Here is a 57,671-nt window from a genome sequence, read left to right as displayed (position 1 = left end):
GGCGGACGCCGTGTCGCTGGAGGCGGCCTGGGCGACGGCGCTGGAGGAGAAGAACGCGAGAGCGAGGGCGGAGGTGCCGATCGCCGCGTTCCTGATGACCTTGTTCACTCGAACTCCTCTTCCCTGGGGGCGGATTCGGCGGCTACGCGCGTAGCGCTGCGGGAAAGCAGGTGAGCTTTCGTCCACAGCGGGTACTCCGGATGGGGCTCGACCGGAGCGGTGCGCCATGCCGTATGTCATGAACACAACATTGCACATCGGCGCCTGATGCGTAAGACAAGCTCCGGTGAACAGGGGTCCTGGCGCAAAGAAGGCTCCGGATGCCGCCGGTATGAGGGGGGCCGAAATCCCGCGCTCCGGGCGGACGACGGGATTTCGGACGCCTTCCCCGGAGAGGTCTGTCCGAAAGTCACCAGAGGAGCGCATCGGCACCCCCTAGGGGGTGCACTCGCCCCGCGCAAGCGGTTGCGTCGCTCTGACTCCTTCTCGCCCTGAACGGACAGGTGGAGGAGCAGACTGGCCCCGTGCTGATGAATATCCCGGACAAGGCGAACATCTTCGTCGGGCGCAGGACCGAACTCGCCCATGTCGCCACGGCGTTGGCCACCTCGCGGCTGCTCACCCTGACGGGCACCGCCGGGGTGGGCAAGTCCCGGCTGGCGCTGCGTGCGCTGGCCTCGCAGGAGGACCGCGGGGGCCGGGACGTCCACTGGGTGCGGCTGCGGTCCCTGCGGGACGACGCCCTGCTCGCGGACGCCGTCGCGGACGCCCTCGGTCTGGCCGACCACACCGCCCGTACCGCCCTGGAGGCCGTGTGCGGATTCATCGGCGAGCGGCCCCTGATCCTCGTCCTGGACTCCTGCGAGCACCTGGTGCCCGGCTGCCGCGCGCTGCTGGCCCGGCTGCTCGCCGACTGCCCCCGGCTCACCGCCGTCGCCACCAGCCGGGAGGTGCTGCGGCTCCCGGAGGAGGAGGTCCTGCGGGTGGAGCCGCTGGCCCCCGCGCGGGCGGGGCTCGCCCTGTTCACCCACCGGGCCGCCGACGCCGGGGTGCTGGTCCACGATGCCGAGGACCAGGAGCGCGCCCGGCGGTTGTGCGAGCGCCTGGACGGCGTCCCGCTGGCGATCGAGCTGGCGGCCGCGCAGCTGCGCACCGCCTCCCTGGTGGAGCTGACGGACCGGGTGCGCTCGGGCCTGGACATGGGCCGGCCCGCCGACGCAGCGGCCGGGGCCCCCGGTCCGGGGACGGAGCCCGGGCCGGACGCGCTGCGGGAGGCGATCGACTGGAGCCATGAGCTGTGCGACAAGGCCGAACGCCTGGCCTGGGCACGGCTGTCGGTGATCCGCGGCTCCTTCGGACCGGAGCTGGCCCAGGCCACCGCGGGCGGCGCCCCGCCCCTCGAACAGCCCGCGGAGGTCGACAAGGCCCTCGCGGGCCTGGTGCAGCGGTCCGTGCTCACCGAGGAGGACGGCCGGTACCGGATGCTGGACGCCATCCGCGACTACGGCCACGAGCGCCTCACCGAATCGGGCGAGGAGCACGCCGCGGCCGACCGGCACGCCCGCTTCCTGAGCCGGCTCGCCGCGCGGGCGCACCGGGAGTGGCTCGGCCCGCACCAGGCGGCCTGGTACGCGCAGGTGGGCAAGGGGTACGCGGAGACCGCGGCCGCCGCGGACCATCTGCTCGCCACCGACCCGGGGGCCGCCCTCCAACTCCTCACCGACATCGGCTTCTTCTGGGTCTGCAACGGCCATCTCCACGAGATCGAGCACTACATGGACCGCGCCGTCGCCGCCGCACCCGCCTCCGGCCCGGCGCGGGTGCGCGGACTGTGGCTGCTCGCGCTCTGCCATCTGCTGCGCGGCGAGCACGACAAGGGCCTTGCGGTGGCGGCGCGTTGCCGGGCCGCAGCGGTCGAGGAGGGCACCGGCGAACTCCTCCAGCAGGCCGCCTACGCCGAGGGCCTCGGCGAACTCCTCAAGGGCCGCCCGCAGTTGGCGCTGACGATCGCCGATGCCGGGCTCCGGGAGAGCGCGGGCCCCGGCGAGGAGGCCCGCTTCGACCGCGGCACCGTCCTGTGCCGGCTGATCCGGATCTTCGCGCTGACCGGCTCCGGGGACCTCGACCGGGCCCGCGGCGAGGCGCAGGACCTGCGGGACCTGTGCCTCGGGCACGGCGAGCACTGGACGCGCTCCTACGCCGACTACCAACTCGCCCTGATCGCCCTCCTCGACGGCCGCGCCGAGGACGCCGTCGAGCACGCCCGCGCCGTACTCGACGCCAAGCGCCGCATCGGCGACAGCTTCGGCATCGCCATGGGCCTCGACCTCGCGGCCGTCGCCTGGGCCCACCAGGGGCAGGCCCGGCACGCCGCCCTCGCCTACGGGGCGGGCCACACGTACTGGCAACTGGTCGGCCACCCCCAGCGCGGCACCCCCGAGGTGGCCCCGCTGCGGGAGGAGAGCGAGCGGATGGCGCGGGCCGCGATCGGCGACGAGGCCTACGAGGAAGCCTTCCGGCGGGCCGCCGAGGGCGACCCGGCCTCCCTCGCCGAGTGGGCCGCCTACGGACTGCCCGTCCCGCACGTCTGACCGCCTCCCACGGCCGCCCGCCGGGCCTACGACCGCTCCCAACTGCCCTGATACGGAAGGCGGGTGGGCCGCCGGACCGGTGTGCGGGTGCTCCGGGTGGTGCCGAGCGGGGGCGCGCGGTGTCCGTATCGCGTAGTCTCGGCAGATGGCGAAGTACTTCGACGTGCACCCCGAGAACCCTCAGCGGCGCACCATCAGCACCGTGGCCGACAGCATCCGCTCCGGCGCCCTCGTCGCGTATCCGACCGACTCCTGCTTCGCGCTGGGCTGCCAGCTGGGCAGCCGGGACGGCATCGGCAGAATCCGCTCGATCCGCAATCTCGACGACCGCCACCACTTCACCCTGGTGTGCCAGAACTTCGCACAGCTGGGCCAGTTCGTGCAGATCGACAATGACGTCTTCCGCGCCATCAAGGCGGCCACGCCCGGGAGTTACACCTTCATCCTCCCCGCGACCAAGGAGGTGCCGCGCCAGCTCCTCCACCCCAAGAAGAAGACGGTCGGCGTCCGGATCCCCGACCATGTCGTGGCCCAGGCCCTGCTCGCCGAACTCGGCGAGCCGTTGCTCTCCAGCACCCTGCTGCTGCCCGACGAGGAGGAGCCGCTGACCCAGGGCTGGGAGATCAAGGAGCGCCTCGACCATGTGGTGGACGCCGTGGTCGACTCCGGTGACTGCGGCACCGTGCCGACCACGGTCATCGACTTCTCCGGCGGCGAGGCGGAGATCGTGCGCCGGGGCTCCGGCGACCCCTCGCGGTTCGAGTAGTCCGCGCTCCGCACGGCCGGGCGCGGGTACGGGACCCGCGCCCCGCGCCTCAGGGCGCCAGCCACCCCCGTACCGTACGGGCGGTCTCCGCGGCCTCCTCCTCGATCAGCGAGAAGTGGTCCCCGCCGGTCTCCAGGCGGGTGTGCGGCAGCGGCCAGCCCACCGCCGTCGGGCCGTGCGCCTCGGCCGCCGCCACCAGGAGGACCGGCACCGGTGAGGGCTCCGGCTTGTGCGCGGAGAGCAGCCGCAGATAGCCGCCCATGGCCGTGAGCCGGGTGTCGTCGAGCCCGTCCGCACGGGCCGCGAGGGTCGCGAACAGCTCCTCGTAGTCGGCCGGGACCAGGCTCGCCATCGGGCGGCTGTCGAGCAGGACGACGGCGCGGGCGCCACCGCGTTCGGCCACCGCCTGGGCCAGCTGGCCGCCGGAGGAGTAGCCGACCAGGACGAACTCCTCGCCCTCACCCACGACGTGGGCGAGGGCCGCGAGCAGCGCCCGCTCCAGTGCGGCGTGGTCCCGCGGCAGCGGCTCGCCCGCCAGGAAGCCCGGCAGCCGCAGCGCGGTGACCGGGTGCTCCCCGCGCAGCGCGGCGGCGAACCGGGCGAACTGATGCGGCCCCGACGCCGCCAGGACGCTCGGCAGGCACACCAGGCGCGGCCCGTCCCCGCCCGCGGCCAGCTCCACCGGCGCGGGCACCGCCCCCGGATCCTCCGGCCCCGCGAACAGCGGCCGGAAGCGGGCGGCCTCCCCGAGCAGCCCCAGGAACTCGGCGGACCTGCGCTGCGCGACCGCGTCCCGGAACATCACCTCGAACGAGCCCTGCGCGGGCGGCTGTTGAGCCGCCCGCGGCGCGCTGTCGGAGCCGGAGAGTCCACCGGCCCGGTCCAGTTCGGCCTGCAGCCGCGCGGTGAGCCCGGCCAGGTCCGGGTTGTCGGTGAAGACCGTCGCCGAGAGCCGGACACCCGTCGCCGTGCCGAGGCGGTTGCGCAGCTCCACATTGGTCAGCGAGTCGAAGCCGAGTTCGAGCAGCCCGCGCTCCGGCAGCGCGCCCGGGTCCGGATGCCCGAGTACGCCCGCCACCTCGCTCCGCACCAAGCTGCCGAGCAGCGCGGGCAGTTCACCCGGAGCCGCACCGGCGAGGCGCTCCCGCCACCCCGACTCGGCCTTGGTGGCGCTCCCGCGCGGCGGCCGGGCCTCGGGCAGTTCCGCGAGCAGCCGGGTGGGCCGGACCGCGGTGTAGGCGGGGGCGAAGCGCGCCCAGTCGACGTCCGCGACCAGGACGCCGCGCTCCCCGGTGGCGAGCACGGTGCCCAGCGCGCCGAGCACCCGCTCCGAGGCGAGCAGGGCGAGCCCCTGCCTGCCGAGCCGCTCACCCCGGCTCAGGCCCGCGGGCCCGCCGTCCCCGGCGGCGGTCCCCGGCACGTCCTGCTCCACCCAGGGGCCGAAGGCGAGCGCCGCCGCCGCGCTCCCGGCGCCGCGCCAGCCCACCGCGGACGCCTCCAGGCGGGCACCGGCGGCGGCCCCCGCGCCCTGCCCGAGCCCGCCGAACACGGCGCCGAGCGAGGAGAACACCACGAAGGCGTCCAGGCCGAGGTCCCGGGTCGCCTCGTGCAGGAGTTCCGCCTCCCGGGCGCGGTCCAGGCTCGACGCCAGGCGCTCCGGGGTCAGTTCGGCCAGCGGCGCCTCGTCCACCGGGGCCCCGGTGTGCAGGACGGCGCGCAGCGGGCGCCCGGCGGGCAGCGAGCGCAGCACGGACTCCAGCGCCCCGGCCGCGGTGAGGTCCGCGGCGCACACGGTCGCGGAAGGAACCTCAGCGGCCAGTTCCCCGGTCTCGTCCTCCGCGCCCGTCACCAGGAGTACGTGACCGGCGCCCTGCCCGGTCAGCCACCGCGCGAGCGCGAGACCGACGGCGCTGTCGGCACCGGTGACGAGCACGGTGCCTTCCGGGTCCGGGAAGGCGGTGCCTTCCGGGTTCGGGGAGGCGGTGCCTTCCGGGTTCGGGGAGGCGGTGCTCTCCGGGTTCGGGGAGGCGATGCCCTCCGAGGCCGGGAACGCGGTGGCGTCCGGGTCCGGGGACGTGGTGGCGTCGGGGTCGGGGGAGGCGAGGGCGCTCGGGCCTGGGGAGGCGGTGGAGTCCGGCCCTGGGCGCTGGGGCGCCGTCCCCTTCTCGGCCGCGCTCCCCGCCGTGCTCTTCTCCGCGCTCCCCGCCGCCCCCTCGGCCGTCCCCGCGGGCGCCCGGACGAGCCTGCGGACGAAGGCCCCGGCCGACCGGACGGCGACCTCGTCCTCCTCGGCGGTCAGCGCCTCGGCGAGCCGGTCCCAACCGCCCTCGCCGGGCAGATCGACAAGCCCGCCCCAACTCCCCGGCTGCTCCTGCGCGGCGGCCCGGCCGAGCCCCCAGACCGCGGCCTGCGCGGGCGAGGGCGCGGGATCCGCCCCGTCCACCGCGACCGCGCCCCGGGTCACCGCCCACAGCGGCGCCGCGAGCGAGGACTCCGCGAGGGCCTGCGCCAGGGCGAGGGTCGCGGCGAGCCCCCGGGTGACCACCGGGGCCCCGGGCTGGGGCTCCTCGTCACCGGCGAGGAGCGAGACCACCCCGCGCGGCCGTCCCTCGGCGGCCCGCGCGGCGAGCACGGCGGCGAACTCCTCGCGCCCGGCCGCACGCACCAGCTCGGCGCGGGCGCCCGCCGCCTCCAGCGCGCGCAGCGCCCCGGCCGCCTCCTCGGCGGAGGCCTCCCCGGGCGGGGCGACGACCAGCCAGGTCCCGTCCAGCCGGGGTCCCCGGCCGCCGCCCGCCGGACGCCACAGGGCCCGGTAGCGCAGGGTGTCGAGGGCGGACTCCCGCTGCCTGCGCGAGCGCCAGGCCGCCAGCGCCGGGAGCGTCGCGGCCAGCTCGGCGCCGGGCACCCCGAGGGTCCCGGCGAGCGCCGTCGCGTCCTGCCGCTCCACCGCTGCCCAGAACTCCGCCTCTGCGGAGTCACTCTGACGTTCCGTCACCTCGGCGGCCGGGGCCAGCCAGTACCGCGTGCGCCGGAACGGGTAGGTGGGCAGCTCGCAGCGCTGCGCCCCCGTACCGGCGAAGAGGGCGGCCCAGTCGACGGCGATGCCCTCGGCGTGGGCCTGGCCCAGGGAGGTGAGGAAGCGGTCGGCGCCGCCGTCGTCGCGGCGCAGGGTGCCGAGCACCGCCGCCTCGGCGCCCGCCCCGGCCGCGTCCAGGATCTCCTGCACCGCGCCGGTGAGCACCGGGTGCGCGCCGACCTCGACGAAGGCCCGGTGGCCCCCTTCGACCAGGGAGCGCACCGCGGGCAGGAAGCGGACGGTGCCGCGGGCGTTGCGGTACCAGTAGTCGGCGTCGAGCCCCTCGCTCCCGTACGCCTCGCCGGTGACCGTGGAGACGAAGCGCACCTCGCCGGGGCCCGGCCGCACCTCCCGCCAGCCCGCGAGGAGTTGCTCCCGTACCGGTTCGACCATCGGGGAGTGCGCGGCGAAGTCCACATTGATCTGGCGGGCGTCGACGCCCTGCGCGGTGAGTTCGGCCACCAGCTCGACGACGGCCCCCTCGGTGCCCGAAACCACCACCGCCGAGGCGCTGTTGACGGCGGCGACCGTCAAGGCACCCTCCCAGCGCTCCAGTTGCTCACGCGCCTCCGCCTCCGGCAGCGGGACCACGGCCATGCCGCCCTGGCCTGCCAAGCTCCCGAGTACCGTGCCCCGGTGGGCGATCAGGGCCGCCCCGTCCTCCAGGGTGAGCGCGCCCGCGACCACGGCGGCGGCGATCTCGCCCTGGGAGTGCCCGACCACCGCCGAGGGGCGCACCCCGCAGGACTCCCACAGCCGGGCCAGCGCCACCGCCAGCGCCCACTGCACCGGCTGGACGACATCCGTGCGCTCCAGCGGGGGCGCGCCCGGCTCCGCCCGCAGCACCTCGCTCAGCGTCCAGTCCACATGCGGGGCGAGCGCCTTCTCGCACTCCGCGACCGCGGAGGCGAACACCGGTGAGGCGTCCAGGAGTTCACCGCCCATGCCGGCCCAGTGCGCACCGCCGCCGGAGAACAGGAACACCGGGCCGCGCCCCGTGCCGCCCTCGTCCGCCGCCGCCGAGGTGCCGCGTACTGCACCGGCCGGGAGCAGGCCCTCGGACAGGGCCGTCAGCGCCGTACCGAAGCCGGCGGTGTCCGCGGCGACCACCACCGCCCGGTGCGGGAAGGCGCGGCGGGTGGTCGCCAGCGAGAGGCCGACGTCCAGCGGACGCGGGGCGGACCCCGAGCCGAGCCGGGCGCTCAGCCGGGCCGCCTGGGCGCGCAGATCCTCCTCGGTGCGGCCGGACAGCGGCCAGGGCACGGGCGCCCCCGCGCCGAAGAGCAGCGGCGCCGGTTCCGCGCGCCCCACCCCCGAAATCCGCTCGCCCTCCTCGGCGGGCGCCTGCTCCACGATCACATGGGCGTTGGTGCCGCTGACCCCGAAGGCCGACACCCCCGCCCGGCGCGGGTGCCCGGTCCCCGGCCACTCCTGATGCTCCGTCACCAGCCGTACCGAGCCCGCCGTCCAGTCCACATGCGGGGTCGGCTCGTCCACGTGCAGGGTCCGCGGCAGCTGCCCCGCGCCGAGCGAGAGCACCATCTTGATGAGCCCGGCGACCCCGGCCGCCGCTCCCGTGTGCCCGACGTTCGACTTCATGGAACCGAGCAGCAGCGGCCGGTCCCCGGGCCGGTCCTGCCCGTACGTGGCGAGCAGCGCCTGCGCCTCGATGGGGTCGCCGAGGGTGGTGCCGGTGCCGTGCGCCTCGACCACGTCGACCTCGGCCGCCGTCAGCCGGGCGTCGGCGAGCGCGCCGCGGATCACCCGCTGCTGGGCCGGACCGCTGGGCGCGGTCAGCCCGTTGCTGGCACCGTCCTGGTTGACCGCGCTGCCGCGCAGCACGGCGAGCACCGGATGCCCGTGGCGCCGCGCGTCGGAGAGCCGCTCCAGGACCAGGACGCCCGCGCCCTCGCCCCAGCCGGTGCCGTCGGCGGCCGCCGCGAAGGCCTTGATCCGCCCGTCCGGGGCCAGCCCCCGCTGGCGGCTGAACTCCACGAAACCGGCCGGGGTGGACAGCACCGACACCCCGCCCGCGAGCGCGAGATCGCACTCGCCGGAACGCAGCGAACCCAGCGCGAGATGGGTCGCCACCAGCGAGGAGGAGCAGGCGGTGTCCACCGTGACGGCGGGCCCCTCGAAGCCGAAGGTGTACGCGAGCCTGCCGGAGAGCACACTGGCCGCGTTGCCGGTGAGGAGGTACCCGTCCACCGGATCCGAGGTGGTGGCGGAGAGCATCCCGTAGTCCTGCGCGCTGGACCCGGTGAAGACGCCGGTCCTGCTGCCCGCCAGGCCCGCCGCGTCGAGACCGGCGCGCTCCACGGCCTCCCAGGCGGCTTCGAGCAGGAGCCGCTGCTGCGGGTCCATCGCCAGGGCCTCGCGCGGCGAGATCCCGAAGAACTCCGCGTCGAAGTCGGCCACTTCGTGCAGGAAGCCGCCGTGCCGCACATAGCTGGTGCCCGGCCGGTCCGGGTCCGGGTCGTAGAGGCCCTCCAGGTCCCAGCCCCGGTCGGTGGGGAATCCGCTGACGGCGTCCCGCCCCTCGGCGAGCAGCTCCCACAGCTCCTCCGGGCTGCCCGCGCCGCCCGGGAACCGGCAGGCCATGCCGACCACGGCGACCGGCTCGTGCCGCCGCTCCTCGTTCTCGTGCAGCCGGTGCAGCGCCTCGTGCAGATCCACCGTCACACGCTTCAGGTATTCGCGGAGCCTTGCCTCGTTCGCCATCGCTGTCCTTGCAGTTCTCGCCGGAGTGGTCACAGTGCCCGTCCTCGCCGGTTCAGGCCGTGGAGTGCTGGTCGTCGCGCCCGGGGCCCGCGCCGCCGCGCTGCCCGAAGCTGCCGAGCCGGTCCTCGATGAAGTCGAACAACTCCTCGTCGCTGAAGGCCGCCACCGCCTCGGCGACCTCCGCCGTACCGGTGGCGTACGCGGGATCGCGCGCGTCGGTCAGCGCGCCCGCCGCCTCCGCCTCCGCGGGCCCGTCCGCCCCGGCGCCGCCGAGCAGCGTGAGGATCAGCCGGGTGACCGCGAGCGGCGTCGGATGGTCGAAGACCAGGGTGGCGGGCAGCCGTGTCCCGGTGGCCTCCGCCAGCTGGTTCCGCAGCGAGACCGAGGCCAGCGAGTCGAAGCCCAGCTCCTTGAACGGCCGCTGCGCGGGCACCTCCTGCGCCCCCTGATGACCGAGCACGGCCGCCGCCACCTGCCGTACCAGCAGCAGGAGTTCGGCCTCCCGCTCCTCGGGCGGCAGCCCCGACAGGCGGTCCGCGAGCGCGGAACGCCCGGCACCGGCACTCTCACCACCGCTCTCCGCCAGCGCCTCGACGGCCTCCGGCAGCGCGGAGAGCAGCGGCCCCGGCCGGGAGGCGGTGAACACCGGCGCGAACCGGGCCCAGTCCACCTCGGCCACCACCACCGCGGTCTCCCGCTGCGCGAGGGCCCCGCGCAGGGCGTCGAGCACCGCCCCGGTGGGCAGTTCGGCGAGCCCGCGCCGCTTCAGCTGCGCGCGCCGCTCCTCCTGCGCCGGCGCGTCCGGCGCGGCGAGCGGGGCCTCCTCCCAGGGTCCCCAGGCCACCGAGGTGGCAGGCAGCCCGGCGGCCCGGCGTGCCTCCGCGAGCGCGTCCAGCCAGGCGACACCGGCCGCGTGCGCACCCTGGCCCGCGCTGCCCCACACCCCGGCGACCGAGGAGAAGAGCACCAACTCCGGTGCCTCGGCGCCCGGTTCGGCGCCGGTCTCGGTCAACTCGTGCAGCAGCGCGGCCCCCGTGCAGCGGACCCCGAGCCCTTCGGCGAGTTCCGCGGGGGAGAGGTCGGCCAGGGCGGACCAGGAGTCCGTACCCGCCGTGTGGAACACCGCGGTCAGCGGCTGCTCCGAGGGCACCGAGTCCAGCAGCCCGCGCACCGACTCCCGCTCGGTCAACACGCAGTCGGCGAGGGTCACTCGGCCCGCGCCCGCCTCGGTCAGCTCGGCCACGAGTTCCGCGGCCGCCCCTTCCTCGACCGGGCCGGTGAGCAGCAGATGGGCCGCACCGCTGCGGGCCAGCCAGCGGGCGAGGAGCACTCCCATGCCGCTCGTACCACCGGTGACGATGGTGGTGCCCCGGGGACGCCAGGCGGCGGCTCCCGGAACGGCCTGCTGCGGCGCACGCGTCAGGCGCCGCGCATACGTGGTCGTCCCCCGCAGGGCGAGCTGGTCCTCGTGCTGCGGATCGGCGCCCGTGGGGAGGACCCCGGCGAGCCGTGCGTACTGCCCGGGCACCGCGGCCGCGGGCAGGTCGACGAGGCCGCCCCACTGCCCGGGGTGCTCCAGTGCGGCCACCCGGCCGATCCCCCAGACCGCCGCCTGCGCGGGATCGGGCGCCGGATCACCGGGATCCGCCCGCACCGCCCCGCTGGTCAGATGCCAGAGCGGCAGGTCCCGGCCGGTGGCGGCGAGCGCCTGGGTCACGGCCAGTGCCCCGGCGGGCGTGGCACCGAGGCTCAGCACCCCCGCGACTTCCGGGTACGTGTCCAGAGCCTCCGCGAGCCCCGCCGGGTCCGGCAGGTGGTGCACACCCGTGGCACCCGCGGCGACCAGAGCCCCGGTCAGCTCGGCGGCGGGCGGCACCGCACTGCTGAGCAGCCAGCTCCCGGTCAACGGCTCGGGCGCCGGTGACTCGTACTGCGCCGTCCAACTCACCCGGTAGCGCAGCCCGTTGAGCGCCGACGCGCTACGGGACCGCTCACGCCAGGCCCGCAGCGCGGAGACCACCGGCGCCACCGAGTCCGCCGGGAGGCTGAGCGCGGTCGACAACTCCTCGAGGTCGGTGCTCTCCACCGTGTTCCAGAAGGTGTCCTCGGAGCCGGCGCCGCCGGACTCCGTCGCGGGCGAGGCGGGGGCGGTCAGCCAGTAGCGCTTGTGTTGGAAGGGGTAGGTGGGGAGGTCGGGGTGGTGGGTGGTGGGTTGGCTGCTGGGTTGGGCGGTAGGGGTGAGGCCGTGGGTGTGTGCGTGGGCGAGGGCGTGGTGGAGGCGGGGGGGGGGTGTCGTCGTTGCGGAGGAGGGTGGCGTGGGTGGTGAGGGGGCTGGGGTCGGTCTCGGTGTCCGCGTTCTCTCCGTGTTTCGGTGGTTTCTTGGATGGCGGTGGTGAGGCCGGGGTGGGGGCTGGTTTCGATGTAGTGGGTGTGTCCGTCGTTGAGGAGGCGCTGGATGGTGGGGTTGAAGTGGACGGTGGTGCGGAGGTTGGTGAACCAGTAGTCGGTGGTGAGGGTGGTGGTGTCTACGGGTTCGGTGGTGACGGTGGAGTAGAAGGGGATGTCGGACTGGCGGGGCGTCAGCTCGCCTATCTGAGCGGCGAGTTGATCCTTGAGCGGTTCTACGAGAGGTGTGTGCGAGGCGTAGTCGACGGGGATCCTGCGGTGGCGAATCCCTTCCGCCTCGCAGTGCTGCTGGAGTGCGTCGAGGGCGGTGGTGGTTCCGGCGACGACGGTGGAGGTGGGGCTGTTGAGTGCGGCGAGGTGGAGGTCGTCTCCGTACGACGCGATCAGCTCACCAGCTTGTTCTGCGCTGAGGGCGAGGGACATCATGCCGCCCGTACCGGCGAGGGTGGTGAGGGCTTTCGAGCGCAGGGCGACGACCCGCGCGGCGTCCTCAAGGCTCAGCGCTCCGGCAATATGCGCGGCGGCGATTTCGCCTTGTGAGTGGCCGATGACGGCGTCGGGGTGGATGCCGTGGTCCTGCCACCAGCGGGCCAGCGAGACCATGACCGCCCAAGTAGCGGGCTGTACGACATCGACCCGGGCGAGCGCGTCGGCGTCGTCGAGTACGTCAAGCAGGTTCCAGTCGGTGAAGGGTGCGAGCGCCTGGGCGCACTCCTCCATGGACTTCGCGAACACGGGGGAGGTCTTGAGCAGGCCTGTGCCCATCCCCACCCACTGCGAGCCCTGACCGGGGAAGACGAACACGGTCTTGCCGCCGTGTGCGGTGCCGGTGATGACGTTGCTGTGCGGCTCCCCCTTGGCGAGGGCGGTCAGGGCGGTCAGCAACTCCTCGCGGGTGGTGCCGAGTACGGCCGCGCGGTGCGCAAAGCGCGGACGGCGCAGGAGAGTTGACGCCACCGAGGCCGGGTCCGGCTCGGTGTGGATGGTCAGGTGGCTGTGCAGGCGGCGGGCGTGGGCGCGCAGGGCCTCGTCCGTGTGTCCGCTGAGCAGCCAGGTGACGTCGGTGGCGCGGACCTCGGGTTCGGGATCCTGCTGGCCCGGCGCCTCGGTCAACTGCCGTGCGTCCGGGGCTTGTTCGAGGATGACGTGGGCGTTGGTGCCGCTGATGCCGAAGGAGGAGACGGCGGCGCGGCGGGGGCGGTCGAGGGTGGGCCATTCCCTCTGCTCGGTGAGGAGTTGGACGCCGCCGGTGGACCAGTCGACGTGCGGTGTCGGTTCGTCGACGTGGAGGGTGGCGGGCAACTGCCCGTGTTGGATGGCCTGGACCATCTTGATGATCCCGGCGACACCGGCGGCGGACTGGGTGTGCCCGATGTTGGACTTGATGGATCCCAGCCAGAGCGGCCGGTCCTCGGGGCGGTCCTGCCCGTAGGTGGCGAGCAGCGCCTGTGCCTCGATGGGGTCGCCGAGTGCGGTGCCGGTGCCGTGCGCCTCGACCACGTCCACGTCCGCTCCCGTGAGTCCTGCCGTCTGGAGGGCGGTGCTGATGACGCGTTGCTGGGAGGGGCCGTTGGGGGCGGTGAGTCCGTTGCTGGCGCCGTCCTGGTTGACGGCGGTGCTGCGGACGACGGCGAGGATGGGGTGCCCGTTGCGCTGGGCGTCGGAGAGGCGCTCCACGAGCAGCAGACCGACGCCCTCGCCCCACCCCGTGCCGTCCGCCGCAGCCGCGAAGGACTTGCAGCGGCCGTCCTGCGCCAGTCCGCGCTGACGGCTGAACTCCACGAAGGTTCCCGGGCTCGCCATCACGGCCACCCCGCCCGCGAGGGCGAGGTCGCACTCCCCGTTGCGGAGGGACTGCGCGGCCAGGTGGAGCGCGACAAGCGACGAGGAACAGGCGGTGTCCACGGTCACTGCCGGGCCTTCGAGACCGAAGACGTACGACAGCCGACCCGAGGCCACGCTGCCGGTGTTGCCGGTGCCGAAGTAGCCCTCCAGATCAGCGGGCAGTTCCGGTAGGCGCGAGGCGTACTCGTGGTACATCAGACCGGCGAAGACTCCGGTCCTGCTGCCGCGCAGCGAGAGCGGATCGATGCCGGTGCGCTCGAAGGCCTCCCAGGCGGTTTCCAGGAGGAGGCGCTGCTGCGGGTCCATCGCCAGGGCCTCGCGCGGCGAGATCCCGAAGAGCGCGGCGTCGAAACCGGCGGCCTCGTGCAGGAAGCCGCCGTGCCGCGCGTAGCTGGTGCCGAGGTGTTCCGGGTCCGGGTGGTAGAGGCCTTCGAGGTCCCAGCCGCGGTCGGTGGGGAAGGTGCTGATGGCGTCCTGCCCGCCCGCGACCAGGTCCCAGAGGTCCTCCGGCGAGCTGACCCCGCCGGGGTAGCGGCAGGCCATGCCGACCAGGACGACGGGCTCCTCGGCCGTACGCACCGCGGTGGCGGCCGGTCGCCGGGTGGCTGCGCCCGCGACTTCGCCGGCCAGCTCGGTGCCGAGGTAGGCGGTCAGCGCGGCCGGGTCGGGGTAGTCGAAGACCAGGGTGGCGGGCAGCCGCAGTCCGGTCACCTCGCCCAGCCGGTTGCGCAGCTGGACGGCGGTGAGCGAGTCGAAGCCCAGGTCCTTGAAGCCGCGGGTCGGTTCCAGCTCGAGGGTACGGGAGTGCCCGAGCGCGGCACCGACCTCCTGGGCGAGGAGCTGGTGCAGGGCCTTCGTCCGCTCGGCGGGGCCGAGGGCGGCCAGGCGCTCGCGCAGCTCCGGCGACCCGGCGCCGCCCCCGGCTGCCGGAGCCGGGCGCCGGGGCGCGACCGGCACCAGCGCCCGCAGCGCCGCGGGCAGCCGCCCCGCCTCGCCCTGCCTGCGCAGTGCCCGGAACTCCCAGTGCACGGCGACGACCGCGGCCTCGGCGGGCCGGGCGTCGGCGGCGTCGAAGAGGTCGAGGCCTTCTGCCACGGAGAGCGCGGAGACTCCGGTACCCGCCATCCGGGAGAGGTCGGCATCGGCCAAGTGCGCGGTCATACCGCCCTGTTGGGACCAGGGGCCCCAGGCGAGCGACTGCCCGGCGAGACCGTTCTCCCGCCGGTGCCGGGCGAGCGCGTCCAGGAAGGCGTTGCCCGCCGCGTAGTTGGCCTGGCCGGGGCTGCCGAGCGCGGCGGCGAGCGAGGAGAAGAGGACGAAGCGGTCCAGCGGGAGGTGCCGGGTCGCCTGGTGCAGATGCAGGGCCGCGTCGACCTTGGGGGCGAGGACGCGGTGCAGCCGGTCCGGGGTGAGCGAGGCCGTCAGACCGTCGTCGAGGATCCCGGCGGTGTGGACCACCGCGGTCAGCGGGTGCTCTCCGGAGAGGGAGCCCACGAGGTCCGTGACGGCGGCCCGGTCGGTGAGGTCGCAGGCGGCGAAGGTCACCTGGGCGCCGAGAGCGGTGAGTTCGGCCCGCAGCTCCTCGGCCCCGGGTGCCGCGGCTCCGCGGCGGCTCGCGAGGCACAGACGGCGTACGCCGTGCTTGCCGACCAGATGCCCGGCGAGCTCGGCGGCCAGGGAACCGCCGCCGGTCAGCAGGACGGTCCCCTCCGGGTCCCAGGCGGCTTCGGGTGCCTCGGCGGCTTCCTCCGGGGTCTCCGGTGCCAGTCGGCCGATCCGGGGGACGGTCAGCTCCCCTGCGTACAGGGCGAGTTGGGGCTCCTCGGCCGCGAGCGCGGTGGCGACGGCACGCGGCAGGGCTTCCCGGGAGGCCGCGTCCTCGTCCATGTCGAGCAGGAGGAAGCGGCCGGGGTTCTCCGACTCCGCCGCGCGCACCAGCGCGTGGACGGGCTCACGCAGCAGCTCGGGTGCCGCCGCCTCGGTCACCACGGCCAGCCGTGCCCCGCGCAGAGAGTCTTCCGCCAGCCAGACCTGAAGCTGCGTCAGCACCTGTTCGGCCGCATCGTGCACCTCGGTCGCGGTGACCTCCTGCGCCGTCCCCTCACCCAACTGCGGGCGCCAGAAGACGACTTCGGGTGCCGCCGCTCGTTCCTCGGCCAGCGCCCCGACCAGCTCCGCGGGATCACGGTGCACCTCGGCACCGGAACCGGTCCACTCCGTCTCGCCGAGCACCGCCCAACTCCCGCTCTCAGGGCGGTAGTCGGCGTCCACCCCGTACGCGAGGGGCGCCCAGGTGAGGGTGTGCAGGGGTGGGCTGAGGGTGGTGGCGGTGGTGGTCAGGGGGCGGAGGGTGAGGCTGCGTGCGCTGGCGAGAGGGGTGCCGTCCGGGTAAGTGGTGCTGAGGGTCAGGGTGTTGGGCTGGCCGGTGGGCGTGAGGCGGGTGTGGAGGGTGGTGGTCTCCGCGGTCGCGCGGTGGAGGTGTATGTCGGTCCAGGCGAAGGGGAGATGGGGCGTGGGCGTTGCCCGGTTCTCGGCCGGGGTGGTGAAGGTGCCGAGGGTGATGCCGTGGAGGGCGGCGTCCAGGAGTGCGGGGTGCAGGGTGTAAGGGGCGTTCTCGGCTTCGGTGGTGGTGTCCTGGGGGAGGACGACCGTGGTGTAGATCTCCTCGCCGTGGCGCCAGGCGGCCTGCACGCCCCGGAACACCGGCCCGTAGGTGATGCCCGCGGCCTCGAACTCCTCGTACAGCGTCTCGATCGGCAGCGGTACGGCACCCTCCGGCGGCCACGTCGCGGGCGCCGCCGGTGTCTTCGGCGGGAGGCCGGGGCCGAGGAGGCCCGTGGTGTGCCGGGTCCAGCCGGTGTCGGCGGAGGTGTCCTCGGGCCGGGAGTGGATGGCGAGCGTGCGTCGGCCCTGCTCGTCCGGGTGGCCGAGCGAGAGTTGCAGGTGCACGGCGCCCGACTCCGGCAGCACCAGCGGGGTTTCGTGGGTCAGCTCCGCGACGGTGGACAGCCCGGTGCGCTGGGCCGCGTGCAGCGCCACTTCGACGAAGGCGGTGCCCGGGAGGATGGCGGCGCCCGCGACCACGTGGTCGGCGAGCCAGGGGTGGGTGTCCAGGCTCAGCCGTCCGGTGAGCAACAGCCCCTCGGAGTCGGCGAGTTCGAGTACCGCGCCGAGCAGCGGGTGCTGCGCCGCCCCGAGCCCGGCCCGGTTCAGATCGCCGCCGGTCGCGGCGGGCAGCCGCCAGAAGCGCTCCCGCTGGAAGGGGTACGTGGGCAGCGCGCCGCCGAAGGCCTCGGCGCCCCCGAAGAGCGCCTGCCAGCGCGGGGTGGCCCGGCCATGGGTGAACAGCTTGGCCACCGCGGTGGTGAGGGTGCGTACCTCGGACTGCTTGCGGCGCAGCAGGGGGAGGGCGAGCGCGGCCCGGGCGGAGGGCTCCTCCCCGAGGGTCCCCGTGGCCATCTGGGTGAGGGCGTGGCCGGGGCCGAGTTCGAGGTAGGTGGTGGTGTCGTGGGTGTGGAGGGTGCGAAGGCCGTGGTGGAAGCGGACCGTGGTGCGGACGTGGTGGGTCCAGTAGTCCGGGTCGGAGAGTTCGGCCGCACTGGCCAACTCGCCGCTGACGTTGGAGATCAGGGGTGTGGTGGGCGCATGGAAGGTGAGGGTGCGCAGGGTCGCCCGGAAGGCGTCGAGCATGCCGTCCATGTGAGGGGAGTGGAAGGCATGGCTGACGCGGAGGTGGGTGGTCTTGCGGCCCTGGGACGCCCACTGCGCGGCGAGGGCGTGGACGGCGTCGTGGTCACCCGAAATCACCGTCTCGGCAGGGCCGTTGACGGCGGCGACGGCCACGGTGCCGTCGGCCGGAAGGCTCGCCGCCGTCTCGTCCTCGGTGGCCTGGAGAGCGGTCATCGCGCCGCCGGTGGGCTGGGCCTGCATGAGGGTGGCCCGGGTGGTGACGAGGGTGGCGGCGTCACCCAGGTCCAGGACTCCGGCGAGATGGGCGGCGGTGATCTCGCCGAGCGAGTGGCCGATCAGGAGGTCGGGGGTGATCCCCCAGTGGGCCAGCAGGCGGTGGAGCGCGACCTCCAGGGCGAAGAGCGCGGGCTGGGTGTAGGCGGTCTGCTGGAGCAGGGCGGCGTGTTCGGTGTCGGGCTCCGCGAACATCACCTTCCTCAGCGCCACCGCGGGAATCCCCGGCAGCGCCGATCCCGGGCCCAGGCGCCGGGCGAGCTGTGCGTCCAGCGCCCCGGTCACCTCGTCGAGGGCGCGGGCGAACTCCGGGTAGGCGGCGTGGAGTTCGCGCCCCATGCCCGCGTACTGACTGCCCTGCCCCGAGAAGAGGAAGGCGGTACGGCCCGGTGCCGAGGCGGCCACCGCGGAGCGTCCGGTCTCGTCCTCCGCGAGGGCGGCCAGCTCGCTGAGCGCCTCCGCACGGTCGGGTACGAGCAGCAGTGCGCGGTGGTCGAGAGCGGCGCGGGTGGTGGCCAGGGCGAGGCCGAGGCCGGGCAGGTCGAGACCGGGACGTTCCGCGAGGAAGGCGCCGAGCTGCTCGGCACGGGCGCGCAGGGCCGCAGGTGTGCGTGCGGACAACGGGATGGGCACGAGCGGCAGTTGACGTTCGGCGGGGGCCGAGCCCGCCGGGGGAGCGGACTTTGCCTCGCCGGCCTGGGCGGCCTGCTCCGTGGCCGGGGCGGTCTTCGCTCCCGCGGCTTCCGTGGCCGCGGCGGGCTCGGGTGCCTGTTCGATGACGGCGTGGGCGTTGGTGCCGCTGACGCCGAAGGAGGAGACCGCGGCCCGTCGCGGCCTGTCCCCGCCGGGCCAGTCGCGGTGCTCGGTCAGCAGCGAGACGGCGCCCGACTCCCAGTCGATCTCCGGGTTGGGCCGGTCCACGTGCAGGGTGCGCGGCAGCTGCCCGTGCCGTATCGCCTGGACCATCTTGATGATCCCGGCCATGCCCGCCGCGGCCTGGGTGTGCCCGATGTTCGACTTCACCGAGCCCAGCCAGAGCGGGCGGCCCTCCTCGCGCCCCTGGCCGTAGGTGGCGAGCAGGGCCTCGGCCTCGATCGGGTCGCCGAGCCTGGTACCGGTGCCGTGCGCCTCGACCGCGTCGACCTCGGCCGCGCCCAGACCGGCGTCGGCGAGGGCGTCGCGGATGACACGCTGCTGGGCGGGGCCGTTGGGGGCGGTGAGGCCGTTGCTGGCACCGTCCTGGTTGACGGCGGTGCCGCGGACCACGGCGAGTACCCGGTGCCCCTTGCGGCGGGCGTCGGAGAGCCGCTCCACGAGGAGGACGCCGATGCCCTCGGACATGCTGGTGCCGTCGGCCGCGGCGGCGAAGGCCTTGACCCGCCCGTCCGCGGCGAGCCCGCGCTGGCGGCTGAACTCGATGAAGGTGTCCGGGGTGGTCATCACCATCACCCCGCCCGCGAGCGCCATGTCCGACTCGCCGGAGCGCAGCGAACGCACCGCCAGATGCAGCGCCACCAGCGCCGAGGAGCAGGCGGTGTCGACGGTGACCGAGGGGCCTTCCAGACCGAAGACGTAGGAGAGGCGGCCGGACATCACGCTCGCCGCGACTCCGGTCAGCTTGTGCCCCTCCACCTCGGGCGCGGGCTCGTAGGTGGAGGGCCCGTAGTCCTGGCGCATGCCGCCGACGAAGACGCCGGTCCGGCTGCCGCGCACGGAGGCCGGGTCGATGCCGCCGCGTTCGTAGGTCTCCCAGACCGTCTCCAGGAGGAGGCGCTGCTGCGGGTCCATCGCCAGGGCCTCGCGCGGCGAGATGCCGAAGAGCGCGGGGTCGAAGGCGTCGGCGTCGTGCAGGAAGCCGCTCTCCTTGACGTAGCAGCTGCCGGAGGCCTCCGGGTCCGGGTCGTAGAGGCGCTCCAGGTCCCAGTCGCGGTTGACCGGGAAGCCGGACATCGCGTCCCGGCCCTCGCTCACCAGCTCCCACAGCTCCTCCGGCGAGGCCACCCCGCCGGGGAACCGGCAGGCCATGCCGACGATCGCGATGGGCTCCCGGGCCGCCGCGGAGAGCTGCCGGTTCTGCTGCTTCAGCCGGTCGTTCTCGCGCAGCGACGAGCGCAGGGCCTCGACGAGCTTGGCGGCCGATGTGTCCGTGGTGTTCATCTCGTTCGCTACCCGCCAGGTCAGGAGTCGGAGTCGTTGAGCGCCAGGTCGATGAGGTCGGCGGCGTCCAGGGAGTCGAAGTCGAGCGCGCCCGCCTCGTCGTGCTCGTCGTGCTTGTCGGCGGGCGGCTGAGGAGCCGCGGCCGCCTCGCCCTCCGCCTCGCCCCGCGCGAGCGAGAGGAGCGTGTCGAGGAGCCCCGCGGCACGCAGCCGCTCCAGCGGCAGCCCGGCGAGTGCCTCCCGTACGGCCGCTTCCTGCGGATCGGCGGCTGCCGAAGTGGGCGCCGGTGTGGGCGCGTCGGACTTCCGGGCGGCCTCGATGGCGGGGCCGAGGCGGTCGGCCAGCCAGTCCGCGAGGGCCCGCGGGGTGGGATGGTCGAAGACCAGTCCCGCGGGCAGCCGCAGCCCGGTGTCCCGGGCCAGCCGGTTGCGCAGCTCCACCGCGGTCAGCGAGTCGAAGCCGAGCGAGGTGAACGGCTCGCCCGGCGCGAGCGCCGCCACATCGCCGTGCCCGAGCACCGAAGCCGCCTCGGTACGCACCAGGGTGAGCACCGCCTGCTCCTGCTCCAGCGGGCTCAGCCCGGCGAGCCGCTCCGCGAAGCCCTGCTCCGAGTCGACCCGGCCTGGCGCCGCCGGACGCGCCAGGGCGCCGCCGCGTACCAGGAGCCGCAGCACCGGCGGGATGTCCGCCCGGCCGCGCAGCGAGGCCGTGTCCAGCTTCGTCGGCAGCAGGACCGCCTGGTCCGTGCCGCCCGCCGCGTCGAAGAGCCGCATCCCCTCCTCGGCGGAGAGCGGCAGCGAACCGGCCCGGCTCAGCCGCGAGTGGTCGGTGCCCCCGAGCTTGCCCGTCATCCCGCTCGCCTCCTCCCACAGGCCCCAGCCCAGCGAGGTGGCCGGCAGCCCCCGGGCGCGGCGGTACTGCGCGAGGGCGTCCAGGAAGGCGTTGGCGGCGGCGTAGTTGGCCTGCCCCGGGCTGCCGAGCGCCCCCGAGGCCGAGGAGAACAAGGTGAACATCGCCAGATCGGCCCCGGCCGTCAGCTCGTGCAGGGCCCAGGCGGCGTCCACCTTCGGCGTGAAGACGGTCCGCAGCCGCTCCGCCGTCAGCGAGGGCAGTACGCCGTCGTCGAGGACGCCCGCCGAGTGGACCACCCCGGTGAGCGGATGGGCCGCGGGCACCGAGGCGAGGAGCGCGCCGAGCGCCTCCCGGTCGGCCACATCGCAGGCGGCCACCGTCACCCGGGCGCCCAACTCCTCCAGATCCGCGACGAGTTCGGCCATCCCCGGAGCCTCGGCGCCGCGCCGCCCCACCAGGAGCAGCTGCCGCGCCCCGTGCTCGGCGACCAGGTGACGTGCCGTCAGACCGCCGATGAGCCCGGTGGCCCCGGTGATCAGAACGGTGCCCTCCGGGTCGAGCGGCCTCGGGAGGGTGAGCGCGATCTTGCCGAGGTGCTTGGCCTGGCTCAGGTGCCGCAGGGCGGTGGGCGCCGAGCGCACATCCCAGTGCGTCAGCGGCGGCATCGCGAACACGCCCCGCTCGAAGAGCGCGACGACCTCCGCGAGCATCTCGGCCATCCGGTCCGGACCCGCCTCGACCATGTCGAAGGCGGTGTAGTGCACGCCGTGCTCCTGCCGCACGGCCTCCGGATCCCGCCGGTCGGTCTTGCCCATCTCCAGGAACCGGCCCCCGGGCCGCTGCAACCGCAGCGAGGCGTCGACATACTCCTGCGCCAGCGAGTTGAGCACCACGTCGATGCTCCTCTCCCCGCTGCTCCCGTCCCCGTCCTTGCCGACCGCGGTGGCGATGGCCTGCTCGAAGTCGAGGGAGCGGGTGGTGGAGATACGGCTCTCCGGCACCCCCATGGCACGCAGCGCCGGCCACTTCGCCGGGCTGGCCGTCGCGTAGATCTCCGCGCCCAGGTGCCGCGCCAGCTGGATGGCCGCGTTGCCGACCCCGCCGGTCGCGGAGTGGATCAGCACCGACTCGCCCGGCTTGAGGCCGCCGAGGTCCACCAGCCCGTAGTACGCGGTCAGATAGACCACCGGCACCGTCGCCGCCTCGGAGAAGGTCCACTCCGGTGGCATCTTCGCGAGGAGCCGCCGGTCGGTCACCGCCTGCGGCCCCGCCGCACCCGAGACCATGCCGAACACCCGGTCGCCAGGCGCCAGTCCGGCCACATCGGGCGCCGTCTCCAGGACCACACCCGCCGCCTCGGCGCCGATCCGGACACCGCCCGGATACATCCCGAGGGCGCCCAGCGCGTCCCGGAAGTTCAGCCCGGCCGCGCGTACCGCGATCCGGACCTCACCCTCGCGCAGCGGCGCGGCGGCCTCCGGCGCGGGCAGCAGGGCCAGATGGTCGAGCGAGCCCTCCTCGGTGACATCGAGGCGCCAGGGCCCCTCCTTTGGCGCGGTCAGCTCCGGCGCCTGCGCCCGCACCAGCCGTGCGACCCGCAACTCGCCGTCCCGTACGAGGAGTTCGGGCTCCCCGGAGGCCGCGGCCGAGGGCAGCGCGGCCAGCGACCGCGGGCTGCCGTCGGTGTCGACCAGGACCAGCCGCCCCGGGTTCTCCTTCTCGGCGGACCGGACGAGCCCCCAGACCGCCGCCGTCAGCAGATCCGGCTCCTCGGTGCCGACCGCCACCGCGCCCCGGGTCAGCACCAGCAGGCGGCTGTGCTCCGGCGGGTCGCTGTCCAGCCAGGCCTGGAGCGCGCCGAGGACATCGGCGGCCACGGTGCGCACGGCGCCGGGCAGCTGCGCGCCCCGTACGGGATCCGCGCCGTCCGGGCCCGCCACCGGGAGGACGAGTACCTCGGGTGCCTCGCTCAACTCCGCAAGCCCGGCGATGCGTTGGGCCTTCGGCAGCACCGAGGAGTCCAGCGCACCGCCCCACACCGCCCAGCGGGTCCCGTCCTGCGCCGCCGCCTGTGCCGCCTCGGGCTGGGTGAGGGGCGTCCAGCTGAGGGCGTGGAGCGGCGGGGCGGGCGTGAGGGTGCTGGGGGTGAGCGGGCGGAGGGTGAGGGTGTGCGCGGTGGCCAGGGGCGTGCCGTCGGGGTGGGTGGTGGTGACGGCGAGCGTGTTGGGCTGGTCGGTCGGGGTCAGGCGGGTGTGCAGGGTGGTGGCGTGGGTGGTGTGGAGGTGGATGTCGGTCCAGGCGAAGGGGAGATGGGGCGTGGGTGCCGCCTGGGCGGCAGGAGTCTCCTGGTCGGCGGCCGGGGTGGTGAAGGCGCCGAGGGTGATGCCGTGGAGGGCGGCGTCCAGGAGCGCGGGGTGGAGGGTGTAGTGATCGTTCTCGGCTTCGGCGGTGGTGTCCTGGGGGAGGGCGACGGTGGTGTAGATCTCCTCGCCGCGGCGCCAGGCGGCCCGCACGCCCCGGAACACCGGCCCGTACTGGAGCCCCGCCGCCTCCAGCCGCGCGTACAGGTCCTCGATGTCGACCGGCGTGGCACCCTCCGGCGGCCAGACGGCTTGGGCGGGTACCGGCGCGGGTGCGGTCCCGGCCGGGGCGATGCTGCCGTGGGCGTGCCGGGTCCACGGGGTGTCCGGCGGTGAATCGGCGGGCCGGGCATGGACGTTGAGGGTACGCGCCCCCTCCTCGTCCGGACCCGCGACCGTGAGCTGCACCTGCACGGCCCCCTCGGCGGGGAGCACCAGCGGCGCCTCATGGGTGAGCTCCGCGAGGACCGTACTGCCGACCTGCTGCGCCGCGTGCAGCGCGAGGTCCACGAAGGCGGTGCCGGGCAGGATCACGGTGCCGGAGACGGCGTGGTCCGCGAGCCACGGCTGGGTGTCCAGGCCGATCCGCCCGGTCAGCACCAGCCCCTCGCCCTCGGCCAGCTCCAGGGCGGCCCCGAGCAGCGGATGCCCCGTCTCCGCGAGCCCCAGCGCGTCCGGCTTCCCGCCCGACGCGGCCGCGGGGGAGCGCAGCCAGAGCCGCTGACGCTGGAAGGGGTACGTGGGCAGCTCGTACGGGTGCGCCGCCGGAGCGGAGTGCCCCCAGTCGGGGTTCAGCCCGTGGGCGTAGACATGGGCCAGGGCCTGATGGAGGCGGGTGGGGGTGTCGTCCCCCCGGAGGAGGGTGGCGTGGGTGGAGAGGGGCTGGCCGTCCTCGGCGGGGGTGCCGTCCGCGGGGTCAGCTGACGGTCCGGACAGCGGGGAGTCCGCGGTCTCCTCGATGGCGGTGGTGAGGCCGGGGTGGGGGCTGGTTTCGATGTAGTGGGTGTGTCCGTCGTTGAGGAGGCGCTGGATGGTGGGGTTGAAGTGGACGGTGGTGCGGAGGTTGGTGAACCAGTAGTCGGTGGTGAGGGTGGTGGTGTCTACGGGTTCGGTGGTGACGGTGGAGTAGAACGGGATCTCGGACTGGCGGGGTGTCAGTTCACCTATCTGTGCTGCCAGTTGATTCTTGAGTGGTTCTACGAGGGGTGTGTGGGAGGCGTAGTCGACGGGGATCCTGCGGTGGCGAATCCCTTCCGTCTCGCAGTGTTGCTGGAGTGCGTCGAGGGCGGTGGTGGTTCCGGCGACGACGGTGGAGGTGGGGCTGTTGAGGGCGGCGAGGTGGAGGTCGTCTCCGTGCGGGGCGATCAGCTCACCAGCTTGTTCGGCGCTGAGGGCGAGGGACATCATGCCGCCCGTGCCCGCCAGTGTCGTAAGTGCCTGGGAGCGTAGGGCGACGACCCGCGCGGCGTCCTCAAGGCTCAACGCTCCGGCAATATGTGCGGCGGCGATCTCTCCCTGTGAGTGGCCGATGACGGCGTCGGGGTGGATGCCGTGGTCCTGCCACCAACGGGCCAGGGAAACCATGACGGCCCAAGTAGCGGGCTGTACGACATCGACACGGGTGAGCGCGTCGGCGTCGTCCAGGACCTCAAGCAGGTTCCAGTCGGTGAAGGGCGCCAAGGCTTGGGCGCACTCCTCCATGGACTTCGCGAACACCGGTGACGTGGTGAGGAGTTGGACCCCCATCCCCACCCACTGCGAGCCCTGACCGGGGAACACGAACACCGTCTTGCCGGAGTGCGAGGTGCCCTGGGTCAGAGCAGGGTGGGGCTGATCGTGCGTCAAGGCCTGGAGCGCGCCCAGGAGTTCGGTGCGCTCGGTGACGACGAGGCCCGCGCGGTGCGGGAGCCGGGCGCGGGTGGCGAAGGCGGTCGCCAACTCCTGGGGACCGAGATGCGGGTCCGCCGCGAGGTGCTCGTGCAGCCGCTCGGCGTAGGCACGCAGGGCCGCGTCCCCCCGCGCCGAGAGCGGCAGGGTCACCACTTCGCCCGATCCTTCGGCGGTGGCTGCCTCGGCACGATTCGTCGCGGGTGCGGGCTCCGGCTGTTCCAGGATGACGTGGGCGTTGGTGCCGCTGATGCCGAAGGAGGAGACGGCGGCGCGGCGGGGGCGGTCGAGGGCGGGCCATTCCCTCTGCTCGGTGAGGAGTTGGACGCCGCCGCTGCTCCAGTCGACATGCGGTGTCGGCTTGTCGACATGGAGCGTTGCGGGGAGCTGTCCGTGCCGCAGCGCCTGGACCATCTTGATGATTCCGGCGACTCCGGCGGCGGCCTGGGTGTGCCCGATGTTCGACTTCACCGAGCCGAGCCAGAGGGGACGGTCCGCGGGGCGCCCCTGCCCGTACGTAGCCAGGAGGGCCTGCGCCTCGATGGGATCGCCGAGTGCGGTGCCGGTGCCGTGCGCCTCGACCACGTCCACGTCCGCGGTGGTGAGGCCCGCGGCGTCGAGGGCGGTGGTGATGACCCGCTTCTGGGAGGGGCCGTTGGGGGCGGTGAGTCCGTTGCTGGCGCCGTCCTGGTTGACGGCGGTGCTGCGGACGACAGCGAGGATGGGGTGCCCGTTGCGCCGGGCGTCCGAGAGGCGTTCCACCAGCAGCAGACCGACGCCCTCGCCCCACCCCGTACCGTCCGCCGCAGCCGCGAAGGGCTTGCAGCGGCCGTCCTGCGCCAGCCCGCGCTGGCGGCTGAACTCGACGAAGGTGTCGGGGGTGGCCATGACCGTGGCGCCGCCCGCGAGAGCGAGGTCGCACTCGCCGTTGCGGAGGGACTGCGCGGCCAGGTGGAGCGCGACAAGCGACGAGGAGCAGGCGGTGTCCACCGTCACCGCGGGGCCTTCGAGACCGAAGGTGTAGGCGAGCCGCCCCGTCGCGATGCTGCCCGCGCTGCCGCTGCCGACGTAACCCTCCAGGTCAGCGGGAAGTTCCGGCAGCCGCGAGGCGTAGTCGTGGTACATGAGCCCGGCGAAGACTCCGGTCCTGCTGCCGCGCAGGGAGGTGGGGTCGATGCCGGTGCGTTCGAAGGTCTCCCAGGCGGTTTCCAGGAGGAGGCGCTGCTGCGGGTCCATCGCCAGGGCCTCGCGCGGCGAGATCCCGAAGAAGGCCGGGTCGAATCCGGCGGCGTCGTAGAGGAAGCCGCCGCTGGTGGAGTAGGTCGTCCCGGTGTGCTCGGGGTCGGCGTCGTAGAGGGAGGCGAGGTTCCAGCCGCGGTCGGCCGGGAAGTCCCCGATGGCGTCGCCGCCCTGCGCGACCAGGTCCCACAGCTGCTCCGGTGTGCTGACCCCGCCCGGGAAGCGGCAGGCCATGCCGACGATCGCGAGCGGTTCGCGGCCCTGCTCCTCGACCTCGCGCAGGCGTCGCCTGGCGTCCTGGGCGTCGGCGATGGCCTTCTTGAGGTAGTCGCGGAGCTTGTCCTCGTTGGCTGTAGTCATGTCAGGAGTTCCTCAAGTCTTCCACCATGGTGAACAGGTCTTCGTCCGTCGCCTCGTCGAGTCCGGGGCGACCGGCCGCCGCTTCGGGCTCCGGCATCGCCTCGTCCGGTGCCCCGTCCGCTGCGTCCGCCTCGTTCCAGCGCGACAGCAGGGTCCGCAGCCGCGCCCCGATCCGGGAGCGGTCGGCGCCGCCCTGTGCCGCGGCCGCCAGACTCGCCTCCAGGCGGTCGAGTTCGCCGAGCAGCGCCTCCTCCTGGCCCGCGGCACCGCCGCCCAGTCGCTCCGCCAGTTCGGCGGCGACGGCGGCCGGGGTCGGGAAGTCGAAGATCAGCGTGGCCGGGAGCGGCACACCCGCCTCCTCCTGGATCCGGTTGCGCAGCTCCATGGCGGTCAGCGAGTCGAAACCGAGGTCCTGGAAGGCGCCTTCGGCCTCGATCCCCACCGGGTTCGGGTGGCCGAGCACGGCGGCCACCCGGCTGCGGACGAAGTCCAGGAGTTCCGCTCGCCGCCGCGCCTCCGGCAGCGTGGCCAGCCGCTCCGCGAGCCCCTGCGCCGGGGCATCGGACGCGGCCTCCGCGGGGGAGGCCGTCCGTACCGGCGGGGCCGGGGCCAGATGGCGCAGCAGCGGGGGCAGGGTGCCCGCGGCGGCCTTGGCCCGCAGTACGGGCAGGTCGAGGCGGACCGGGGAGAGCGCGGACCCGCCGGTCAGCAGCGCGGCGTCGAGCAGGGCCAGGGCCTCCTTCGCCGAGAGCGCCGCGACACCCGTACGGGAGATCCGGGCGCGGTCGGCGGCGCTGAGGCCCGCGGTGATGCCGGAGGCGGGTTCCCACAGGCCCCAGCCGAGGGAGAGCGCGGGCAGCCCCGCCGCCTGGCGGTGTCCGGCGAGGGCGTCGAGGAAGGCGTTGGCCGCCGCGTATCCGGACTGCCCGGGTGAGCCCGCCGTCCCGGCGAAGGAGGAGAACAACACAAAGGCGGTCAGCGGGAGTTCACGGGTCAGCTCGTGCAGTGCCCAGGCGCCGGAGGCCTTCGGTGCCATCACCCGGCGTACCGCCTCCGGGGTGAGCGAGCCGATCAGGGCGTCGTCCACCCCACCTGCCGTGTGGACGACCGCGGTCAGCGGATGCTCCGGCGGCACGGTCGCCAACAGGGCCTCTAGTTCGGCCCGTTGGCTCACATCGCAGCTGGCGACGGTGACCTGGGCGCCCAACTCGACCAGCTCGGAGGTGAGTTCGTCGACACCGGGGGCGGACGGTCCCTGCCGGCCCGCGAGCAGGAGGTGCTGTACCCCGTGCGCGGTCACCAGGTGCCGGGCGACCAGGGCGCCGAGGGTGCCGGTGCCGCCGGTGATCAGCACGGTTCCACCGCCCAGTTCGGGGGCGGGCGCCGCGGTCTCCTTCGCACCGGTGGGGCGGTTCGGCGCAGGGGCGAGCCGGGGCACGCTCAACCGGCCCCGGCGTACGGCGAGTTGGGGCTCCCCGCAGGCGACGGCCGCGGGCAGCGCGCGCAGCGACTCCTCCTGCCCGTCGACGTCGACGAGCAGGAAGCGGCCGGGGTGCTCGGCCTGCGCCGAACGCAGCAGCCCCCACACCGGGGCCTGCGCCGGACGCGGCGTCTCCCCGGGCAGGGCGACCGCACCCCGGGTGAGGACGGTCAGGCGGCGGTCCGCGAAGCCGTCCTCGCGCAGCCAGTGCTGCACCGTCTCCAGGGTGCGCAGCAGGACGTCCGTCCCCTCGGCAGCCGTATCGGCCGCCTCCGGGTCGTCCCGCACCCACACCACCACCTGGGCGCTGCCGGTGCCGTCCGCCCCGGCCTCGGCGGCCTCATCGGCGGCCCCCAGCTCCGGGATCCGCCGCACCTGGGCGCCCGCCGCCTGAAGCGCGCGGATCAGGCTGTCCTCGGCGGCGACCGAACCGTCCCCCGCAGCGAGCACCGCCCAGGAGCCCGGCGCCGTCTCGGCGCTCCGGCCCGGCAGCGGGGACCACTCGGTGTGGTAGAGCGCGTCCGCGGCTCCGGAACGGTCCCCGAGCGCGCGCAGCCCCTCCGGATCCACCGGGCGCAGCGCGAGCCGCTCCATGGACAGCACCGGGGCGCCCGCCGGATCGGTGATCTCCACCCGGACCGCGTTCTCGCCCGTGGCCGGAGCGATCCGCACCCGCAGCGCGGTGGCCCCGGAGGCGTGCAGCCGGGCGCCGTTCCAGCTGAACGGCAGGAAGGCCGTCTCGCCGTCCTGCCCCGTGGCCAGGAACTCACCGTGCCGGATGGCCTGCAGCGCCGCGTCGAGCAGCGCCGGATGTACGGCGAAGCCCTCGCCGCCGCCGAGGGCCGCGTCCGGCAGCACTACCTCCGCGTACACCTCCGCACCCTGGCGCCAGGCCGCACGCAGCCCCTGGAAGGACGGGCCGTAGCTCAGCCCGGTGGCCTCGTCCGGCTGCCCGGCGAGTGCCTCGGCCGGTACGGGCCGCGCCCCCTCCGGCGGCCATACGGAGCCCCCGGCCCCCGGCGCCTGCTCCGCCGTACCGGCCTCCTCCGGCTGCGGCGCGGCGAGGACGGCCTCCGCGTGCCGGGTCCAGGGCGCCTCCGTGTGCTCGCCCTCCGGCCGGGAGTGGACGGTGAGGTGCCGCTGCCCGCGCTCGTCGGGCTTGCCGACGGTCACCTGTATCCGCACCGCGCCCGCGTACGGCAGGACCAGCGGAGCCCGCAGCGCCAGCTCGGCGACGGCCACCGCCTCGGTACGCGCGGCGGCGTGCAGGGCGAGTTCGAGCAGGGCCGTGCCGGGCAGCAGCACGGTGCCGCCCACGCTGTGGTCGGCGAGCCAGGGATGCGTCCGCAGGGACAGCCTGCCGGTGAACAACAGCCCCTCCCCGCCCGCGAGTTCGGCCACGGCGCCGAGGAAGGGGTGCGCGGCGGCGACGAGCCCGAGCCCGCTCGGGTCGGCGGCGGCCGGCGGCGGGGCGTCGAGCCACAGCCGCTGGCGCTGGAACGGATACGTGGGCAACTCGACCCACTCGTCCCGCCCTTCGCCCGAATCCGGAAGCAGCGTCTCCCACGCCGGGCTGATCCCCCGGGTGTGCAGCGTGGCCAGCGCCGTCAGCAGCGACTGGACCTCGGGCTGCTTGCGGCGGAGGAGGGGGAGGGCGGTGGTCTTCGTGGATTCCGTGGACTGGCTTGCGTGGGTGGCTAGTTGGGTGAGGGCGTGGCCGGGGCCGAGTTCGAGGTAGGTGGTGGTGTGGTGGGTGTGGAGGGTGGTGAGTCCGTGGTGGAAGCGGACGGTGGTGCGGACGTGGTGGGTCCAGTAGTCGGGGTCGGAGAGTTCGGCGGTGGTGGCCAGTTCGCCGGTGATGTTGGAGATCAGGGGTGTGGTGGGCGCGTGGAAGGTGAGGGTGCGCAGGGTGTTGCGGAAGGTGTCGAGCATGCCGTCCATGTGGGGGGAGTGGAAGGCGTGGCTGACGTGGAGGTGGGTGGTCTTGCGGCCTTGGGATGCCCAGTGCGCGGCGAGGGTGTGGACGGCGTCGTAATCACCTGAAATCACCGTCTCCGTCGGCCCGTTGACGGCGGCGATGGTCACCGTCCCGTCTGCCGGGAGGCTCGCGATTGTCTCGTCTTCGGTGGCCTGGAGGGCGGTCATGGCTCCGCCGGTGGGCTGGGCCTGCATGAGGGTGGCCCGGGTGGTCACCAGGACAGCCGCATCGCGCAGGTCGAGAACCCCGGCGAGATGAGCTGCCGTGATCTCCCCCAGTGAGTGCCCGAGCAGGAGATCAGGAGTGATCTCCCAGTGGGCCAGCAGGTGGTGGAGTGCGACTTCCAGGGCGAAGAGTGCGGGTTGGGTGTAGGCGGTCTGCTGGAGAAGGGTGGCGTGTTCGGTGTCGGACCCGGCGAACATCACCTCCCGTAGCGGGACGACGGGCAGAGAAGTGTGTGCGGTCAGGCGGGAGGCCAGTTCCGGGTCCAGGGCGGTTGCGACCTCGTCGAGGGCTGCGGCGAACAGGGGGAAGGCGTCGTACAACTCCCGGCCCATACCGGGGTGTTGGCTGCCCTGACCGGAGAACAGGAACGCCACCTTGCCCGGTACCTGGGCGGCCGTTCCGGTGACCAGATGGGGATGCGGGGTGCCCTGGGCCAGGGCAGCGAGGGCTTCCGGGTCTCCGTGCAGGACAACGGCGCGGTGGTCCATGGCCGCGCGGCGGGTGGCCAGGGCCCGGGCCACCGTGGCGGGCTCCGGTCGCGGAGCGGTGTCCAGGAAGCGGGTGAGCTGCCCGGCCTGCGCCGCCAGGGCACCCGGGGTGCGGGCCGAGAGCGGCCAGAGGACGGCCTCGGCGCGGGGTGACGCGGGCGGCTCGGTCGTCCTCGCGGGCGACACGGGCTCCGGGGCCTCCTCCAGGACCACATGCGCGTTGGTGCCGCTGGCGCCGAAGGAGGAGACGGCCGCGCGGCGCGGCACATCGGTCCGCGGCCAGTCGCGCGGCTGCGTCAACAGGCGTACGGCGCCTGCCTCCCAGTCCACCGCCGGGTTGGGCGCGTCGACATGGAGGGTGGCGGGGAGCTGCCCGTGCCGCAGTGCCTGGATCATCTTGATGATGCCGGCGACTCCGGCGGCGGCCTGGGTGTGCCCGATGTTCGACTTCACCGAGCCCAGCCACAGCGGCTGGTCCTCGGGGCGGTCCTGGCCGTAGGTGGCGAGCAGGGCGCTCGCCTCGATCGGGTCGCCGAGCGTGGTGCCGGTGCCGTGGGCCTCGACCGCGTCCACGTCCGCCGTGGTCAGACCGGCGTCCGCCAGGGCGGCGCGGATGACCCGCTGCTGGGCGGGGCCGCTCGGGGCGGTGAGTCCGTTGCTGGCGCCGTCCTGGTTGATGGCGGTGCCGCGGACGACGGCGAGGATCCGGTGCCCGTTGCGGCGCGCGTCGGAGAGCCGCTCCACCAGGAGCATGCCCGCACCCTCGCCCCAGCCGGTGCCGTCCGCGGCGGCGGCGAAGGACTTGCAGCGGCCGTCGGCGGAGAGCCCGCGCTGGCGGCTGAACTCCACGAAGGCGCCGAGCGCCGACATCACCGTCACCCCGCCCGCGAGCGCGAGATCGCACTCCCCGGAGCGCAGGGCGCGGCCCGCCAGGTGCAGGGCCACCAGGGAGGAGGAGCAGGCGGTGTCCACGGTCACCGCCGGGCCTTCGAAGCCGAAGGTGTAGGCGAGCCGCCCGGTGGCGATGCTGCCCGCGCTGCCGTTGCCGAGGTAGGGCTCCAGGTCGGCCGGGGGAGTGGGCACCCGGGCCGCGTAGTCGTGGTACATCACGCCGCCGAAGACCCCGGTCCTGCTGCCGCGCAGCGAGGTGGGGTCGATGCCCGCCCGCTCGACGGCCTCCCAGGCGGTCTCCAGGAGGAGGCGCTGCTGCGGGTCCATCGCCAGGGCCTCGCGCGGCGAAAGACCGAAGAACGCGGGGTCGAAGTCGGCCGCGTCGTACAGGAATCCGCCGGACCACACCGAGGACTTGCCGGCCCGGTCCGGGTCCGGGTCGAAGAGTTCTGCCGGGTCCCAGCCCCGGTCGACCGGGAACTCGGCGATCGCGTCCTCGCCGCCCGCCACCAGTTCCCAGAAGCGTTCCGGAGTGCTGGCCCCGCCCGGGTAGCGGCAGGCCATGCCGACGATCGCGAGGGGCTCCTCGGCACCGCCGGACTCGGCCGGGCGTACGGGTGCCGCCGTACGGGAGACACCCGTACGCGCCGACGCTCCGGAGTCCGCGGTGAGGCCGAACTCGCCCAGCAGGAAGGCGGAGAGGGCCTGGCAGTCGGGGTGGTCGAAGACCAGGGTCGCCGGGAGCCGCAGGCCGGTCGCGGTGGCGAGGGTGTTGCGCAGTTCCACGGCCATCAGCGAGTCGAAGCCGAGTTCCTTGAAGGCCTGGGTGGGTGCCACCGTGTCCGCGGAGCCGTGGCCGAGCGCCGCGGCGGCCTGCCCCCGCACCAGATCGAGGGCGGCCCGCGCGCGCTCCTCCCCGGACAGCGCGGCCAGCCGCTCGCGCAGGCCCGCCTCGCCCGCCGTGGCGCGGGCGGCCGTCCGCCGACCCGGGGTACGGACAAGTCCGCGCAGTACGGGCGCGGTTGGGGCTTCCGTGGCGGTGCGCAGCACGGCCAGGTCCAGCCGGACGGGCAGCAGCACCGGCTCGGGTCCGGTGTCCGCGCAGACGGTGTCGAACAGCGCCAGCGCCTCCTCGTCGGCCAGCGGTGCGACCCCGCCCCGGGCGATCCGCGCCAGATCCGCCTGGCCGAGCGCGCCGGTCAGCCCGCTGCGCCGCTCCCACAGGCCCCAGCCCATCGAGAGCGCGGGCAGCCCCTCGGCCCTGCGGTGCCGGGCGAGGGCGTCGAGGAAGGCATTGGCCGCCGCATAGCCCGACTGGCCCGCCCCGCCGAGGACCGCGGCGGCGGAGGAGAACAACACAAAGGCGTCGAGGGGGAGTTCACGGGTCAGCTCGTGCAGATGGAGCGCCGCCGTGGTCTTCGACGCGAGAACGCGGTCGAGCTGCCCGGCGGTCAGCGAGGTGACCATCGCGTCGTCCACGACGCCCGCCGTGTGCACCACCGCGGTCAGCGGGTGCGCGGCACCGATGCCTGTGAGCAACGCGGCGGTCGCCTCACGGTCGGTCAGATCGCAGGCGGCGATCCTCACCGAGGCGCCGAGCGCGGTCAGTTGCTCGCGCAGCGCCTCCGCCCCCTCGGCGTCCGGACCGCTGCGGCTGGCGAGCAGCAGATGGCGTACGCCGTGCTCGCGGACCAGATGCGCGGCGAGCAGTCCCGCCAGGGTGCCGGTACCGCCGGTGAGCAGGACCGTGCCCTCCGGGTCCCAGCGGACGGGCCGGGCCGCCGAGACTTCCGGCTCCGTTGCCTCAGGGCGGTGCCGCACCAGGCGCGGGACGCGGAACTCGCCACCACGGAAAGCGAGTTGAGGCTCACCGGTGGCCAGGGCAGCGCCCACGACTCGCTCCGCGGAAGCGGCCGCATCCTCACGCTCGTCCTTGTCCTCGTCCTCATCCACATCGACGAGAACGAAGCGCCCCGGCTGCTCGGTCTGCGCCGAACGCAGCAGCCCCCATACCGGAGCCGCCTCCAGGCAGGGCACCTCCGCCGCCGTCACCGCGACGGCCTTCCGGGTCAGCACCACCAGCCGCGCGTCCACCGCCGTGGCCCGCTCGTCGGCCAGCCAGGCGCGGACGGTACGCAGGGCGCGGTGGAGCGTCGCGGTGGGCGCTGCGGCGCCCGGTTCGAACCCGGTGGTGGACCCGGACTCCGGGCGGAGATCCAGAAGCACCGTTCGCGGGAACTCCGGGAGAGACCGCAGGACTTCAAGACCCTGGAGTCCAACGAGCGCGTCGAGCCCTGCGGCTGCGCCGGAGCTCTCGGGGTTCTCAGGGCTCTCAGGGTTCTCGGAGTTCTCGGGGTTCTTGGGCTCCGCGTGGTCGGGGAGAGTGCGGGCGCCGACGAGATCGCGGTCGTCCGGGTAGCGGATCACGGGCGGCGCGGAGACGGACGGGTCCGCGGCCGGTGCCGGTACGGGGGTCCAGTCGAGGCGGTAGAGCGCGTCCGCCGGGCTGCCGGTGCCCCCCAACTGGCTTGCGGTGACAGGCCGGGCCACCACCGAGTCCACGGAGGCGACCGGTCGGCCGGTGGTGTCGGCGAGGGTGACCGTCAGCGCGTCCGTACCGGTCGGCGCGAGCCGTACGCGCAGGGCCGAGGCCCCGACCGCGTCCAGCCGGACCCCGCTCCACGCGAACGGCAGCCGGGCCCCGTCGAGCCCCGGCCCGTCACCGAAGAAGCGCCCGAGGCCGACACCGTGCAGGGCCGTGTCGAAGAGCGCCGGGTGGATACCGAAGTGCTCGGCCCCGGCAGCCGCCTCCTCGGGCAGCGCCACCTCGGCGAAGACCTCCGCCCCGCGCCGCCACGCCGCCCGCACGCCGGTGAACGCCGGTCCGTACTGGAGCCCGGCGGCCGCCAACTCCCCGTACAGCCCGCTCACTTCCACCGGCTCGGCCCCGGTCGGCGGCCAGACGCTCAGATCGGTTTCCGCACCCGGCTCGACGGCCGCCGGTGCGGCGGAGCCGGGGACCAGGGTGCCGGTGGCGTGCTGGGTCCAGGGTGCCCAGGGCAGCCCGGCCGTGTCCTCGGGGCGGGAGAGGATGCGTACCGCCCTGCGGCCCGTGTCCTCGGGCTCGTCCACCAGTACCTGTACCTCTACGGTGCCGGTCGCGGGCAGCCGCAGCGGCGCCTCCAGGGTCAGCTCCTCGATCCCCTCGCAGCCGACACGCGCCCCTACGGCAAGTGCCAGCTCCACAAAGCCCGTTCCGGGCAGCAGCACGGTGCCGAGCGCCGCGTGATCGGCGAGCCACGGATGCGTCCGCAGCGACAGCCGTCCGGTGACCGCCAGCCTGTCGCCGTCCGCGAGCACCGTCGTCACGTCGATGAAGGGGTGCTCGTCGCCACCGGTCGCCCCGGTGAGCGGCGCCAGCCAGTAGCGCTTGTGCTGGAAGGGGTAGGTGGGGAGGTCGGGGTGGTGGGTGGCGGGTTCGCTGGTGGGTTGAGCGGCAGGGGTGAGGCCGTGGGTGTGGGCGTGGGCGAGGGCGTGGTGGAGGCGGGTAGGGGTGTCGTCGCCGCGGAGGAGGGTGGCGTGCGTGGTGGCTTGGGTGTGGGTGTCCGCGGTCTCCTCGATGGCGGTGGTGAGGCCGGGGTGGGGGCTGGTCTCGATGTAGTGGGTGTGTCCGTGCGCGAGGAGTTTTTGGACGGTGGGGGCGAAGTGAACGGTGGTGCGGAGGTTGGTGAACCAGTAGTCGGTGGTGAGGGTGGTGGTGTCTACGGCTTCGGTGGTGACGGTGGAGTAGAAGGGGATGTCGGACTGGCGGGGCGTCAGTTCGCCAATCTGAGAGGCGAGTTGGGCGCGCAGCGGTTCTACGAGGGGTGTGTGCGAGGCGTAGTCGACAGGGATGCGGCGGTGGCGAATCCCTTCGGCCTCGCAGTGTTGCTGGAGGTTGTCGAGGGCTTCGGTGGTTCCGGCGACGACGGTGGAGGTGGGGCTGTTGAGGGCGGCGAGGTGGAGGTCGTCTCCGTACGACGAGATCAGCTCGCCTGCCGTTTCGGCGCTGAGGGCGAGGGACATCATGCCGCCCGTGCCCGCCAGTGTCGTAAGTGCCTGGGAGCGCAGGGCGACGACGCGTGCGGCGTCCTCAAGGCTCAACGCACCGGCGATATGCGCGGCGGCGATCTCTCCCTGTGAGTGGCCGATGACGGCGTCGGGCTGAATGCCGTGGTCCTGCCACCAGCGGGCCAGCGAGACCATGACCGCCCAAGTAGCGGGCTGTACGACATCGACGCGGGCGAGCGCGTCGGCGTCGTCGAGTACGTCAAGCAGGCTCCAGTCGGTAAAGGGCGCCAGTGCTGCTGCGCATTCCTCCATCGACTTCGCGAACACCGCTGAGGTGGCGAGGAGTTGGACCCCCATGCCCACCCACTGCGAACCCTGCCCAGGAAAGACGAACACCGTCTTGCCCTCACGGGCCGTGCCGGTGACGACGTTGCTGTGCGGGGAGTCCTCGGCGACGGCTGCCAGACCGGCGAGGAGTTCGTCGCGGCCGGTGCCGATCACGGCCGCACGGTGGGCGAAGCGGGGGCGGGCGGCCATGGTGTCCGCGATCTGGGCGGCGGCCAGCTCGGGGTGGTCCGTGAGGTGGGTGTGCAGGCGGGCGGCGTAGGCGCGCAGGGCGCTGTCCTGCTTGGCGGAGAGGGAGACGGTGTACGGCGCGCCGCCCGCCGCAGTCTCCTGGGTGGCCTCGGTGGCGGGCGCCTGCTGCTCCTCGGGAGCCTCGGCGGCGGGCGCCGGCTCCTCCTCGGGGGCCTCCTCCAGGAGGATGTGCACATTGGTGCCGCTGATGCCGAAGCCGGAGACGGCCGCCCGGCGGAGGCGTTCGCCCTTCGGCCAGGGCCGGGAGGCGGTGAGCAGCCGGACCGCGCCGGATTCCCAGTCCACATGCGGTGAGGCCGTCTCGGCGTGCAGCGTCTTCGGCAGGGTGCCGTGCCGCAGGGCCTGCACCATCTTGATGAGCGCGGCGGCCCCGGCGGCGGCCTGGGTGTGGCCGACGTTCGACTTCACCGAGCCCAGCCACAGCGGCTGGTCCTCGGGACGGCCCTGCCCGTAGGTGGCGAGGAGGGCCTGTGCCTCGATGGGATCCCCGAGCTTCGTCCCCGTACCGTGCGCCTCCACCGCGTCCACGTCCTTCGCGGTGAGTCCCGAGGCGGCGAGGGCGGCGCGGATGACGCGCTGCTGGGCGGGGCCGTTGGGGGCGGCGAGTCCGTTGCTCGCGCCGTCCTGGTTGGCGGCGGAGCCGCGGACGACGGCGAGTACGCGGTGGCCGTTGCGGCGCGCCTCGGACAGCCGCTCCAGGACGAGGACGCCCACGCCCTCCGCGAGCCCCATGCCGTCCGCCTCGGCCGCGAAGGCCTTGCACCGGCCGTCCGCGGCGAGCGCGCCCTGCTTGGTGAACTCCGCGATGGTGCCCGGCGAGGACATCACCGCGACACCGCCCGCGAGCGCCAGGTCCGACTCCCCGGACCGCAGCGACTGCACCGCGAGGTGCACCGCCATCAGGGAGGTGGAGCAGGCGGTGTCGACCGTGACCGCCGGACCCGACAGGCCCAGGCTGTACGCGACCCGGCCGGAGGCCACGCTCGCCACCGCGCCGGTGACCAGGTGGCCCCGTACCGACTCCGGCGCCTGGATCATCGGCGCGCCGTACTCGTGGTAGTTCCGCCCGACGAAGACCCCGGCCTTGACGCCCTCCAGCGCGGAGGGGTCCAGGCCCGCGTGCTCCAGGGCGGACCAGGCGGTCTCCAGGAGGAGGCGCTGCTGCGGGTCCATCGCCAGGGCCTCACGGGGTGCGATGCCGAAGAACTCCGCGTCGAAACCGGCCACATCGTCGAGGAAGGCGCCCTCGGTGACCGGCGCGCCCGCCTCCGGGCCGGTGCCGGGGGCGAGGAGCCGGTCCAGGTCCCAGCCCCGGTCGGTGGGGAGCGGCCCGACCGCGTCGCGCTCCTCGGCGAGCAGCTTCCACAGTTCCTCGGGCGAGTCCGCGCCGCCCGCGAAGCGGCAGCCCATGCCGACGATCGCGATGGGCTCACGCGCCTGGCTCTCGACCTCCTGAAGACGCCGGTTGGCCTTGCGCAGGTCCACGGTGACGCGCTTGAGGTAGTCCCGCAGCTTGGCTACGTCCTCGGACATTGCGTTCCTTTCCAGTCCGGCGTCCCTGCGGTCCAGGGGTTCCGGCGAGCGAGTCGGTCGGGCGGGCCGGCGAGGGGCGGCCGCGGTCGAGAGCGGGTGTCAACTCCCGCCGAGTTCCTTGTCGATGAGGTCGAACATGTCCTCGTCGTCCACCAGGTCGAGGTCGTCGAGATCGTCGCTCTCGTCCTGAACTGCCGTACGGGGCCCGTCCAGTTCGGCGAGGAGTACGCGCAGCCGGTCGGCGACCGTGGAACGCTCCGCCTGCTCGACGCCGCCGGAGGCCAAGACCGTTTCCAGCCGGTCGAGTTCGCTGTGCACCGAGCTCAACACGGGTGCGGTACGGCCGGGTTCACCGCCCTGGCCCTCGCCGGTACCGCCGTCCGCGGACAGCGCGGCGGCCAACTCGCCGAGCAGGAAGCGCGCGACGGCCCCCGGGCTCGGGTGGTCGTACACCAGGGTGGCGGGCAGCTTCAGGCCGGTGGCACCGGCGAGCCGGTTGCGTACCTCCACCGCGAGCAGCGAGTCCACGCCCAGCTGCTTGAACGGGGTCTTCGCCGGGACCTCCGCCCGCTCGGGCTCGTGGCCGAGTACCGCCGCGAGACCGCTCTGCACCAGCCCGAGCAACTCCTCCTCGCGCGCGTCCGGTGACAGCCCCGACAGCCGCCGCACCAGCGGATGGCGGTCCGTCCCCGCGGCGGCCTCCGGGCCCTCCTCGGTGAGGAGCGCGGCGACCTCCGGGATCGTGTCGAGCAGCGGGCGCCGCCGGGCCGAGGCGAACACCGGCACGAACCGCGCCCAGTCGACCTCCGCGAGCACCACAAAGGTCTCGTCGTGGTCCAGGGCCTGCTGGAGACCGGCGAAGGCCGTCTCCGGATCGATCAGCGGCAGCCCCTGCCGCCGCAGGAAGTCCGGGTCCACCGCGTCGGGCAGCTTGTCGCTGCCCCATACGCCCCAGGCCACCGAGGTGGCGGGCAGCCCCCGGGCGCGACGCTGCTCGGCGAAGGCGTCGAGGTGGGCGTTGGCCGCGGCGTAGGCACCGTGGTCGCCGCTGCCCCACACCCCGGCGATCGAGGAGAAGAGCACGAAGGCCTCCACCGGGTGGTGCGCGAGGAGTTCGTCCAGGTGCCGCGCGCCCGCGACCTTGGCCTCCAGGACCGCGTCCAGCTCCTCCGCGGTGAGTCCGTCCAGCGAGTTCAGCTGCATCAGCGCCGCGGCGTGCACGACCGTGCCGATCCGGTGGCCCCGCGCCTCCAGATCCGCCACGAGTCCCGCGACGGCCGAGCGGTCCGCCACATCGCAGGCCACCACCTCGGCGTCCACACCGCGTTCCTGGAGTTCGGCCACCAGCTCCGGCATGCCCTCGGCGAGCGGACCGCGTCGGCTGGTGACGACCAGGCGCTCGGCTCCCGCCTCCGCGAGCCAGCGCGCGATGTGCGGACCGAGCGCGCCCGTACCGCCCGTGACGAGCGTGGTGTGCCGGGGACGCCAGGGCGCCGAACCCGTGGCGACCGGATACGGATGACGCAGCAGCCGGCGCGCATACGCCCCCGTCCGCCGCACGGCGAGCTGATCCTCACCGTCCTGAGCGGCGCCTCCACCACGGAGCTGCCGCACCAACTCGGCGTAGGGGCCGGGTGCTTGGGCCTCTTCCGCCTCCGGTGCCTCCGGTTCCGGCTGCCCGGGGAGGTCCACCAGACCGCCCCACAGGCGCGGGTACTCCAGTGCGGCGACCCGCCCCAGACCCCACACCTGCGCCTGCTCCGGCAGCGGCGCCGGGTCCTCCGGAACGGCCCGCACCGCCTGCCGCGTCAGATGCCATACGGGGACCTCCACCCCGCCCCGCGCCAGACCCTTGAGCAGGGCGAGCGTGGCGGCGGTACCGATGTCCAGGCTGAGCACACCGGCGATCTCCGGTTCCTCCCGCAGGCGGCGCTCCAGCTCCGGCAGATCCGGGACATGGGCCGTACGTGCTCCCGCGGCCTCCAGGGCCGACATCAGCTCCTTCGGCGGCTCGGCCCCCGCTCCGGTGTACGCCAGCCAGGTACCGGTGAGGCCCGAGGCCTCGCCGGAAGCCGCGGCCTGCCAACTCACCTGGTAGCGCCAGTCGTCCAGGGCCGTGGCCCGGTGCGCCTGCCGCCGCCATGCGCTGAGCGCGGGCAGGACGGCCCCCAGCGCCTCGGCCGGAACCTTGAGCCTTCCGGCCAGCGCCTCGGCGTCCGCCCCCTCGACGGAGGCCCAGAAGGCGTCGTCGGCGGCGGAGACAGCCTGGTCCTGCGGGGCCGAGGACGCCAGCCAGTAGCGCTTGTGTTGGAAGGGGTAGGTGGGGAGGTCGGGGTGGTGGGTGGTGGGTTGGCTGTGGGTGGTGATGGTGGGGGTGAGGCCGTGGGTGTGTGCGTGGGCGAGGGCGTGGTGGAGGCGGGTGGGGTGTCGTCGTCGCCGCGGAGGAGGGTGGGCGTGCGTGGTGGCTTGGGTGTGGGTGTCCGCGTTCTCCGGCGCTTCGGTGGTTTCTTGGATGGCGGTGGTGAGGCCGGGGTGGGGGCTGGTTTCGATGTAGTGGGTGTGTCCGTGGGTGAGGAGTTTTTGGATGGTGGGGTTGAAGTGGACGGTGGTGCGGAGGTTGGTGAACCAGTAGTCGGTGGTGAGGGTGGTGGTGTCTACGGGTTCGGTGGTGACGGTGGAGTAGAAGGGGATGTCGGACTGGCGGGGCGTCAGTACGCCTATCTGTGCGGCGAGTTGGGCGCGTAGCGGTTCGACGAGGGGTGTGTGGGAGGCGTAGTCGACAGGGATGCGGCGGTGGCGAATCCCTTCCGCCTCGCAGTGTTGCTGGAGTGCGTCGAGGGCTTCGGTGGTTCCGGCGACGACGGTGGAGGTGGGGCTGTTGAGGGCGGCGAGGTGGAGGTCGTCTCCGTACGCGGCGATCAGCTCACCAGCTTGTTCGGCGCTGAGGGCGAGGGACATCATGCCGCCCGTCCCGGCGAGGGTGGTGAGGGCTTTCGAGCGCAGGGCGACGACCCGCGCGGCGTCCTCAAGGCTCAGCGCTCCGGCAATATGCGCGGCGGCGATTTCGCCTTGTGAGTGGCCGATGACGGCGTCGGGGTGGATGCCGTGGTCCTGCCACCAGCGGGCCAGGGAAACCATGACGGCCCAAGTAGCGGGCTGTACGACATCGACGCGGGCGAGCGCGTCGGCGTCGTCGAGTACGTCGAGCAGGTTCCAGTCGGTGAACGGCGCGAGCGCCTGGGCGCATTCCTCCATGGACTTCGTGAACACCGGTGAGGTGGTGAGGAGTTGGACTCCCATCCCCACCCACTGCGAGCCCTGACCGGGGAAGACGAACACCGTCTTGCCGTCGTGAGCCGTGCCCTGGGTCAGAGCAGGATGCGGCAGGCCGTTCGCCAGGGCTTCGAGGCCGGTCAGCAGTTCCTCGCGTGAGGTGCCGACGAGTACGGCGCGGTGGTCGAACCGGGAACGGTGCGCCAAGGCACCGGCAACCTCCTCGGCGCTGACCTCCGCGTGCTCCCGCAGATAGCCCCGTAGCAGCCCTGCCTGGTCCCGCAGTACCTCCTCGGAGCGTCCACTCAACGTCCAACTGACCGGCAGCGGCGGTGCGTTGAGATCCGTCGTAGGAGCAGACCCGGACTTCGGGGCGGCGGTGGTGGCCACGACCGCCTCGTCCGGGGCTTGTTCGAGGATGACGTGCGCGTTGGTGCCGCTGATGCCGAAGGAGGAGACGGCGGCACGGCGTGGGCGGTCGAGGGTGGGCCATTCCCTTTGTTCGGTGAGGAGTTGGACGCCACCGGAGGACCAGTCGACGTGCGGTGTCGGTTCGTCGACGTGGAGGGTGGCGGGCAGCTGTCCGTGCTGGATGGCCTGGACCATCTTGATGATCCCGGCGACACCGGCGGCGGCCTGGGTGTGCCCGATGTTCGACTTCACCGAACCCAGCCACAACGGCCGGTCCTCCGGCCGGTCTTGTCCGTACGTGGCGAGGAGGGCCTGCGCCTCGATGGGATCCCCGAGCTTCGTCCCCGTACCGTGCGCCTCGACCGCGTCCACGTCCGATCCCGTGAGACCTGCCGTCTGGAGGGCGGTGGTGATGACGCGTTGCTGGGAGGGGCCATTGGGGGCGGTGAGGCCGTTGCTGGCGCCGTCCTGGTTGACGGCGGTGCTGCGGACGACGGCGAGGACGGGGTGCCCGTTGCGCCGGGCGTCCGAGAGGCGCTCCACCAGGAGCAAGCCGACGCCCTCGCCCCACCCGGTGCCATCCGCCGCAGCCGCGAAGGACTTGCAGCGGCCGTCCGCCGCCAGACCGCGTTGGCGGCTGAACTCCACGAAGGTGTCGGGGGTGGCCATGACCGTCGCGCCGCCCGCGAGGGCGAGGTCGCATTCCCCGTTGCGGAGGGACTGCGCGGCCAGGTGGAGCGCGACAAGGGACGAGGAACAGGCGGTGTCCACGGTGACCGCGGGGCCTTCGAGACCGAAGACGTACGACAGGCGGCCCGAGGCCACGCTGCCCTGGGTGCCGGTGAGCACGTGTCCTGCGACGCTCTCGGCCTCGGCGTCGCTCACCCCGTTCGCGTAGTCGTGGTACATCAGTCCGGCGAAGACTCCGGTCCTGCTGCCGCGCAGCGAGAGCGGATCGATGCCGGTGCGCTCGAAGGCCTCCCAGGCGGTTTCCAGGAGAAGCCGCTGCTGCGGGTCCATCGCCAGGGCCTCGCGGGGCGAGATTCCGAAGAACTCCGCGTCGAACTCCCCTGCTTCATGGAGGAAGTTGCCGACCTTGGTGGAGGAGGTGCCGGGGTTGTCGGGGTCCGGGTGGTAGAGCGAACCGAGGTCCCAGCCGCGGTCCTTGGGGAATTCGCTGATGCCGTCCTGGCCCGCCAGGACGAGCCGCCAGAGGTCCTCGGGTGAGCCGATGCCGCCGGGGTAGCGGCAGGCCATGCCGACCAGGGCGATCGGCTCGCTGTCCACACCGAGGTCCCGGGAGGCGGCGCCTCCGGCCGCTGTCCTGGCGCGGTTCCCGGCCGCCGAAGCCGCCCCGGCGCCACCGGATCCGCCGATCTCGGCGCTCAGGTAACCGGCGAGGGCCTCCGGGCTCGGATAGTCGAAGACGAGGGTGGTCGGCAGCCGGCGGCCGGTGGCCTCGGCGAGGCGGTTGCGGAGTTCCACCGCGGTGAGCGAGTCGAAGCCCAGTTCCTTGAACGCCTTTGCCGGGTCGACGAGTTCGGCCGTGCTGTGGCCGAGTACCGCCGACACCTGGGCGCGGACCAACTCCGCGGTCTCCCGGTCCCGTTCGGCGGCGGACAGCGCCGCGAGGCGGGCCGCGAACTCCGTGCCCGCCGCGGGCGCCGCTCCGGTCGCCGCCCTGCGCACAGGCGTCCGGACCAGGCTCCGCAGCACCGGCGGCACCACCGTGGCGGCGGAGCCCGCACCGGCAGCCGTGCGGAAGGCGCCGAGGCTCAGGCGGGCGGCCACCACATGGGCCGCGTCCGTGCCGAGGGCGGCGTCGAAGAGGGCGAGCCCCTGCGCCGAGTCCATCGCGGCAAGCCCCTGGCGGGCCATACGGGAGACATCCGCCTCCGCCAGGTGCCGGGTCATGCCGCTCGCCTGCGCCCAGAGGCCCCAGGCCAGGGACTGCGCGGGCAGGCCCTCGGCGCGGCGGCGCTGGGCGAAGGCGTCCAGGAAGGCGTTGGCGGCGGCGTAGTTGGCCTGACCGGCGAGGCCGAGGGTTCCGGCCACGGAGGAGAACATCAGGAAGGCGCGCAACGGCAGCCCGCGGGTGGCATGGTGGAGGTTCCAGGCCGCGTCCACCTTGGGGGCGAGCACCCTGCCGAGGCGCTCCGGGGTCAGCGTGGTGACCGGGCCGTCGTCGAGCAGACCCGCCAGATGGACCACCGCGGTGAGCGGCCGCGCCTCGGGGACGGCGGCGACGAGTGCGCGGGTGGCCCCCTCCTCCGAGAGATCGCAGGCGGCGAGGGTCACGGACGCCGCACCCAGGGCGAGGAGTTCGCCGCGCAGCTCGTCCGCGCCCTCCGCCCCCGGGCCACGGCGGCTCGCGAGCAGGAGATGGCGTACGCCGTGTTCCGCGACGAGGTGCTTCGCCAGCAGCGCGGCCAGCGAGCCGCTGCCCCCGGTGAGCAGCACGGTGCCCTCGGGATCCCAGTCCGCGGACTCGCCGGTCCCGGAGGACTCGCCGCTCCCCGGCATCCGTACGAGCCGGGGTACCGCCGACTCGCCCCCGCGCAGGGCGAGTTGGGGCTCCCCGCTGCCGATCGCCCGCGGCAGCGCACGTACCGACTCCGGCTCCTCGTCCAGGTCGAGCAGCCCGAACCGGCCCGGGTTCTCGGTCTCGGCGGCCCGTATCAGTCCCCAGAGGGCCGCACCGGCGAGGTCGCGCACCTCCTCACCCGGCTCCACGGCCATCGCGCCGCGCGTGACGAAGACCAGCCGCGCCCCGTCGAACTGCTCCGTGCCGAGCCACTGCCGTACCAACTCCAGTGCCCGCGCCGCGCTTTGCCGCACGCCCTCGGCACCGGACGACCCCTCGGGGCCCCGGTCCAGCGCCAAGTCGTGGACGGGAACCACGCCTTGGACGAGAACCACGTCCGGGGCCGCGATCTCGCCCCGGGACACCTGCCCGGCGAGCGAGTCCAGATCGGTGCAGGCGGTCAACCCCCATGTGGCCAGGGAAAGTTCGGTGTTCTCCGCGTTCTCCGCGTTCTCCGGCGCGGGGATCCGCGTCTCCGAGGCTCCCGCGTCAAGCAGGTACCACGTGCCGGTGTCCGGGACGGCCGCCGTGGGCGAGGCCGTCGCGACGGGCAGGGGTGCCCAGTCCATCCGGTACAGGCCGTCGTGCCGGGCGGTCGCCCGTGCCCGCAGCTGCTCCACCGCCACCGGGAGGAAGGTCAGCCGCTCGACGGAGGCCACCGGCCCACCGGCGGGATCCCTCAGGTCCAGCGAGACCGCATCGGGTCCCACCGGCCGCACAGACGCGCGTACCGCCGTGGCCCCGATCGCATGGAGACGCACCCCCGACCAGGCGAACGGCAGCAGCGCCCGCTCCTCCGCGGAGTCGGCCGGTGCCGCGAGCGTGCCGCCGAGGAGCACGGCGTGCAGGACGGCGTCGAGCAGCGCGGGGTGCGCGTCGAAGCCCCCGCCGGAGCCCGGCCCTGCTGCCTGCCGCACGTCCTCCGGCAGTACCACCTCGGCGAAGACCTCGTCCGTACGGCGCCACAGGGTCCGCAGGCCCTGGAACACGGGCCCGTAGTCATAGCCGAGCGCACCGAGCCGGGCGTAGCCGTCGGCCAGCGGGACGGCCTCGGCGTCCCGGGGCGGCCATACCGGATCGGTATCGGTATCCGCTACTCCCGCGAGAGGGGTCTCCGCACCGGGCGACAGCGTGCCCTCGGCGTGCAGCGTCCACGGGGTGTCTTCCAACTGCTCGGCGCCGGTCCGGGCCTCCGCAGGCCGCGAGTGCAGGTGCACCGGGCGTCGGCCCTCCGCGTCCGGCGCGGCGACCGTGACCTGGAGCTGCACCGTTCCACCGGCCGGGATCAGCAGAGGGTCGGACAGGGTCAGGTCGTCGAGGCGCGCACAGCCCACGTGGACGGCCGCGTGCAGCGCCATCTCCAGCATGGCCGTACCGGGCAGCAGCACCGTTCCCGACACCGCGTGATCCGCGAGCCACGGGTGGGTGGAGAGCCCGAGCTTCCCGTCGAACAGCACACTCTCCGTCCCCGCCACGGCCACCGGGGCTCCGAGGAGCGGGTGACCAGAGGGACGGGCCCCCGCGCTGCCCGCCGGGGCGAGCCAGTAGCGCTTGTGCTGGAAGGGGTAGGTGGGGAGGTCGGGGTGGTGGGTGGTGGGTTGGCTGTTGGGTTGGGCGGTAGGGGTGAGGCCGTGGGTGTGTGCGTGGGCGAGGGCGTGGTGGAGGCGGGTGGGGGTGTCGTCGCCGCGGAGGAGGGTGGCGTGCGTGGTGACGGTGATGGTGTCTGTCGTGTCGGTGTCGGTGGCTTCTTGGATGGCGGCGGTGAGGCCGGGGTGGGGGCTGGTTTCGATGTAGTGGGTGTGTCCGTGGGTGAGGAGTTTTTGGATGGTGGGGTTGAAGTGGACGGTGGTGCGGAGGTTGGTGAACCAGTAACCGGTAGTGAGGGTGGTGGTGTCTACGGGTTCGGTGGTGACGGTGGAGTAGAAGGGGATGTCGGACTGACGGGGCGTCAGTTCGCCTATCTGAGCTGCGAGTTGGGCGCGTAGCGGTTCTACGAGGGGTGTGTGGGAGGCGTAGTCGACGGGGATGCGGCGGTGGCGAATCCCTTCGGCCTCGCAGTGTTGCTGGAGGTTGTCGAGGGCTTCGGTGGTTCCGGCGACGACGGTGGAGGTGGGGCTGTTGAGGGCGGCGAGGTGGAGGTCGTCTCCGTACGACGCGATCAGCTCACCGGCCTGTTCGGCGCTGAGGGCGAGGGACATCATGCCGCCCGTCCCGGCGAGGGTGGTGAGGGCTTTCGAGCGCAGGGCGACGACCCGCGCGGCGTCCTCAAGGCTCAACGCTCCGGCGATGTGCGCGGCGGCGATCTCTCCCTGTGAGTGGCCGATGACGGCGTCGGGGTGGATGCCGTGGTCCTGCCACCAGCGGGCCAGGGAAACCATGACGGCCCAAGTAGCGGGCTGTACGACATCGACACGTCCGAGCGCGTCGGCGTCGTCCAGGACCTCAAGCAGGTTCCAGTCGGTGAAGGGTGCGAGTGCCTGGGCGCATTCCTCCATGGACTTCGTGAACACCGGTGAGGTGGCGAGGAGTTGGACCCCCATCCCCACCCACTGCGAGCCCTGACCGGGGAAGACGAACACCGTCTTGCCTTCACGGGCCGTGCCGGTGACGACGTTGCTGTGCGGGGAGCCCTCGGCGACGGCTGCCAGACCGGCGAGGAGTTCGTCGCGGCCGGTACCGATCACGGCCGCGCGGTGCGGGAAGCGCGCCCGGCGGTTCAACGCGTCGGCGACAGCTGAGGCTTCGAGGTCCGGTTGCTCCGTGACCTGGGTAAGCAGCCGTTGTGCCGCGTCCCGGAGTGCCTGCGCGGTGTGACCGCTCAGCAGCCAACTGGCGGGCGTAGAGGGCGAGTCGGGGCCCGAGCCCGACCCGGCCGTACCGTCCAGGGCGCCCGCGCTCTCCAGCAGCTCGTCCGCCGGGCTTTCGCCTTCCGCACCCTCGTTCTTCGCGCCCTCGTCCTTCGGCGCCTGTTCGAGGATGACGTGGGCGTTGGTGCCGCTGATGCCGAAGGAGGAGACGGCGGCACGGCGGGGGCGATCGAGGGCGGGCCATTCCCTCTGTTCGGTGAGGAGTTGGACGCCACCGGAGGACCAGTCGACGTGCGGAGTGGGCTCGTCGACGTGGAGCGTGGCGGGCAGCTGCCCGTGCTGGATGGCCTGGACCATCTTGATGATCCCGGCGACACCGGCGGCGGCCTGGGTGTGCCCGATGTTCGACTTCACCGAGCCCAGCCACAACGGCCGTTCCTCCGGCCGGTCTTGTCCGTACGTGGCGAGGAGGGCCTGCGCCTCGATGGGATCCCCGAGCTTCGTCCCCGTACCGTGCGCCTCCACCGCGTCCACATCGGCCGCGGTCAGCCCGGAGTTGGTCAGGGCCGTGCGGATGAGGCGTTCCTGCGACTGGCCGTTGGGGGCGGTGAGGCCGTTGCTGGCGCCGTCCTGGTTGACGGCGGTGCCCCGGACCACGGCGAGTACCCGGTGGCCCTTGCGGCGGGCGTCGGAGAGCCGTTCGACGAGCAGCAGGCCCACGCCCTCCGCCCAGCCGGTGCCGTCGGCCGCGGCGGCGAAGGACTTGCAGCGGCCGTCCGCCGCCAAGCCGCGCTGACGGCTGAACTCGATGAACATGCCCGGCGTCGACAGCACCGTGACCCCGCCCGCGAGGGCGAGATCGCATTCGCCGTTGCGCAGGGACTGCGCGGCGAGATGGAGCGCGACCAGGGAGGAGGAGCAGGCGGTGTCGACGGTGACCGCCGGGCCTTCGAGACCGAAGACGTACGACAGCCGGCCCGAGGCCACGCTCGGCGTCGTACCCGTCAGGACATAGCCGTCCAGGCCGCCTTCGGCCTCGTACATCCGCGGACCGTAGTCCTGGGTGGTGGCGCCGACGAAGGTGCCGGTCCGGCTGCCGCGCAGCCGGTCGGTCTCGATACCGGCGCGCTCGAAGGCCTCCCAGGCGGTTTCCAGGAGGAGCCGCTGCTGCGGGTCCATCGCCAGCGCCTCGCGCGGCGAGATCCCGAAGAACTCCGCGTCGAATCCGGCGACATCGTCGAGGAAACTGCCGCTCCTGGCGTACGAGGTGCCCGCGCGGTCGGGGTCGGCGTCGTGCAGGGCCGCCAGATCCCAGCCGCGGTCCTCGGGGAACGAGCCGAGGGCGTGCTGTTCCTCGCGCAGCAGCCGCCACAGTTCCGCGGGCGAGGAGACCCCGCCCGGGTAGCGGCAGGCCATGCCGACGATCACGATCGGATCGTCCGCGGTGGCGAGGGCGGATCCCGGCCCCCCGGCGGCCGGTGCGGTGGCGTCCTCGCCGCTGAGCTGGGTGTGCAGCCACCGGGCCATGTCGCCGGGCGTGGGGTGGTTGAAGAGGACGGTGCTCGGCAGGTCCCGACCGCTCAACCGGGCCAGGCGGTCGCGGAGTTCGACCGTGCCGTACGAGTCGAGGCCCAGGTCCCGGAAGGTCCAGTCGGTGTCGACCGCGCCCGCGGACGCGTATCCGAGGACGGCGGCGGTCTGCTCACGAACCAGGTCGAGCAGCTCACCGGGACGGGGGAGGGGAGCGCCGGGGTCGCTCGGCGAGGAGACGGAGGGCGAGTGCCCCGGACCCTGCTCGCTCTCGGAGCCACTGCGCTGCTCACCCCGCGGCACCTCCGGGGCCGCGTCGGCCGCGGTGCCGAGGCCCGGGGCCGACGCGCTCTCGTCCAGCCAGTGCCTGCTGCGCTGGAACGGGTACGTCGGCAGGTCCACGCGCCGCGTACCGGCGTCCGCACAGAGCTGGTCCCACCCCACGGCCGAGCCCTGTGTGTGGAGCTCGGCGAGCGTCGCCAGAACGGACCGCACCTCGGGGTGTTTGCGGCGGAGGAGGGGGAGAGCGGTGGTCTTCGTGGATTCCGTGGACTGGCTTGCGTGGGTGGCTAGTTGGGTGAGGGCGTGGCCGGGGCCGAGTTCGAGGTAGGTGGTGGTGTGGTGGGTGTGGAGGGTGGTGAGTCCGTGGTGGAAGCGGACGGTGGTGCGGACGTGGTGGGTCCAGTAGTCGGGGTCGGAGAGTTCGGCTGTGGTGGCCAGTTCGCCGGTGATGTTGGAGATCAGGGGTGTGGTGGGCGCATGGAAGGTGAGGGTGCGCAGGGTGTTGCGGAAGGTGTCGAGCATGCCGTCCATGTGGGGGGAGTGGAAGGCGTGGCTGACGTGGAGGTGGGTGGTCTTGCGGCCTTGGGATGCCCAGTGCGTGGCGAGGGCATGGACGGCGTCGTGGTCGCCTGAAATCACCGTCTCCGTCGGTCCGTTGACGGCGGCGATGGTCACCGTCCCGTCTGCCGGGAGGCTCGCGATTGTCTCGTCTTCGGTGGCCTGGAGGGCGGTCATGGCCCCACCGGTGGGCTGGGCCTGCATGAGGGCGGCCCGGGTGGTCACCAGGACAGCCGCATCGCGCAGGTCGAGAACCCCGGCGAGGTGGGCTGCCGTGATCTCTCCCAGTGAGTGCCCGAGCAGGAGGTCGGGGGTGATCTCCCAGTGGGTCAGGAGGCGGTGGAGTGCGACTTCCAGGGCGAAGAGTGCGGGTTGGGTGTAGGCGGTCTGCTGGAGCAGGGTGGCGTGTTCGGTGTCGGACCCGGCGAACATCACCTCCCGTAGCGGGACGACGGGCAGAGAAGTGTGTGCGGTCAGGCGGGAGGCCAGTTCCGGGTCCAGGGCGGCTGCGACCTCGTCGAGGGCCGTGGCGAACAGGGGGAAGGCGTCGTACAACTCCCGTCCCATACCGGGGTGTTGGCTGCCCTGACCGGAGAACAGGAACGCCACCTTGCCCGTGCCCTGGCCGCTTGCCTCATCCCCTCCCGCCTCCGTCTCGCCACGCGGGACCACGCCGCGCAGCACATTGCTCGCCCCGCGCCCCCCGGCGAGGGCGGCGAGGCCCGACAGCAGGGAGCCGTGGTCCTCCACGAGTACGGCGGCACGGTGCTCGAAGGCCGAGCGGGTGGTGGCCAAGGAGCCTGCCAGGTCGGCCAGTTCGGCCGGGCCGGGCTGGACGTCGGCGGACTCCACCTTGGCGAGCAGCTGCGCGGCCTGCGCCCGCAGGGCGGCGGCGCTGCGTGCCGACACCAGCCAGGGCAACGCCTCCCGCACCGCAGACGAGTCCGGCACAGACGAGTCCGACACAGACGAGCCCACCGCGGACGAGCCCACCGAAGTCGCGCCCACCCCAGCCGAGCCCACCACGGACAATCCCGCCGCAGACGATCCCCCGACCTCGACCCCGACCCCCACCCCAGCGGACTCCGGATCGGCAAGCACGACATGGCAGTTGGTCCCGCCCATGCCGAAGGAGCTGACCCCGGCGAGCAGCGGCGCCTCGGGGTGCGGCCAGGGGCTGGTCGTCTGCTGTACTGCCAGGCGGAGTTCGTCGAGCGGGATGCCCGGGTGGGGGTGGGTGAAGTTCAGGCTCGGGGCCAACTCGCGGTGTTTGACGCAGAGGAGGGCCTTGACCAGGCCGACGACACCGGCGGCGCCTTCCAGGTGACCGATGTTGGTCTTCACCGAGCCGACCCGCAGCGGGTCCTCGGCGGGGCGGACCGCACCGAGGGCGGCGCCGAGTGCCGCCGCTTCGACGGGGTCGCCCAACCGGGTGCCGGTGCCGTGGAGTTCGACGTACTGGAGCCCTGTGGGAGAGACCCCCGCGTCCTCGTAGGCGGCCCTGAGCACCCGTTCCTGGGCGGTCGGTTCGGGGGCGGTGAGGGTGTGCCCGGCGCCGTTGCCGAGGGCGCTGCCGAGGAGGACGCCGTGTACCCGGTCGCCGTCGGCGAGGGCCTTCGGCAGGGGCTTGAGGACGAGGACGGCGCCGCCCTCGCCGCGTACGAAGCCGTCAGCCCGGGCGTCGAAGGTGTGGCAGCGGCCGCCGGGGGAGAGGGCGCCGAAGAGTTCGGCTGAAGTGAACTCCTCGGCAAGGAGGTTGAGGTGCACGCCGCCCGCGAGGGCGACCTCGGACTCCCCGCTGCGCAGGCTGCGGACGGCGAGGTGGACGGCGGCCAGCGAGGAGGACTGGGCGGTGTCCACGGCGAGGCTCGGGCCGGTGAGGCCGAGGAGATAGGAGAGGCGGTTGGCGATGACCGCGCGGCTGAGGCCGGTCATGCTGTGCGCGGAGGCGGTGCCCTCGCGGTGCTGGAGCTTCGCGTAGTCGTCCGACATGGAGCCGATGAACACGCCGGTGCCGGTGCCGCGCAGCAGACCGGGGCGTACGCCCGCGTCCTCCAGGGCCTGCCAGCACAGTTCGAGGGCGAGCCGCTGCTGCGGGTCGGCGGCGGCCGCCTCGCGCGGGGACATGCCGAAGAAGCCCGGGTCGAAGCCGTCCACCCGGTCGAGGAATCCACCGCGGAAGGCGCCGTCGATGCCGCGCCCGGCGGGCGGTGCGGTCACCGACTCCCGTCCCTCGCGCAGGAGTTGCCAGAAGGCCTCGTGATCCGGTGCCCCCGGGACCCGGCAGGCCATTCCCACCACGGCGATGCGGTGGTCGGTCGTTGCGGCTACAGCAGGCGTGTCACTCATGGAGTCCTCGGGCTCGTGGACCATCGGCCCAGGCCACCTCGGCCTGGGCCGGGAATCTCTCACCGGCAGGGGTGGGGGGAGGCGATGGAAAGCCGTCCGCCTACGGCCGCCGTGCGGGGGCGGCCGGGGAGGCGGCGGCGATGCGGTTCAGCGGCTGTGCGCGGGGCGCGCGGGGGCGCGGCTGCCGCGCCGGGCGGTCGCGAGGGCGCACCGCTCGGCGCGCGGACACCGCCTCGGGCCCGCCGTGGCGGCGCCCCGTGCGCTAGGGCCTTTCGTTTGGATCGGGCTGGGCTCGCGGGGGCTGGCACGCACATCTGCGGCGTTGTCGTCGGTTGCCGACGCTCCGCGTCGACGCCCTCCTCCGCCTTGCAGCCGCACGCACCAGCCCCCGCTCCCTGATCCAGCCCGACCCAAACGAAAGGCCCTGGGTGCTCTGCCACCGGGTGCGGCCGGGACCCCGTACCGCGGGCGTCCCCTCGACACGGACTGCGACATGCCCTGCGACCCGCCCCGCGGCGCGGGTGCGGGTATCGGTGGCTCCGGTCTTGTGCTCATCTTCTGCTTTCCCCCGTCGGTCATATGAGGGCGGCCTCATATGAATGGTGTTTCCTTCACATAGCCGCATGGCGGGCTTCCGGCGTGCTGTCGCCGTGGTCCGACCCCACCACTGTGAAGGTTTGCCGATGAGTGCGGTACCGCGCCCTGGGTGCGGGGCGGTTCTGTTCATCGGAAAGTTTCGCGTCAGTAATTTTCTCCGGTCCTCGGGTGCGGCCTCGTCCCTCGGGACTCATCCACGCCCCCGCGCCCCGGTCGGTTCCCGCGGTGAATAGCCGTCAGGAATGCGGCGCGCAGGTACTCCTGGTGGACGGCGGGCGGACCGGCGGCGAATTCCGCCGCCGGAATACCGGCCTCCACCGGTCCGGCCGCACCTCCGTACGCTCCTGCTCCCGTCATGCGGTGCTCAGGCTGCCGGGGCGGGTGCCGCGTCCGCCGTGGGGCCGGGCTGCGGGCGCAGCCGGCCCGAGCGGTACAGGGCCGCGCTGAGCACGAGCCCGGTGGCGAAGATCGCGACCGACCAGGCGAAGGCGGTGGTGTACCCCTCGACCCGGGACTGCGCGAGGACCCGGGCGCTGGGTTCGCGCCCCGCCAGGTAGTCCGTACCGGCCGTGGTGGCAAGGGTGTTGAGGAGGGCGGTGCCCACCGAGGCGCCGATCTGCTGCATCGTGTTGACGGTGGCGGAGGCCGCGCCCGCGTCCTTGGGGTGCACGCCGAAGGTGGCGACGTTCATGGCGCAGGGCATGACCAGGCCGAGGCCCATGCCGAGCAGGATCAGCGGGCCGAGGACATGCGAGGCGTAGCCGCTGCCCAGTTCGAGCGAGGAGAGCCACAGCAGCGAGCCGGCGGCCAGTGCCATGCCGAGCGGGACCAGCGGCCGCGGGCCCACCCGGGGCAGTACCGCGTTCTGGGTGGGCACCGTGGTGAACACCATGGCCACGATCATCGGCAGGAAGGCCACACCGGTCTTCATCGGGCTGTAGCCGAGGCTCGACTGGAGGAAGTACGTGAGGAAGAGCGAGGCCCCGAACATGCCCGCGGCCGCGACAAGGAGCGAGACATAGGAGGCGCCGCGGTTGCGGTCGAGCAGGATGCGCAGCGGCAGCAGCGGGTGCGCGGCCCGCGTCTGCCACCAGGCGAAGAGCGCGAGCAGCACGGCGGCCGCGGCCAGGAACCCGTAGGTGGAGCCGGCGCTCCAGCTCTCCCGCTCGGCGTTGGAGAAGCCGTAGACCAGGCTGAACAGGCCGGTCGCGGCGAGCAGGATGCCGGGGATGTCGAAGGCGGGCCGGGCGCCGCCGCGGACCGTGCGCGGCAGCAGGAGCAGGCCGCCGACGAACCCGGCGGCGGCGAAGGCGACGTTGATGTACAGGCACCAGCGCCAGTTCAGATACTCGGTGAGCAGGCCGCCGAGCAGCAGGCCGATCGCGCTGCCGGTGCCCGCGACCGCGCCGAAGACCGCGAAGGCCTTGGCCCGTTCCTTCGGTTCGGTGAAGGTCGTGGTGAGCAGGGAGAGCGCGGCCGGTGCGAGGAGGGCGCCGAAGACGCCCTGGACGGCGCGGGCCGCCACCAGCATCCCGAAGCCCTCCGCGGCGCCGCCGAGCGCGGAGGCCGCGGCGAAGCCGACCAGTCCGAGCAGGAAGGCCTGCTTGCGGCCGATGAGGTCGCCGATGCGCCCGCCGAGCAGCAGCAGGCTGCCGAAGGCGAGGGTGTAGGCGGTGACCACCCACTGCCGGTCGCCGTCGGAGAAGCCGAGGTCCTCCTGGGCGGAGGGCAGGGCGATGTTCACGATGGTCGCGTCCAGGACGACCATCAGCTGGACGACCCCGATCACGGCCAGGACCCACCAGCGGCGCGCTAAGGCGTTCTGGCCGGAAACTGCGCCTTGGCTCGGCATGGGCCCCCCAGATCATGTCGAAGTGTCCGTCCAATTTCGCGATCCAGAGCGTAACGGATCGCAATCCACCGGTGTTTGACTGCGTGCGGAAGGCCGTCTCTCAGTTTCTCCCGGAATTGCTTTCGTCCGGTATTGGTGTGTGCATCGTGAAAGCCATGCCTTTGGCGGTGATGTGCGGGCTTCCTCCTTGCCCGGTTTCTTCCCGTTTTCTGTCCGCGGGGGCGGCGGATGCGCCGAGCGGGAGAAAGGCTACAGAGCGGGAAAGGTACGGGGCGAAAGGGCGAAGCCGGTCATTCGCGGGCGCCGGGTTGTCCGGCGAGCAACACCTCTTGCCGCCCGGCGGTGCCCGCGCGAGGCTCGGGGCGTGTTCGACCTGCATGTGCACGCCGCGCCCGATGTGGTGCCCCGGGGTGCGGACGACATCGACGTGGTGGCCGCCTACGCGGAGGCCGGGTTCGTTGGGTGCGTGCTCAAGGCGCACTACGAGTCCACGGTGGGGCGCGCCGCGGCCGCGGGGCGGGTGCACGGGCTGCCCGTGTACGGCGGCATCGCGCTCAACCAGCATGTGGGCGGGGTGAATCCGGCCGCGGTGGCCGCCTGCCTGGACGCGGGCGGCCGGGTGGTGTGGATGCCCACCGCCGACGCGCACACCCAGCGCGCGCACGGGCTGCCGAGCCTGTGCGGGGCCCGCGAGGACCTGCCCGGGCACGCCTACGGGATCCCGCCGCACACCCCGGCGGCCGAGGCCGAGGCGCGCGCGGTGTGCCGGATGGTCGCCGAGGCGGACGCGGTGCTCGCCACCGGGCATCTGAGCGCGGCGGAGTGCCACTGGCTGATCGCGGAGGCGCGGCGGGCCGGTGTCCGGCGGATCCTGCTGACCCACCCCGGCTACACCGTGCCCGGGATGCCGCCCGGCGAGGCGGCCGAACTCGCCGAGCTGGGCGCCCTGGTGGAGATCACCACCTACCAGCTCCTGCACCAGCCGGGCATGTCCGGGGCCCGGCTCGCCGCCTACGCCGCAAGGGTGGGCCTGGAGCATGTGGTGCTCTCCTCGGACGCGGGGCAGCCCGACTCGCCCTCGCCGCCGGAGGCCCTGCACCTGCTCGTGGACACGCTGGCCCGGGAGGGTCTCGACCGCGGGGCGCTGCTCGCCTCGGCGGGGGAGCGCCCGCGGGCACTGGTCACCCCCTGAAGCCGCGGGCGCGCCGGACCCCGTACGGTCCGCTCCTGAACGGCCGGTGGCGGCAAGGGGGTTGCCGAGCGAGCAACAGGGGTTGTGCGCGGCAGAGGGGCTGGTCATCATCGCGGGATGGTTGTCGGTGGCTCGTCAAGTGCGCATCGCACGCTGGCCATCCTCACGACCCTCGGGTCGAAGGAGGCGGCCGAGCGCGGCGGTCTGGGCGTGGTGGAGATCGCCCGCCGGGTGGGCCGGGAGAAGTCCCAGGTCTCCCGGGCACTGAAGACCCTGGACGCCGAGGGCTTCGTCGAGCGCGACCGCGAGAGCATGCTCTACCGGCTGAGCTGGCGGGTGTTCACCATGGCCGCGAACGCCGGTCACCCCCGGCTGCTCGCGGTGGCGCCGCCGGTGCTGCGGCGCCTGGTCGGGGTCCTCGGGGAACGCGTGCACCTGACCGTGCTCTCCAGCGACGGCGTGCTCACGGTGCTCTCGCAGGGCCCGGCGCGCACCGTCCAGGCGGCGGGCTGGGTGGGCCGGGTGACGCCCCTGCACACCACCTCCTCCGGGCGGGCGCTGCTCTTCGACCACGGTGACGAGGAGGTGGCCGAACTCCTCGCCGGGTCGCGGTTCGCCTCGGCCGGGCCCGGGGCGCCGACCGGGGCCGAGGAGTTCCTGGCCCGCCTCGCCGAGGCGCGGACGGCCGGATACGCCCTGGCCAGGGAGGAGTTCGAGGCCGGGCTCGTGGGCGCGGCGGCCCCGGTACGGGACTTCCGGGGGCAGGTGATGGCCGCCCTGAACGTCTCCGCGCCCGCCGGACGCATGGGCCGGGATCTCGACGCGGCGGGCCGGGTGGTGATGAGCGCGGCCCGGCAGCTCTCCCAGTCCATGGCCGGGTGCTGAGCGGCCCGGCGACGTACGAACAGCGCGCGCCCGGCCGCATCCGGGCACCGAACGAACCGCTGGTCCCCCAGCGTGCCCGACAGAGCCGAGAGTCAGGAGAGTTGGCATGGTCAGTCGTCCGTTCCCCTTCTTCAGCAGTGGTCTGCGCCTGGACGCCGATCTGCATCTGCCCGACGACGGCGGCGCCGGGGCCCCGTACCCCGTGGTGCTGCCCTCCTCCGGTTACCAGGGGCTGAAGGTCATCCACCCCGAGCGCTTCGCCCGCGCGCTGACCGCGCGGGGCTTCGCCACCCTCGCCTTCGACTTCCGCGGCTTCGGGCTCAGCGAGGGCGAGCGCGGCCGGCTGGTGCCCCAGGAGTGGGTGCAGGACCTGCGGGCCGCGGTGGACCGGGTGGCGGCCGCCCCCGACCTGGACGCCGGGCGGATCGGCCTGGTCGGCTGGGGGATGGGCGGCGGCGTGGTCGTCAGCGAGGCCGCCGACGACCCCCGGGTGCGGGCCGTGGCCTCCGTCAACGGCCTGAGCGACGGCGCCCGTTCGACCCGCAACATGCACGACGAGGCCTCCTGGCAGCGGTTGCTCGAACGCATCGCCGCCGACCGCGCCTACCGCAGCGAGCACGGCCGCTCGGAGATCACCTCGCCCTGGGACATCGTCCGCCTCGACCTGGACGGCCGCACCGACGGCTATGTGGGCCGGGAGCTGTACCAGGCCCCCGGCTTCGGCTCCGGGGTCACCCTGGAGTCCGCCGACATGCTGCTGCGCTTCTCCCCGCAGTCGGTGGTGCACCGGCTCGCCCCCCGCCCGCTGCTGATCGTGCACGGCAGCGAGAACCGGCTGCATCTGCCCCAGGAGGCCGAGGCGCTGTACGAGCGCGCCCGCGAGCCCAAGCGGCTGCGGCTCATCGAGGGCGCCGGGCACACCGAGTGGATGTTCGACGACCACCCCACCTTCCTCAGCCTGGTGGACGAACTCGCCGCCTTCTTCCAGGAGTCCTTCGCCGCCGCGCCCGCGACCAGCGCCTTCCAGGCCATCGCCTAGGCCGGGCGCGAGCAGATGACCTTCTTCGAGTTCTTCGCCCAGAACCGGGCGGACGTCCTGGACGCCACCGTCGAGCACGCCGTCCTGGTCCTGGAGGGCCTCGGCCTCGCCGTGCTCATCGGCCTGCCGGTGGCGGTCCTCACCTACCGCACCGGCTATCCGCGGGCGGCCGTCCTCGGCGTCGCGGGCCTGCTCCTGACCATCCCGTCCTACGCCCTCTTCGGCCTGCTCATCACCCCGCTCGGCCTCGGCAACGGCCCCTCGATCGTCGCGCTCACCCTCTACGCGCTGCTTCCGGTGCTGCGCAACGCGATCGTCGGGCTGCGCGAGGTCGACCCGGCGGTCACCGAATCCGCCCGCGCGATGGGCATGGGCAGGCTGCGCATCCTCACCACGGTGGAACTCCCGCTGGCCTGGCCGGTCGTCCTCGCCGGGCTGCGGGTCGCCACCCAACTGCTGCTCAGCATCGCCGCCATCGCCGCCGCCGTGAACGGCCCCGGCCTCGGCAACCTCATCCTCGACGGGCTGGCCACCGCCGGCACCCCGTTCGCCGTCTATCTGACCCTGGAGGGCGCCGCGGGCATCGTCGTACTCGCCGTGCTCTTCGAGCTTCTGTTCGCCGCCGTCAACCGGCTCACCACACCACGAGGGCTCGGTGCCTGAGATGACACAGTCCGACACCCCGCAGCAGACCCCGGGCGAGCGCACCATGATCCGCCTGGACAAGCTCACCAAGCGCTACCCCGGGCAGCCGGGAGCCGCCGTCGAGGAGCTGACCCTCGACATCCCCGCGGGCAGCATCGTGGTCTTCGTCGGCCCCTCCGGCTGCGGCAAGACCACCACGATG

The 57,671-nt window shown here is 73.7% G+C and carries 14 protein-coding genes and 1 pseudogene (2 of these 15 only partly in view); 7 read left to right on the top strand and 8 right to left on the bottom strand.

Going from position 1 to position 57,671, the window contains the following annotated elements:
• Positions 1–108 carry the 5' end (the start) of a hypothetical protein gene (locus MID12_RS04345; RefSeq protein ID WP_263165008.1) on the bottom strand. Its footprint begins 408 nt before the window's first position, so 108 of the gene's 516 nt are visible here — the first part of the coding sequence; it begins with the start codon at positions 106–108; its stop codon lies beyond the left edge, outside the window.
• Between the two features lie 416 nt (positions 109–524).
• Here MID12_RS04345 and MID12_RS04340 point away from each other — a divergent pair, with 416 nt between their 5' ends.
• Both MID12_RS04340 and MID12_RS04335 read left to right on the top strand, forming a co-directional pair.
• Positions 525–2,591, top strand: coding sequence for an ATP-binding protein (locus MID12_RS04340; protein ID WP_263165006.1), 2,067 nt, complete (start codon positions 525–527; stop codon positions 2,589–2,591).
• Positions 2,592–2,736: 145 nt separating this feature from the next.
• A complete protein-coding gene (locus MID12_RS04335) occupies positions 2,737–3,357 on the top strand; it encodes an L-threonylcarbamoyladenylate synthase (protein ID WP_040246809.1) in 621 nt (206 codons plus the stop codon).
• A gap of 49 nt (positions 3,358–3,406) precedes the next feature.
• Here MID12_RS04335 and MID12_RS04330 read toward each other — a convergent pair whose 3' ends face one another.
• The 7 genes and pseudogenes from MID12_RS04330 to MID12_RS04300 all read right to left on the bottom strand — a co-directional run bounded on the left by MID12_RS04330 (position 3,407) and on the right by MID12_RS04300 (position 53,708).
• The gene (locus MID12_RS04330) at positions 3,407–9,154 is read right to left on the bottom strand and encodes a type I polyketide synthase (RefSeq protein ID WP_263165004.1); all 5,748 of its coding nucleotides are present in this window, start codon (positions 9,152–9,154) and stop codon (positions 3,407–3,409) included.
• Between the two features lie 52 nt (positions 9,155–9,206).
• Positions 9,207–11,309, bottom strand: a complete 2,103-nt coding sequence (locus MID12_RS04325; protein WP_411577044.1) for a beta-ketoacyl reductase — start codon at positions 11,307–11,309, stop codon at positions 9,207–9,209.
• 212 nt (positions 11,310–11,521) lie between these two features.
• Positions 11,522–19,525, bottom strand: a pseudogene (locus MID12_RS04320) (type I polyketide synthase); the annotation flags it as partial.
• A 20-nt stretch (positions 19,526–19,545) separates the two neighbouring features.
• The gene (locus tag MID12_RS04315; protein ID WP_411577043.1) at positions 19,546–26,175 is read right to left on the bottom strand and encodes a type I polyketide synthase; all 6,630 of its coding nucleotides are present in this window, start codon (positions 26,173–26,175) and stop codon (positions 19,546–19,548) included.
• A 49-nt stretch (positions 26,176–26,224) separates the two neighbouring features.
• Complete coding sequence (locus MID12_RS04310) at positions 26,225–37,465, bottom strand: type I polyketide synthase (RefSeq protein WP_263164997.1); 11,241 nt, start codon at positions 37,463–37,465, stop codon at positions 26,225–26,227.
• Positions 37,466–37,564: 99 nt separating this feature from the next.
• Entirely contained in the window at positions 37,565–51,259 is a 13,695-nt protein-coding gene (locus MID12_RS04305; protein WP_263164996.1) for a type I polyketide synthase, read from the bottom strand.
• 961 nt (positions 51,260–52,220) lie between these two features.
• Positions 52,221–53,708 (bottom strand): MFS transporter, encoded by a 1,488-nt coding sequence (locus MID12_RS04300; protein ID WP_052482111.1) that lies wholly within the window; start codon positions 53,706–53,708, stop codon positions 52,221–52,223.
• A gap of 364 nt (positions 53,709–54,072) precedes the next feature.
• Here MID12_RS04300 and MID12_RS04295 point away from each other — a divergent pair, with 364 nt between their 5' ends.
• The 5 genes from MID12_RS04295 to MID12_RS04275 all read left to right on the top strand — a co-directional run.
• Complete coding sequence (locus MID12_RS04295; RefSeq protein WP_263164994.1) at positions 54,073–54,900, top strand: DUF6282 family protein; 828 nt, start codon at positions 54,073–54,075, stop codon at positions 54,898–54,900.
• Between the two features lie 117 nt (positions 54,901–55,017).
• Positions 55,018–55,785 carry an IclR family transcriptional regulator gene (locus MID12_RS04290; RefSeq protein ID WP_040246802.1) on the top strand — a complete coding sequence of 256 codons (768 nt, stop codon included), beginning with the start codon at positions 55,018–55,020 and terminating at the stop codon, positions 55,783–55,785.
• 106 nt (positions 55,786–55,891) lie between these two features.
• Positions 55,892–56,824 (top strand): alpha/beta hydrolase, encoded by a 933-nt coding sequence (locus tag MID12_RS04285; RefSeq protein WP_052482110.1) that lies wholly within the window; start codon positions 55,892–55,894, stop codon positions 56,822–56,824.
• Between the two features lie 15 nt (positions 56,825–56,839).
• Positions 56,840–57,487 (top strand): ABC transporter permease, encoded by a 648-nt coding sequence (locus MID12_RS04280; RefSeq protein WP_040246801.1) that lies wholly within the window; start codon positions 56,840–56,842, stop codon positions 57,485–57,487.
• A 1-nt stretch (position 57,488) separates the two neighbouring features.
• Positions 57,489–57,671: the 5' end (the start) of an ABC transporter ATP-binding protein gene (locus MID12_RS04275; protein WP_263164992.1), read on the top strand. Its footprint extends 1,029 nt past the window's final position; 183 of the gene's 1,212 nt are visible here — the first part of the coding sequence; it begins with the start codon at positions 57,489–57,491; the stop codon falls past the right edge of the window.

Origin of the sequence: Streptomyces sp. SCSIO ZS0520, assembly GCF_025643355.1 — a bacterium.
Classification (GTDB): Bacteria; Actinomycetota; Actinomycetes; order Streptomycetales; family Streptomycetaceae; genus Streptomyces; species Streptomyces physcomitrii.
The sequence above is the reverse complement of the archived record's forward strand: the minus strand, read 5'-3'. Positions and strand labels throughout refer to the sequence as shown.

Excerpts from the sequence above, each read along its gene's own strand:
- MID12_RS04335 (WP_040246809.1), top strand. The coding sequence starts at position 2,737 with ATGGCGAAGTACTTCGACGTGCACCCCGAGAACCCTCAGCGGCGCACC.
- MID12_RS04330 (WP_263165004.1), bottom strand. The coding sequence starts at position 9,154 with ATGGCGAACGAGGCAAGGCTCCGCGAATACCTGAAGCGTGTGACGGTG.
- MID12_RS04310 (WP_263164997.1), bottom strand. The coding sequence starts at position 37,465 with ATGTCCGAGGACGTAGCCAAGCTGCGGGACTACCTCAAGCGCGTCACC.
- MID12_RS04305 (WP_263164996.1), bottom strand. The coding sequence starts at position 51,259 with ATGAGTGACACGCCTGCTGTAGCCGCAACGACCGACCACCGCATCGCC.
- MID12_RS04300 (WP_052482111.1), bottom strand. The coding sequence starts at position 53,708 with ATGCCGAGCCAAGGCGCAGTTTCCGGCCAGAACGCCTTAGCGCGCCGC.
- MID12_RS04290 (WP_040246802.1), top strand. The coding sequence starts at position 55,018 with ATGGTTGTCGGTGGCTCGTCAAGTGCGCATCGCACGCTGGCCATCCTC.
- MID12_RS04285 (WP_052482110.1), top strand. The coding sequence starts at position 55,892 with ATGGTCAGTCGTCCGTTCCCCTTCTTCAGCAGTGGTCTGCGCCTGGAC.
- MID12_RS04280 (WP_040246801.1), top strand. The coding sequence starts at position 56,840 with ATGACCTTCTTCGAGTTCTTCGCCCAGAACCGGGCGGACGTCCTGGAC.